51 protein-coding genes and 2 pseudogenes (2 of these 53 cut by a window edge) are annotated in these 55,490 nt (G+C 71.9%); 20 read left to right on the top strand and 33 right to left on the bottom strand.

The genetic code is table 11. From position 1 onward, the window contains the following. Together KXC43_RS04955 and KXC43_RS04950 are read left to right on the top strand one after the other, a co-directional pair. Positions 1-804, top strand: the 3' portion of a protein-coding gene (locus KXC43_RS04955) for a LamG-like jellyroll fold domain-containing protein (protein ID WP_221374651.1). It extends 111 nt beyond the left edge of the window; the window shows 804 of its 915 coding nt (coding positions 112-915); its start codon lies beyond the left edge, outside the window; the stop codon is at positions 802-804. Between the two features lie 8 nt (positions 805-812). Then, positions 813-2,879, top strand: a complete 2,067-nt coding sequence (locus KXC43_RS04950; RefSeq protein ID WP_221374650.1) for a PQQ-dependent sugar dehydrogenase — start codon at positions 813-815, stop codon at positions 2,877-2,879. 71 nt (positions 2,880-2,950) lie between these two features. Here KXC43_RS04950 and KXC43_RS04945 read toward each other — a convergent pair whose 3' ends face one another. Then, on the bottom strand, positions 2,951-3,823 hold the full coding sequence (locus tag KXC43_RS04945; protein ID WP_221374649.1) for a hypothetical protein: 873 nt from the start codon (positions 3,821-3,823) through the stop codon (positions 2,951-2,953). A gap of 360 nt (positions 3,824-4,183) precedes the next feature. Here KXC43_RS04945 and KXC43_RS04940 point away from each other — a divergent pair, with 360 nt between their 5' ends. Next, complete coding sequence (locus KXC43_RS04940) at positions 4,184-5,500, top strand: AI-2E family transporter (protein ID WP_221374648.1); 1,317 nt, start codon at positions 4,184-4,186, stop codon at positions 5,498-5,500. 1 nt (position 5,501) lies between these two features. Here the strand turns inward: KXC43_RS04940 and KXC43_RS04935 are convergent, their stop codons facing one another. From KXC43_RS04935 to KXC43_RS04925, 3 genes are all read right to left on the bottom strand, one after another. After that, positions 5,502-6,716: a phosphorylase family protein gene (locus KXC43_RS04935; protein ID WP_221374647.1), complete on the bottom strand. Its 1,215-nt coding sequence runs from the start codon at positions 6,714-6,716 to the stop codon at positions 5,502-5,504. 86 nt (positions 6,717-6,802) lie between these two features. After that, complete coding sequence (locus KXC43_RS04930) at positions 6,803-7,495, bottom strand: NUDIX domain-containing protein (RefSeq protein ID WP_221374646.1); 693 nt, start codon at positions 7,493-7,495, stop codon at positions 6,803-6,805. Between the two features lie 9 nt (positions 7,496-7,504). Beyond that, positions 7,505-8,251, bottom strand: a complete 747-nt coding sequence (locus tag KXC43_RS04925) for a hypothetical protein (protein WP_221374645.1) — start codon at positions 8,249-8,251, stop codon at positions 7,505-7,507. Positions 8,252-8,429: 178 nt separating this feature from the next. Between KXC43_RS04925 and KXC43_RS04920 the strand changes: the two genes are divergently transcribed. The 5 genes from KXC43_RS04920 to KXC43_RS04900 all read left to right on the top strand — a co-directional run bounded on the left by KXC43_RS04920 (position 8,430) and on the right by KXC43_RS04900 (position 15,308). Beyond that, a complete protein-coding gene (locus KXC43_RS04920; protein ID WP_221374644.1) occupies positions 8,430-11,417 on the top strand; it encodes an AfsR/SARP family transcriptional regulator in 2,988 nt (995 codons plus the stop codon). 238 nt (positions 11,418-11,655) lie between these two features. Then, positions 11,656-11,802: a hypothetical protein gene (locus KXC43_RS04915; RefSeq protein WP_221374643.1), complete on the top strand. Its 147-nt coding sequence runs from the start codon at positions 11,656-11,658 to the stop codon at positions 11,800-11,802. Between the two features lie 127 nt (positions 11,803-11,929). Beyond that, entirely contained in the window at positions 11,930-12,745 is an 816-nt protein-coding gene (locus KXC43_RS04910) for a 5'-methylthioadenosine/S-adenosylhomocysteine nucleosidase family protein (RefSeq protein WP_221374642.1), read from the top strand. Between the two features lie 180 nt (positions 12,746-12,925). Next, positions 12,926-14,335, top strand: coding sequence for a M28 family peptidase (locus KXC43_RS04905; RefSeq protein ID WP_255643362.1), 1,410 nt, complete (start codon positions 12,926-12,928; stop codon positions 14,333-14,335). A gap of 175 nt (positions 14,336-14,510) precedes the next feature. Next, a complete protein-coding gene (locus KXC43_RS04900) occupies positions 14,511-15,308 on the top strand; it encodes a DUF998 domain-containing protein (protein WP_221374641.1) in 798 nt (265 codons plus the stop codon). Here the strand turns inward: KXC43_RS04900 and KXC43_RS04895 are convergent. The 6 genes from KXC43_RS04895 to KXC43_RS04870 all read right to left on the bottom strand — a co-directional run bounded on the left by KXC43_RS04895 (position 15,202) and on the right by KXC43_RS04870 (position 22,155). Beyond that, positions 15,202-16,026: a glycosyltransferase family A protein gene (locus tag KXC43_RS04895; protein WP_221374640.1), complete on the bottom strand. Its 825-nt coding sequence runs from the start codon at positions 16,024-16,026 to the stop codon at positions 15,202-15,204. The genes KXC43_RS04900 and KXC43_RS04895 overlap by 107 nt on opposite strands. Then, positions 16,023-16,799, bottom strand: coding sequence for an arylamine N-acetyltransferase family protein (locus KXC43_RS04890; protein WP_221374639.1), 777 nt, complete (start codon positions 16,797-16,799; stop codon positions 16,023-16,025). The genes KXC43_RS04895 and KXC43_RS04890 overlap by 4 nt, the downstream gene beginning before the upstream one ends. Positions 16,800-18,166: 1,367 nt before the next feature. Continuing rightward, positions 18,167-18,937, bottom strand: a complete 771-nt coding sequence (locus tag KXC43_RS04885) for an SAM-dependent methyltransferase (protein WP_221374638.1) — start codon at positions 18,935-18,937, stop codon at positions 18,167-18,169. A gap of 235 nt (positions 18,938-19,172) precedes the next feature. Next, entirely contained in the window at positions 19,173-20,447 is a 1,275-nt protein-coding gene (locus KXC43_RS04880) for an ABC transporter permease (RefSeq protein WP_221374637.1), read from the bottom strand. Next, positions 20,444-21,136: an ABC transporter ATP-binding protein gene (locus KXC43_RS04875; protein ID WP_221374636.1), complete on the bottom strand. Its 693-nt coding sequence runs from the start codon at positions 21,134-21,136 to the stop codon at positions 20,444-20,446. Before KXC43_RS04875 ends, KXC43_RS04880 begins: the two co-directional genes overlap by 4 nt. Continuing rightward, positions 21,133-22,155 carry an efflux RND transporter periplasmic adaptor subunit gene (locus KXC43_RS04870; RefSeq protein ID WP_308128957.1) on the bottom strand — a complete coding sequence of 341 codons (1,023 nt, stop codon included), beginning with the start codon at positions 22,153-22,155 and terminating at the stop codon, positions 21,133-21,135. Before KXC43_RS04870 ends, KXC43_RS04875 begins: the two co-directional genes overlap by 4 nt. A gap of 121 nt (positions 22,156-22,276) precedes the next feature. Between KXC43_RS04870 and KXC43_RS04865 the strand changes: the two genes are divergently transcribed. Next, positions 22,277-23,875, top strand: a complete 1,599-nt coding sequence (locus KXC43_RS04865; RefSeq protein WP_221374635.1) for a methyl-accepting chemotaxis protein — start codon at positions 22,277-22,279, stop codon at positions 23,873-23,875. Between the two features lie 50 nt (positions 23,876-23,925). On the opposite strand, the pseudogene KXC43_RS04860 reads toward KXC43_RS04865, so the two are convergent. Then, positions 23,926-24,626, bottom strand: a pseudogene (locus KXC43_RS04860) (pectate lyase family protein). Between the two features lie 209 nt (positions 24,627-24,835). Between KXC43_RS04860 and KXC43_RS04855 the strand changes: the two are divergent. Next, positions 24,836-25,222 carry an HPF/RaiA family ribosome-associated protein gene (locus KXC43_RS04855; RefSeq protein WP_221374634.1) on the top strand — a complete coding sequence of 129 codons (387 nt, stop codon included), beginning with the start codon at positions 24,836-24,838 and terminating at the stop codon, positions 25,220-25,222. Between the two features lie 49 nt (positions 25,223-25,271). Here KXC43_RS04855 and KXC43_RS04850 read toward each other — a convergent pair whose 3' ends face one another. Beyond that, on the bottom strand, positions 25,272-25,895 hold the full coding sequence (locus tag KXC43_RS04850) for a response regulator (protein ID WP_255643541.1): 624 nt from the start codon (positions 25,893-25,895) through the stop codon (positions 25,272-25,274). A gap of 20 nt (positions 25,896-25,915) precedes the next feature. Then, positions 25,916-27,874: a sensor histidine kinase gene (locus tag KXC43_RS50530; protein ID WP_255643361.1), complete on the bottom strand. Its 1,959-nt coding sequence runs from the start codon at positions 27,872-27,874 to the stop codon at positions 25,916-25,918. A gap of 91 nt (positions 27,875-27,965) precedes the next feature. Between KXC43_RS50530 and KXC43_RS04845 the strand changes: the two genes are divergently transcribed. Beyond that, positions 27,966-29,108, top strand: a complete 1,143-nt coding sequence (locus tag KXC43_RS04845; RefSeq protein WP_221374632.1) for a CPBP family intramembrane glutamic endopeptidase — start codon at positions 27,966-27,968, stop codon at positions 29,106-29,108. A 110-nt stretch (positions 29,109-29,218) separates the two neighbouring features. On the opposite strand, the gene KXC43_RS04840 is transcribed toward KXC43_RS04845, so the two are convergent. The 6 genes from KXC43_RS04840 to KXC43_RS04815 all read right to left on the bottom strand — a co-directional run bounded on the left by KXC43_RS04840 (position 29,219) and on the right by KXC43_RS04815 (position 34,931). Then, positions 29,219-29,494, bottom strand: a complete 276-nt coding sequence (locus KXC43_RS04840; protein ID WP_221374631.1) for a hypothetical protein — start codon at positions 29,492-29,494, stop codon at positions 29,219-29,221. Between the two features lie 12 nt (positions 29,495-29,506). Then, on the bottom strand, positions 29,507-31,363 hold the full coding sequence (locus KXC43_RS04835; RefSeq protein WP_221374630.1) for a sugar phosphate isomerase/epimerase and 4-hydroxyphenylpyruvate domain-containing protein: 1,857 nt from the start codon (positions 31,361-31,363) through the stop codon (positions 29,507-29,509). Positions 31,364-31,457: 94 nt separating this feature from the next. Beyond that, positions 31,458-32,864, bottom strand: coding sequence for an endo-1,4-beta-xylanase (locus KXC43_RS04830; protein ID WP_255643358.1), 1,407 nt, complete (start codon positions 32,862-32,864; stop codon positions 31,458-31,460). Next, positions 32,861-33,523 carry a hypothetical protein gene (locus KXC43_RS04825; RefSeq protein ID WP_221374629.1) on the bottom strand — a complete coding sequence of 221 codons (663 nt, stop codon included), beginning with the start codon at positions 33,521-33,523 and terminating at the stop codon, positions 32,861-32,863. Before KXC43_RS04825 ends, KXC43_RS04830 begins: the two co-directional genes overlap by 4 nt. Beyond that, positions 33,520-34,251, bottom strand: coding sequence for a hypothetical protein (locus KXC43_RS04820; protein WP_221374628.1), 732 nt, complete (start codon positions 34,249-34,251; stop codon positions 33,520-33,522). The genes KXC43_RS04825 and KXC43_RS04820 overlap by 4 nt, the downstream gene beginning before the upstream one ends. Then, the gene (locus KXC43_RS04815; RefSeq protein ID WP_221374627.1) at positions 34,248-34,931 is read right to left on the bottom strand and encodes an ABC transporter ATP-binding protein; all 684 of its coding nucleotides are present in this window, start codon (positions 34,929-34,931) and stop codon (positions 34,248-34,250) included. The genes KXC43_RS04820 and KXC43_RS04815 overlap by 4 nt, the downstream gene beginning before the upstream one ends. Before the next feature lie 98 nt (positions 34,932-35,029). Here KXC43_RS04815 and KXC43_RS04810 point away from each other — a divergent pair, with 98 nt between their 5' ends. From KXC43_RS04810 to KXC43_RS04800, 3 genes are read left to right on the top strand one after another with little or no spacing between them, the layout of a single operon-like run. Continuing rightward, positions 35,030-36,019: a sensor histidine kinase gene (locus tag KXC43_RS04810; protein ID WP_255643357.1), complete on the top strand. Its 990-nt coding sequence runs from the start codon at positions 35,030-35,032 to the stop codon at positions 36,017-36,019. Further along, positions 36,016-36,720, top strand: a complete 705-nt coding sequence (locus tag KXC43_RS04805; RefSeq protein WP_221374626.1) for a response regulator transcription factor — start codon at positions 36,016-36,018, stop codon at positions 36,718-36,720. Before KXC43_RS04810 ends, KXC43_RS04805 begins: the two co-directional genes overlap by 4 nt. Continuing rightward, complete coding sequence (locus KXC43_RS04800; RefSeq protein ID WP_221374763.1) at positions 36,689-37,498, top strand: SAM-dependent methyltransferase; 810 nt, start codon at positions 36,689-36,691, stop codon at positions 37,496-37,498. The genes KXC43_RS04805 and KXC43_RS04800 overlap by 32 nt, the downstream gene beginning before the upstream one ends. 317 nt (positions 37,499-37,815) lie before the next feature. Here KXC43_RS04800 and KXC43_RS50525 read toward each other — a convergent pair. Beyond that, positions 37,816-38,058 (bottom strand): annotated as a pseudogene (locus KXC43_RS50525) (helix-turn-helix domain-containing protein); the annotation flags it as partial. A 287-nt stretch (positions 38,059-38,345) separates the two neighbouring features. After that, positions 38,346-38,897 (bottom strand): CGNR zinc finger domain-containing protein, encoded by a 552-nt coding sequence (locus tag KXC43_RS04790; RefSeq protein ID WP_221374624.1) that lies wholly within the window; start codon positions 38,895-38,897, stop codon positions 38,346-38,348. Between the two features lie 82 nt (positions 38,898-38,979). On the opposite strand from KXC43_RS04790, the gene KXC43_RS52590 reads away from it, so the two are divergent. Further along, a complete protein-coding gene (locus KXC43_RS52590; RefSeq protein ID WP_308128955.1) occupies positions 38,980-39,930 on the top strand; it encodes an EamA family transporter in 951 nt (316 codons plus the stop codon). 6 nt (positions 39,931-39,936) lie between these two features. Here the strand turns inward: KXC43_RS52590 and KXC43_RS04780 are convergent, their stop codons facing one another. Genes KXC43_RS04780 through KXC43_RS52585 form a run of 3 tightly spaced genes read right to left on the bottom strand, consistent with a single transcriptional unit; the run spans position 39,937 to position 43,350 of the window. Then, the gene (locus tag KXC43_RS04780) at positions 39,937-41,133 is read right to left on the bottom strand and encodes a winged helix DNA-binding domain-containing protein (RefSeq protein WP_255643356.1); all 1,197 of its coding nucleotides are present in this window, start codon (positions 41,131-41,133) and stop codon (positions 39,937-39,939) included. A gap of 10 nt (positions 41,134-41,143) precedes the next feature. After that, positions 41,144-41,809: a response regulator transcription factor gene (locus KXC43_RS04775; protein WP_221374623.1), complete on the bottom strand. Its 666-nt coding sequence runs from the start codon at positions 41,807-41,809 to the stop codon at positions 41,144-41,146. Continuing rightward, positions 41,800-43,350: a sensor histidine kinase gene (locus KXC43_RS52585; RefSeq protein ID WP_221374622.1), complete on the bottom strand. Its 1,551-nt coding sequence runs from the start codon at positions 43,348-43,350 to the stop codon at positions 41,800-41,802. Before KXC43_RS52585 ends, KXC43_RS04775 begins: the two co-directional genes overlap by 10 nt. A 236-nt stretch (positions 43,351-43,586) precedes the next feature. Between KXC43_RS52585 and KXC43_RS04765 the strand changes: the two genes are divergently transcribed. The 3 genes from KXC43_RS04765 to KXC43_RS04755 all read left to right on the top strand — a co-directional run bounded on the left by KXC43_RS04765 (position 43,587) and on the right by KXC43_RS04755 (position 45,445). After that, positions 43,587-44,387 (top strand): CPBP family intramembrane glutamic endopeptidase, encoded by an 801-nt coding sequence (locus tag KXC43_RS04765; RefSeq protein ID WP_221374621.1) that lies wholly within the window; start codon positions 43,587-43,589, stop codon positions 44,385-44,387. Between the two features lie 68 nt (positions 44,388-44,455). Then, complete coding sequence (locus KXC43_RS04760) at positions 44,456-45,091, top strand: DedA family protein (protein ID WP_221374620.1); 636 nt, start codon at positions 44,456-44,458, stop codon at positions 45,089-45,091. 45 nt (positions 45,092-45,136) lie between these two features. After that, positions 45,137-45,445, top strand: coding sequence for an antibiotic biosynthesis monooxygenase family protein (locus KXC43_RS04755; protein WP_221374619.1), 309 nt, complete (start codon positions 45,137-45,139; stop codon positions 45,443-45,445). Here the strand turns inward: KXC43_RS04755 and KXC43_RS04750 are convergent. The 3 genes from KXC43_RS04750 to KXC43_RS04740 form a co-directional block, all read right to left on the bottom strand. Then, complete coding sequence (locus KXC43_RS04750; protein ID WP_221374618.1) at positions 45,438-45,677, bottom strand: hypothetical protein; 240 nt, start codon at positions 45,675-45,677, stop codon at positions 45,438-45,440. The genes KXC43_RS04755 and KXC43_RS04750 overlap by 8 nt on opposite strands. A gap of 139 nt (positions 45,678-45,816) precedes the next feature. Continuing rightward, positions 45,817-47,616, bottom strand: coding sequence for a potassium channel family protein (locus tag KXC43_RS04745; RefSeq protein ID WP_221374617.1), 1,800 nt, complete (start codon positions 47,614-47,616; stop codon positions 45,817-45,819). Continuing rightward, complete coding sequence (locus KXC43_RS04740; protein WP_221374616.1) at positions 47,613-47,999, bottom strand: DUF6394 family protein; 387 nt, start codon at positions 47,997-47,999, stop codon at positions 47,613-47,615. Before KXC43_RS04740 ends, KXC43_RS04745 begins: the two co-directional genes overlap by 4 nt. Before the next feature lie 135 nt (positions 48,000-48,134). On the opposite strand from KXC43_RS04740, the gene KXC43_RS04735 reads away from it, so the two are divergent. After that, positions 48,135-49,775 (top strand): PAS domain S-box protein, encoded by a 1,641-nt coding sequence (locus KXC43_RS04735; RefSeq protein ID WP_308128954.1) that lies wholly within the window; start codon positions 48,135-48,137, stop codon positions 49,773-49,775. Between the two features lie 268 nt (positions 49,776-50,043). Here KXC43_RS04735 and KXC43_RS04730 read toward each other — a convergent pair whose 3' ends face one another. From KXC43_RS04730 to KXC43_RS04720, 3 genes are all read right to left on the bottom strand, one after another. Continuing rightward, entirely contained in the window at positions 50,044-51,231 is a 1,188-nt protein-coding gene (locus KXC43_RS04730; RefSeq protein WP_221374615.1) for a zinc-dependent alcohol dehydrogenase, read from the bottom strand. A 166-nt stretch (positions 51,232-51,397) separates the two neighbouring features. Next, a complete protein-coding gene (locus KXC43_RS04725; RefSeq protein WP_221374614.1) occupies positions 51,398-51,565 on the bottom strand; it encodes a hypothetical protein in 168 nt (55 codons plus the stop codon). 80 nt (positions 51,566-51,645) lie between these two features. After that, on the bottom strand, positions 51,646-52,416 hold the full coding sequence (locus KXC43_RS04720; protein WP_221374613.1) for an aminoglycoside phosphotransferase family protein: 771 nt from the start codon (positions 52,414-52,416) through the stop codon (positions 51,646-51,648). A gap of 29 nt (positions 52,417-52,445) precedes the next feature. Between KXC43_RS04720 and KXC43_RS04715 the strand changes: the two genes are divergently transcribed. Continuing rightward, entirely contained in the window at positions 52,446-52,805 is a 360-nt protein-coding gene (locus KXC43_RS04715) for a VOC family protein (protein WP_221374612.1), read from the top strand. A gap of 63 nt (positions 52,806-52,868) precedes the next feature. Here KXC43_RS04715 and KXC43_RS04710 read toward each other — a convergent pair whose 3' ends face one another. The 3 genes from KXC43_RS04710 to KXC43_RS04700 form a co-directional block, all read right to left on the bottom strand. After that, positions 52,869-54,971 (bottom strand): MMPL family transporter, encoded by a 2,103-nt coding sequence (locus KXC43_RS04710; RefSeq protein WP_221374611.1) that lies wholly within the window; start codon positions 54,969-54,971, stop codon positions 52,869-52,871. Positions 54,972-55,063: 92 nt separating this feature from the next. Then, on the bottom strand, positions 55,064-55,231 hold the full coding sequence (locus KXC43_RS04705) for a hypothetical protein (protein ID WP_221374610.1): 168 nt from the start codon (positions 55,229-55,231) through the stop codon (positions 55,064-55,066). Then, on the bottom strand, positions 55,228-55,490 hold the end of the coding sequence (locus KXC43_RS04700; protein ID WP_221374609.1) for an acetyl-CoA acetyltransferase. The gene runs 1,252 nt beyond the window's last position; 263 of the gene's 1,515 nt are visible here — the last part of the coding sequence; its start codon lies beyond the right edge, outside the window — the gene reads right to left on this strand; its stop codon occupies positions 55,228-55,230. The genes KXC43_RS04705 and KXC43_RS04700 overlap by 4 nt, the downstream gene beginning before the upstream one ends.

The following is a 55,490-nucleotide window of genomic DNA, read 5'->3' as shown; positions in this document are numbered from 1 at the left end:
TCCCTGCGGCCGAACCTGGTCGCCTACTACGACTTCGACCACCCGCTGCGCGGCGACCCCGCGCTCGAACAGGACCAGGGCCGATCCAGCACCGAGATCGAACTGGTCAACGGCGGGACCGCCATGCGGGTCGCCGACCGCGCCTATCCCGGGGGTGGGCGCGTTCTCCAGACCCGGCAGGTCAACCCGGGCGTGACCGGCAACGACGACTGGAAGGCCGGCATCTACTCGGCCAGCGGGGTGCGGACGTTGCGCCCGTTCAGCAACGCCGAGGGCGCCGCCGTGATGGGCTGGTTCAAGCGCTCGATGGACGGTCCGGCCGCCGGCTTCAACGCGATCGGCCTGGCCGGGGTGCTGACCGGCGACTCCGACGGTCACGCCGTACGGGCTCTGCTCGAGCTCATCGACGTCAACGGCGAGCTCAAGCTGGTCGCGCTCGGCCGGCGCATCGACGGCGGGAACTCGCAGACGTTCGCCGCGAACGAGGACTGGCGCACGCTGCTGCCCAAGGACAAGTGGGTGCACCTGACCGCCACGTTCGACTTCACCCAGGGCACGATGGCGTTGTACCGCAACGGCCGGGCGGTGCCGGGCTTCTACACCCGCACCGACGACCCCTGGCTGATCAACGGCCCCGGCCCGCACGTCACCAGCGCGGCCGACGCCCGCGGCATCAAGATCGGCGGGAGCTTCCCGCAGAACACGCTCGAACGCAATCCGTGCGACTGCCGGATGGACGCACTGATGTTCCTCGACCGCTCGCTCTCCCCCCGCGAGGTCGCGAACCAGTTCCGCCTCTTCTAGGAGTCTCGATGCGCAGACTGGCCATAGCCGCCGCGGGTGCGGTGTTACTGTCCACATTGGTTGGCGTCCCGGCGTACGCCGCCGATCCGGCCCCCATCTACGACCCGGTTCCCACCGAGCCGGTCACCTCGAAGCTCGGCCTCGTCCTGACCGAGTACGCGCAGTTCCCCAAGAGCGAGACCAACCCGCCGCTGATCGACCCGCGGCTCAACCGGGTCGCCCGGATCAACACCATCATGGAGCTGCCGGACGGCTCCGGCCGTCGGGCGGTGCCCGACCTCAACGGCAACCTCTACATCGTGAAGAACGGCGTCCCCAGCGTCTATCTGGACGTGGCCGCCACCTTCGCGCCCCAGTTCTTCTCGGGTCGCGGGCTGGGGCAGGGCTTCGGCTATGTTGCGTTCCACCCCGACTTCAAGCGCAACGGCCAGTTCTACACGATCCACACCGAGCAGGCCGCGCTGACCACGGCCGTGCCCGACTACGCGCAGACCACCGTGCTCTTCCACGGCGTCATCAACGAGTGGAAGGCCACGAACCCGGCCGCCGACACGTTCGCGGGCACTCGCCGCGAGCTGTTGCGCATCGGCTTCGGCGGTCAGATCCACGGCATCCAGGAAATCAACTTCAACCCGACCGCGCGCAAGGGGACCGCCGAGTACGGCAAGCTCTATGTCGCCGTGGGCGACGGCGGTCAAGGCGTGAACAACACCGACCCGCAGAACCTGGCCGTCCCGCACGGCAAACTGCTGCGCATCGACCCGGCCGGCACCAATTCGCCCAACGGGAAGTACGGCATCCCGCGCGACAACCCGTTCGCCGGGCAGACCGGCAAGGCGGGCGAGATCTACTCGTACGGATATCGGGACCCGCACCGCTTCAGCTGGGACCGGGCCACCGGCAAGCTCTACCTCGGCCACATCGGCGAGCACGCCATCGAGGCCATCTACGAGGTGCGGGCCGGCGACAACATGGGCTGGAGCGAGCGCGAAGGGGCCTTCGTGTTCGACAAAACCCCGGCGACGCCCTGCGACCGGCTGTTCCCGCTGCCGGCCGATGACACCGGCTACGTGTATCCCGTCGCGGCGTACGACCACAACCCGGCGCCCGGCTGGAACTGCACCTCCGACGTGGGCGTCGCGGTGGCGGGCGGCTTCGTCTACCGCGGCCGGGACGTGCCGGCGTTGCGCGGCAAGTACGTCTTCGGCGACCTGGTCGACGGGCGCGTGCTCTACACCGAGGCCTCGGAGATGCGGCGCGGCCGCTCACCGGCGACCATCCACCGGCTGAACCTGTTCACGCCGGGCGGCATCCCGGTGCGGATGCAGGACCTCTCCGGCCCCGGCGCGCCCGGCGACCCCAACCGGGTCGACCTGCGCTTCGGCACGGACGCCCGGGGTGAGCTCTACATCCTGGCCAAGGCGAACGGCAAGATCTGGAAGGTGACCGGAACCAGGACCTTCGCCGCCGCCTCCGCCGGTCCGGTCCGCATCGCGCCGGCTCCCACGCCGTCGAACTGGGCGCCCGTCACTCCGGCCAAGTGGCAGTTCACCAACGGCCAGGTGATCCTGGCCGAGGCGGGCAGTCAGCGGCCCGGCCCGCGCCGCCCGTTCGAGTACGCGGTGCTGACCGCCGGCCCGGTCTTCTCGTCGGTGGACATCCGCGCCCAGGTCCGCCTGGACGAGCCGGTGTCCCTGACCAACCGCGACGTGATCATCGTGTTCGGTTACCGGTCGGACACGGAGTTCTACTACGCGCATCTCTCCACCGACAACACGATCCTGCCCCACAACGGCATCTTCAAGGTCAACAACGCCGACCGCGAGCGCATCGACTACCAGTGGAACGGGCGCTCCCGCGGAGCGAACCCGGCCATCGTCGACGAGCGCTGGCACGACGTACGGGTGAAGCACCTGCCGGCGACGGGCGAGATCGCGGTCTATGTCGACGGTTCGCGCGACCCCCTGATGACGGCCCGCGACACGACGTTCGCGTCGGGCCGGGTCGGCTTCGGCTCCTTCGACAACCGCGGCCGCCTGCGCAACCTGACAGTGAACGGAACGCCCGCGGCGTAACCCGATCGACGACGGGCCGGCGCTCCATGAGGGAGCGTCGGCCCAATGTCGTTTCGGGGCAGGGTTCCGCGTCAGCCGGCGGGCGGGGCGGCTGCCGTCGCGGGCTCACCCGCGGTGCCGTTCAGCGTGGTGTCGGTGCCGGTGAGGTCGACGCCGGTGACGTTCGGGCTCTCGTCGGCCGCCGCCGGCGCAGTCGAGTCGGCCGTAGCGGTTGCGGTCGTGTCGGGCGTAGCGGTTCCGATCGTGTCAGCCGTGGCGGGAGCTGTCGTGTCGGCCGGCGTGGTGGTCTCCGTCGGAGTTACCGGTGCAAGGGGAGCAGTGGGCTCGGTCGGCGCAGCCGGCTCGGCCGGGGCGGCGGGCTCAGTCGGGGTGGTCGTGCCGTCCGGGGTAGTGGGCTCAGTCGGGCTGGTCGTGTCCCCCGGGTTGATCGTGTCCCCCGGGTTGATCGTGTCCGCCGGGGTGGTCGTGTCCGCCGGGGCCGGCGTTGTGGTGGGGCTGGTGGCCGGCTCGCCGGAGCCGGGCTCGGCTGCGCCCGCCTCGCTGCCGCCGGGCTGCGTGTCACCCGGCTGCGGAGCGCCCGGCTGCGGAGCGCCCGGCGCCGCCTGGCCCGCGGGAGCGCCGGGTGCCGGTTGGTCGACAGGTGCCGCGGGCTGCGGGGCGCCGGGGCCCTGGCTGTCGGGCGGCCAGCCGGTCTGAGCGCCGCCGGGTGTGGGCGGGCTCATCGGCCAGCCCATCATCGGGGGCAGTCCCTCCAGGCTGCCGAGAATGATCACGACGACGTTGGGGGCGTCGTGAGTCATCGACGGACCGCCCGTCCAGGCGCCCTGGGCGCGGGCGCCGGGGTCCGGCTCGGTGGCGAGTGCCGCGGCGGCGGGGCCCAGGGCCAGAACGGCTCCGGCCAGCAGGCCCGCGCCGGCGGTGAGCCGGCTGTTCTTCTTGCGCATCTCCTTGGTCCTTCCCAGTTTCGGCTTGCTCGGGTCCGCAACAGCTCAGCACGTGAATGCGGGTGGGAAGGCCCGTTCGGCGCTATTCGAGGGCGATTTCCGCGAACTCCGGAAACCCCGCATGGGCTGCGGTTTCTCGGGTACTCGGAACGGCTTCGCGGCTCCCGATTCGTACATCTGTGGCTCGACCTCGCGCCCGGCCGGAAAGGGGAATCACCGCCGTTTTCGCCGTCGGAGTGTGACGTCTGTAATGGACGGCGCGACGGGCGGTGTTTCCCATTTCGGCGCCGGGGTACCCCGCATCCGGATCGGATGTGGCCGACCGGCCGCGGCCGGCCGGTGTGGCGGGAAGAGGACCGGATGGCCTGGATCGACGAGGTACGCGAGCGGGCTCGGGCCCGGCTGGAGCAGGCACGTCTGGGGGCGGAGCCGCCGCCGTTCGTCGGCGATGCGGTCACTGCGGCCACTCCCGTCGTCATGGTCGACGCGTCACCGCGCGACGAGGACGGCCTGCCGCGCGCTGTCCGGGTGGCCGGCGCGTGGTCGTGGCGGATCGTGCTGTTCTTCGCCGTCGGCTGGCTGATGTTGCAGGTGATCGCCCGGCTCGACCTGGTGATCATCCCGGTCGTCGTGGCCGTTCTGCTGGCGGCGATGTTCCAGCCCGTCGCGGCCTGGCTGAGCCGTCGCGGCATGGGGCGGTCGCTGTCGGCCGCGCTGGTGCTGATCACCGCGCTGATCGTGGTCTTCGGCGGTCTCGGCCTGATCATCAACACCTTCGTCTCGCAGCTCGACACGCTGAGCTCGCAGGTCGGCGACGGTGTGCGTCAGGTGCAGGACTGGCTGGCCCGGGGTCCGCTGCACCTGTCGCAGGACCAGATCAACAACGCGATCGCCGAGGCCCAGACCGCCATCACCTCGAACCGCGGGGCGCTGACCTCGGGCGCGGTGACCACCGCGACGACGATCGGCGAGGTCGGCACGGGCTTCTTCCTGACCCTGTTCACGCTGTTCTTCTTCCTGCGCGACGGCGACCAGATCTGGCGTTTCCTGTGCCGCCTGTTGCCGCGCGGCGCGCGCCTGCCGACCGCCCGGGCCGGCCACTACTCGTGGCACACGCTGGTGTCGTACGTGCATGCGACCGTCCTGGTCGCGTTCGTCGACGCGATCGGCATCGGGATCGGCCTGTTCGCGCTTCAGGTGCCGCTCGCCCTGCCGCTGGCCGCGCTGGTCTTCCTGGGCGCGTTCATCCCGGTGGTCGGCGCCACGATCAGCGGCGCCGTCGCCTGCCTGGTCGCGCTGGTCACGGTCGGCCCGGTCAAGGCCCTGATCCTGCTGGGCGTGGTCATCGCCGTGCAACAGCTGGAGGGCCACGTGCTCCAGCCGCTCATCATGGGCCGTGCCGTGGCTCTGCACCCGTTGGCCGTCATCCTGGCCATCGCGGCCGGCGTGGTGCTGGCCGGCATCGTGGGCGGCCTGATCGCCGTACCGCTGCTGGCCGTCCTCAACACCGCCGTGCGTTACCTGTTCGCCCACCCCGGCGGCGAGCCCACCCCCGACCGCGAACCACCGGGCACCGCGGATCCCGACGAGGCCGACGACAAGCCCTCGACAGCCGAGCTCGACCGCGACCCGGCCACCCCGCCCTCGGCCGGCACCAGCCTGCAGAAGCCGGCGTAGCTCAGCGCAGGCGGTCGGCGAGGTCGGTGCGGCCGATCTCGTCGAGCGCCCCCGGCAGCTCGCCGAGGCGTTCGCGCACCTCGAGCCAGGTCCACAGGGAGCGCGGTTCGTCGCCGCGGGTGAACCGGTAGACGTCGAACGGCGGCACGCCGAGCAGATCGGCCAGGTCGTGCCAGTCGTAGATCAGCGCCCGCAGCACCTCGACCTTGACCCCGCCCGGAAAGGCGGGCGCGGGCGGGGAAGCGACCGCGGCCCGGGCCGGAAGCAGCGCGCCCAACAGCGCGAAGAGAACGTCGGCGGAGGCGCGGGCGGCGAATTCCTTGAACCGGTCGTCCTTGTTGAGGTCGGCGTGGTCCATCACGCCCTTGGCGACCAGCCAGTGCGGCACGTGGCGCTGGTGGGCCACCGTGGCGATGGTCGCCGCTTCCATCTCGAGACCCAGCAGCTTGCGTACGCCCATCGAGCGCAGGTGATTCCAGACCCCCTCGTCCCGCTGCACCGCGCTGCCGCTGGCCATCGGCCCGGTGAGCACAGCGAACGGCAGCCGGTCGGGACCGTCGATGTCGCGGGCCAGCAGGTGCCGCACGGTCGTGCCGCCGGCCGGGGTCAGCGCCAGCACGCCGTCGGCGAAGGTGACCAGCCCGGCCGCGGCCCACTTCTCGAGCCGGTGGGCCCAGGTGCCGCGCGGGAAGTACCGCTCGCGGGCCGGGTGGACGCGCGGATCCTGGCCCTGCAGCAGGCGTTCGAGCAGCCACACCCGGGCCGATTCCTCGGTGGCCGGACCGTAGCTGGGCAGGTCGACCGGATCGAACTCCTGAGCGGCGCGGATCCAGCGGGTGTCCTGCGGGTACTGCTGATGGTCGCCCTGGAAGCCGTCGGCCGTCCGCAGGCCCTCGTCGTACTCGTAGGCGGCGGTCGCCACGATCACGTCGCCCGGCGCGCAGTCGGCCGGGTTGCCCGCGCAGACCCCGCTCATGGCCAGGCAACGTGGCTTCAGCACGTCGGTGAGGGTGGTCGCGAGCGGGCCGGTGACGCGCGAGCCCATCCGGACCGGCCGGGCCAGCGCGACCGTGAGCCCGCCGAACTCGCCGGCCAGATAGGGCACGGAGCCGGCGGACTGAGCCCGCCACCCGGTGCCGCCGAGGCGATTGCCGGCCGCCTCGGCGGCTTCGAGCTCGCGGGGGAGCGCGGTGATGATCAGGGCGTCGATCGTCATCGAGTCTCCGCTTCCTCTCACGGGCCCGGCCACGGGGCCGCCACCCCGTGGCCGGCACCAGCATCCCGGCGCGACCTACCGTTTTCCTACCCGTGCCGGTCGGTGCGCAGAATCGGCGGGTTCAGGCGGGTCGCCCCGCCCGCCCGGTAGAGGGCAGCCGGGCGGCCCACCTCGGGCATCCGCTTGCCGCCGGTCGGTTCCACGAAGCCCTCGGTGCCGAGCACCTTGCGGTTGAAGTTGCGCGGGTCGAGCCGCTGTCCCCACACCACCTCGTAGACGTTGCGCAGGTCGCCGATGGTGAAGTCGGCGCCGCAGAAGGCCGTGGCCAGGGTCGTGAACTCGAGCCGGGTGCGGGCCCGCTCGACGGCGTCGGCCAGGATGTGGTCGTGGTCGAAGGCGAGGCCGGCCGCTTGAGCGACCGGGGTCCAGCCGGCGGTGCTGGCGTCCGAGCCGGCGGTCGGCAGCGGCAGGTTCGGCATCATCGCGAGGTAGGCCACGCTGACGATCCGCCCGCGCGGGTCACGGTCCGGGTCCCCGTACGCCTCGACCTGCTCCAGATGCAGCCCGCGCCCGTCGAGCCCGGTCTCCTCGTGCAGCTCCCGCACGGCCGCGCCGACCAGATCCTCCCCCTCGCGCAGGAAGCCGCCGGGCAGGGCCGCCTGCCCCCGGAAGGGCTTGTTGGCGCGGGTGATGGTGAGAACCTGGAGCACGTCGTCGCGCACCGTGAGAATCACCAGGTCGACCGCGAGCCGCAGATAGAGATGATCCCGTTCCGGCATGATCCGAGCCTAGTGAAATTGTCCTGCTGACACAAAGACCGGGCGACCCGCGGCCCAGATCTGGTCGAACTCGGCCTGGAAGTGCTGGTACCAGGTGTGATCGCGGCCGGGGGCCAGAGCGAGCGCCGGCTCCCGCCCGCCGGACGTGTGCGAGTAGATGTCGACGTGCAGGCGGCCGCGCGGCTGGTGGACGTCGACGGCCAGCAGGCCGATCGCCGGCACGAAGTCGAGCAGGCGCACCTCGGCCCGGCCGGGGCCGGGCAGCGCGGCCAGCGAGGCGGCCAGGTCGAGGGTGGGCTGGAGGCGGTGGGCGAAGATCTCGGCCGTGCCGGGGGCGGTGCTGCGCCGGGCGGCTTCGTGGAGCACGTCGCCGCGGGGGTCGATGACGGCGATGCGGACAGTGCCGCCGCGCCGGACGCATTCGCGCAGTTCGACGGCGTGGTTGCGGACCGTGCGGTTCAGCGTGACGCCGATCAGGCCGATCTCCCACGCCTGGGTCAGGTCGACGTCGAGTCCGGACGTGGACGTCGTCAGCAGCCGGTCGGCCGACGGCGGCTCGGTCACGCTGCGGGTGAGGTCGGCCAGGCCGTGCATCTGGAAGCGCGCGGTGACCGAGCCGGCGGCCAGCACGCCCAGCGTGGCCAGGGTCGCGCCGGCCAGCACGGACGAGCCGGCGAGGTCGAGCATGCCCAGCACGCCCACGACGAGCGCCACGGCCGCGGTGAGGACGAGGTCGAGGGAGCGCCAGAGTCGCATGGGGGTTCTCCGTCCCGTTCGGTGTCCGGTTGCTGAACCCAGCGTAGTCGCATTACCGTCAGACTGACAATAATTATGCCAACCAATCATCACTCGGCGCGGCGATGGCGTCACCGACCGCTCTGCTCCTACGGTGGCGGTTCGGGGATCGCGTGGGGTCGACTCTGGGGAACGGCACATGATCTTTCGCATTCTCGGGGACCTCGAGGTGCGCCCGCCCGGCGGCGGTCCCGTCGCGCTGCCCGGTGGACATCACCTGTCGGTGCTCGCGGCCCTGCTGATCAGGGCGAATCAGCAACTGTCCACAGCCGAGCTGTTGCGGGCCGGCTGGGGCGATCCCGAGGTCAGCCCGGCTCAGCTGCACAAGGCGATCTCGGCGTTGCGCCGCCTGGTCGACCAGGCCGGTTCGCCCGGGGCGATCAAGACCCACAACCGTTTCGGGTACGAGTTGAAGGCCGCTTCCGGCGAGCTCGACCTGCTCCAGTTCCTCCGCCACGTCGAGCGGGCCGACGCGGCGCGGCGCGACCAGAGGATCCCGGACGAGATCGAGCACCTGCGGGCGGCGATCAGGCTCTGGCGCGGCAGCACCCCGCTGGCCAACGTGCCCGACGCGCCCTTCGCGGGCGACATCGCGGCCCTGCGCAGCCGTCGCAAGCGTTCGGCCGTACGCCTTTTCACGCTGGAGCACACGCGTGGCGAGCACGCCGCGATCCTCGACGACCTCACCCAGTTCGCCGCCGAGGATCCGGCCGACGGCGAGCTGTGCCGGTTGCTGATGCTCTCGCTCTATCTCAGCGGCCATGCGGCCGAGGCCATGGCCGCGCTCGAGCGGCACGAGGAGGCGGTCGACGGCGGGGCGGCCAAGGAGCTGCGCAAGCTCGGCTATTCGATGGCCATGCACAACGACGAGGCGGTGGCCCGGGCCGACGACGCGACCTCCCGGGTCCCGCGCGAGGTTCCGTTGCCGCGGCAGCTGCCGCCCGCTCCGGCGTCGTTCGTCGGCCGGGAAGACCTGCTGGCCGAGCTCGGCCAGCTGCTGCGCGACCGCCGCCGTACGGTCGTGGTGATCTCGGGACCGGGCGGCATGGGCAAGACCGCCCTGGCCCTGCGGGCCGCCCACGAGGCGGCCGATCAGTTCACCGGCGGGCAGCTCTGGGCCGACCTGCGCGGCAGCTCCGATCAGCCGGTCGACCCGGGGGAGGTGCTGGCCGAGTTCCTGCGGGCGCTGGGCGAGACAGCCGTGCCCGAGGGCCGCCGCGAGCGGACCGGGCTGTTCCGCACCCTGGCCGCCGGCCGCAAGCTGCTGATCGTGCTGGACGACGCCGGCTCGGTGGCGCAGATCCGCGACCTGCTTCCCGGCGGAGGCGCCTCGATCGTGCTGGTCACCGCGCGGCGCCGGCTGCCCGGCATCGACGCCGCCGTCCACCACGTCCCCACCCTGGAGGCGCTCGACCACGGCACCGCCGCGGCGCTGTTCCGCAACGTCGTCGCGACCGCCCAGGTCGACGTCAGCGGCGAGCGGGAGGCGGTCGAGGGCGTCGTCCGGCTCTGTGGCGGTCTGCCCCTGGCGCTGCGGATCGCCGCCCAGATGCGGGTCGAGGACTTCCACCGCCCGACCGCCGAGCTGCTGCGGCGCCTGCGCGAGCAGGGCCCGGCCGCGTTCCGGCACGGCGACGAGAGCCTCGCCCGCACGCTCGGCGCCGGGCTGGCCCCGCTCGACGACCTCGCCCGGCGGCTCTTCCTCGGACTCGGCCTGCTCGCCCAGCCCACCTTCGGCGAATGGACGGCGGCCGCCCTGCTGGCCGAGCCCGGCCCGGCCGCGGGCTCCGCGCTGGCCCGGCTCGCGCTGGTCGGGCTGGTCGACCCGGTGCACCCCGGGGCACGGTACGGCTTCCACGACCTCACCCGCGACTACGCCCGCGACCGCGCGCGGGCCGAGCTGACACCGCCCGGCGAGCACGCCGAGGCGCCGGCGCGGGTGTGCCGGGCGCTGCTCACGCTGACCCGCCGAGCCCACGAGGCCGTCTACGGCGGGCGGTTCGACGTGGTGCACAGCGACGAGCCGGACGTCGCCGTGCCGGACTCCGAAGTGGACGCTGTGACCTCGGATCCGCGCACGTGGTTCGAGATCGAGCGGCTCAACATCCGGGCCGCGGTCGGTCAGGCGGCAGCGCTCGGGCTGACCGGGGTCTGCTGGGACCTGGCCGTGTCGGCGCACGAGTTCTACGCCCTGGGCCAGTACTTCGACGACTGGCGGGTCACCCACGAGATCGCGCTGACCGAGTGCCGGCGGGCCGGTGATCGTCGCGGCGAGGGGGTCGTGCTGGTCTCGCTCGGCCAGCCGCCGCTGGTGGCCAGCGGCAGTCCCGGTGTCTCCGGGGTGGCCGAGCTGGAGCGGGCGCAGGTGCTGCTGGCCGATGTGGGGGAGCAGCACGGCCGGGCGGTCGCCCTGCGGACGCTGGCCAACGCGCTTCGCCGCCGTGGCGAGTTGGCCCGGCCGCTGCGGCAGTTCACCGAGGCGCTCGTGCACTACCGCGAGAGCGACGACGTGGTGGGCGTGCAGCAGACCCTGCGCTTCGTCGGCCAGGCTCACCTCGACATGGGCAATTCCGCCGCGGCCGTGGCCACCCTGCGCGAGGCCGAGCGGATGGCCCGCGGGCTGGGCCAGCCGCAGGTGCTGGCGCCCACCCTCTACTGGATGGGCCACGCGTATCTCGACCTGGGCAACGGCGCGGCGGCGGAGGCGGCCTTCGGCGAGGTGCTCGCGATGTTCCCGGACGGCGGCGTGGGGCACGCGTACGCGTTGCACGGCTTGGGCGCCCTGGCCCTGGCCGGCGGCGAGTTCGACGTGGCCGCGGCCCGGCTCGCGCGGGCCGCGGAATGTGCCCGGGAAAGCGCGGATGTGTTGCTGGAGGGCCGCATCCACCTGACCGCGGCGGCGCTGGAGGGCGCCCGGGGCGTGCGCATCGAGCAGGAGGTCCTCCTGCTGCGCGCGGTCGAGTTGTTCCAGTCGCTCGGCGCGGTCCATCTCGAGATCGCGGCCCAGGCGGCGCTGGCCGACGCGTACGCCTGGGGAGACGACCAGCCGGAGGCCGAGGCCGCCGCCCGCGACCGCATCCGTGAGCTCTTGTCCGGTCTGCCGCCCGAGGACCGCCGGTACCGCTGATCCGGCATTAATGTCTTATTGACGCGAAGCCCGGTCATCCTTTAACGTCACGGTGACAGTAAGACCTGTCGGAACGGCCGGGACGTACGACCTGCCGGCTCGGCGGACTTGCCGTCATCCGCGCGCAACGGCACGCGTGGGGGAGGGAAGGCCACCCTCCGCCGTCACCGCTCGGCCGGGCGGGACGGGCCCGCGTGCCCCTCATCCGCAACTCTCGCCATCCTTGAAAGGAAAGGTCATGCGCGCTCGTCATCGTCACTTCCTGGCCGCCCTCGTGTCGGCCGTCGCCATCGCCCTGTTCGCCCCCTCGGCCGCCTCCAGCGCCCAGGCGGTGACCTGCCCCGGCAGCACCAGCTGGGACAACATCCTCCAGCGCTGCGTCTGATCCGGCCCGCGCTCCAGGGCGCGCCGGGGTCCGCACGGACCCCGGCGCTCCCGGCGCAACGGCAGAAAACCGGAAGGCTTCGCGGTTAGCGTCCGCCGCAGCCTCTGTGTGCGGGAGGGAAAGCTTGATGACCTATTCGTTCCGGAGCCCGGGCCCGCCGCGAGTCGCGTCGCGGGTGCCGGCCGCGCCCACCGCCGTCAAGGCCGAGGTGGGCGTGCTGACCGTGCTGCCCGTCGAGATGCGAGCGGTCGTCGCCGCGCTCAAGCGGATGTACGACTACGGGGACAGGCGCCTGAGTCCCGGGTCGCCGGTCCACGAGGCCTGGCTACCCGACTCGCGCGGGCGGCCGGTGCGCGTCGCCGCTGTGCAGGCCCCGCGCCCGGGTCCCGAATCGGCGGCACGGGCCTTCCGTGCTCTCATCGAGGAGTACCGGCCGGCCACGGTGGTGCTCACCGGCCTCGCCGGCGGGGTCGGGCCCCTGGTCGCGCCGGGCGACGTGGTCCTCTCCGACCGGCTGGTCACCACCCGCCTGCCCCCGGGCGCCCGCCGGGTCCAGGGCAATGCGGCCGCGGCGACCCTCGGGTACCGGCTCGACGACTTCCTCACCGCCGTGCCGCTCGTGCAGGAACGCGGCAACGGCGACTCGTTCCGGCTGCACCGCGGCCCGATCGGCTCGGGCGGCGTGCCCGTCGAGGACGCCCGGGCCGAGATCCGCCGCTGGCTGACCCAGGTCAACGACCAGGTGCTGGCGGTCGAGACCGAGGCCGTGGGCGTGGCCCGGGCGTTCTACGAGGGCGCCGGCAACGCCCGCGGGCGGCTCATCGTGCGCGGCATCGCCGACACCGCGTACCTGCGCAAGGGTGACGACCACCGCGAGCTGGCGGCCCGCCACGCGGCCGAAGCGACGGCGATGCTGGTTCCGTTCCTGCATCCCGCCCGATGACCTGCCTGACGACCCGCCACCTGCTAGGAAGGAGGGGAGCCCGGCATTCCGCGTATGCACCGCCGTATCTATTGAAGTACGGCTATCGACACCATAGGTTCATCAGTCACGGGGAGCGGCGGCCCGACCACGGCCACGCGTCCTCGCCGGATCACGAGCCGGATCGACGAGGAGGAACCTTTGGAGACGCACGAGCGCCCGTCCGCGGTCAGCCGCAGGCGCATGCTGTCCGTCGCGCTGGGGGGAGCGGCCGCGGTCGCCCTGCCCGCACCCGCCTGGGCCGCCACCGGGCAGCGCCCCGGCGCCGCTCGGCCCCCCGCGCTGACCGGCCACGACCTCGACGTGGCCCGGCGAGTGTCGGCGGAACGCGCGCTGGCCCACCTCAAGGTGCTGTCGATCGGCATCGGGCCGCGCATCGGCGGCACGAAGTCCGAGCTGCTGGCGGCCAAGTACATCGCCGGCGTGCTCGACGTGCTCGGCTACGACGTGGAGCTCCAGCCGTTCTCGGTCGCCGACAAGTTCCTGGCCCAGCTCAGCTCGCCGCGCGGGCTGCCCACCGACCTCAACTGGCAGTGCGGCGCCTCGCCCCACGCGGCGCTCGACACCAAGGTGCGGGGCGACGTGCTCGACGCGGGCCTGGGCGGCGAGGCCGACTACCCGGCCGACGTCACCGGCAAGATCCTGCTGATCGACTACGTGGCCGCCACCCGCGAACTGGTCGTGGCCACCGCGGTCGCGCGCAAGGCGGCCGCCGTCATCTTCCTGCCGGCCGACCTGGTCGAGCCCCGCCGGGCCTCGGCCTTCAGCCCGCAGCTGCCCGGCCTGGCCGCCACACCGGCGCCAATCCCGGTCGTCGGCGTGGCCCAGGCCCAGAAACACCGGCTGCGCGCGCTGCTGGCCGCCCGCCGGCTGACGCTGACCCTGTCGACGGCGGCACACCGCAACCTGACGTCGCACAACGTGCTCGCCAGCGCGCCGCGCCGCCGCGGTGCTCCCGCCGACGGTCCCGTGGTGATGGTGAGCGCCCACTACGACACCGTCATCGGGGCGCCCGGCGCGAATGACGACGGGTCGGGCACCGTACTGTGCCTGGAACTTGCCCGGGCCCTGCGGAAGCTGCCCACCAACGCCCAGCTGAAGTTCAGCCTGTGGGGCTCGGAGGAGCAGGGCCTGATCGGCTCGCGCTACTACGTGGCCCAGCTGCCGCAGGCCGAGCGGGACAGGATCCTCGCCGTCTACCAGAACGACATGGTGGCGACCAGCTGGGACCCGGCAACCCGGTACTGGCTGCTCTCGTTCGACGGCCTGGCCAACCGGGCGACCGACGGGGTGGCCGCGGCGGCCGAACGCCTCGGCTACACCCCGCGGATCTCGCCGGTCACCCTGCGCGGCTCCAGCGACCACCAGAGCTTCCAGGAGGTCGGCATCGCCTCCGCGAACTTCTCGTGGCGCGGCGAGGAGTCCCCGGCACTGCTGGAACCGCCGTACCACAGCCCCGAGGACACCATCGCCAAGAACATCAGCCTGGAGCGCCTGCAGGTCTCGCTCGAACTGATCGGCTCGGCCGCGTACGCGACCGCGACCGCTTAGTTCTCCACCGGCGCCCCGCCGCCGCTGCGCTCGGCCGACGCGCGCAGCAGCGGCGGGGCGTCGTGCTTGCCGAGAATGACCTCGACGACGGTGACGTGGACGGTGTCGCGGTGCTCGGCGCCGAGTTGCCCGGGGGTGGCAGGCTTTGGTTGTGTTGTCGACGCGTGCCGTCCGGATGCTGCCGCTGGCCTGCGTCGTCGCGGCGTTCCAGATGGTCGTCTTCACCACGGTTGCCGGGCTCATCCGGCCCGGCTATGACCCGAGCCGCAACTGGATCAGCCAGTTGTCGCTGGGCCCGGGCGGTTGGCTCGCCGACGTGAACCTCGTCCTCTGCGGGCTGTGGCTCCTGATCGGCGCAGCCGGGCTCGGGCACGGGTTGTCCCATCAGCGTCCGTCGTGGGTGGGTGTGGGACGGACGGCTGTTGGGCTCGCAATGCCGGTGGGTGACGGGCGGGCGACTGGTCCGTGGGGCGGGCTCGACCGGGCGGGGCGATGGGCGGTGGGGCTGATCGGCTGGTGTGGCGCCTGCCTGATGGTGCTGGCGGGGGTGCGTACCGACGCGGGGATCGGTTATCCGCCGGGTGCGCCGGCCGCGCACACGACGGTCGGGCTGGTTCATCAACTGGTGGCGGTCACGCTCGGGGTGGCCGGCGTCGCGGCGGCGGCGCTGCTCGGGCGGGCCGCTCGACGACCGTACGCGGGAATGGTGGTTGCCCTGGTCATGGCGGTCACATTCGTCGCCGCCAGCGTGTTGGTCGTGCTCGATGACGCCGGGGTGTGGCCGGGGAACCCCAGTGGGGTGCTCGAGCGGGTCGCGCTGTTCGTGGGGCTGGGCTGGATCGGGCTGGTCGGGCTCGAGGTGACGGTCAGAGGCGGGCCATCGGGTTCTTCCGCGAGCGCACCCGCCGCCCCGAACGAAGACGAAACAGCAGGCGCAGCAACGGAAAAAGCACCAGCAGCAGGCGCGCGGTGAGCCAGGCCCGGACGAGGGAACCGCGCGGCACGACCGGTCGATGGGCGCTGTAACCGGCCTCGCTCATCAACAGGTAGTGGCGGTAGTCGCGGTAGCGGTCGGCGATGCGCCGCGCCGAGGTGGCGGCCCGCAACCTCGGCGCATACGCGATGCGCCGGCCCGCGGCACGCAGGTGGATGCCCAGATCGAGGTCCTCGTGGGCCGAGCCGTCCGTGCACAGGGCCGGACGGACCTCCCGCCAGGCGGTCGCGCGGACGGCCATGTTCGCGCCGAACAGCCAGTCCATCCGGCCGATCACGGGCAGGCTCCACGTGCGCCGGATCGCCGCGTCCCCCAGCCCGAGCAGCCGCGCCAGCGCCACGTCGTAGTAGGACGCCGGCCCCGTGACCGCGTCGATCCCCGGATCCTCGAAGGCCAGCCGCACCCTTCGCGACCAGTCGAGCGGCAGCCGTGTGTCCGCGTCGATCCGCGCCAGCACGGCGCCCGTCGCCGCGTCCAGGCCACGGTTGCGCGCATGCTGCACCCCCTGGCAAGGCTCCCGAAGAATCAAGACCCGTCCCGCGTACGCGGCCAGCACAGCGGCCGTCCCGTCGGTCGAGTTGTTGTCGACCACGATCACCTCGTGCACCGGCTCGTGCTGCGCGAGCACCGCCTCCAGGCACGCGCCGAGGAAGTGCTCCTCGTTGAACGCCGGCACCACAACGGACAGAAACGTCACGCCGGCCGCACCACCCGCGGCACCCGGCTCAGCACGATGCCGAAGTGTTCCCGATAGGCCGCCAGCACCTGCTCGTCGCTGTCCAGAACGGTATCCGTACGCCGACCGTCCCCATCGGTCCGAATGAGCGTCCGCCCGCTCAGCGACACCCGCCCGTCCCCCTCCAAGCGCGAGCACACGATGCTGCGCCCGAAGTGGGACTCCGGAGACGTCGCATGCCACCAACAGGTCGGCCCGAAATCGCGCAGTTCCCGCGCGCGCCGCTCGATCCGATACTGCGGCACACCGTCCACCGCCACGTCGACGTCCCCGCCCGGCAGATCGATCAGCGTGAACACCCCACCCCGGTCGCGTTGCCCCTGACGGCTACGAAAGTCCAGCGGTTCCACACTGTGCCGCCCGAACCCGACATCAGCCACCCACGGCCCGTCCCCGCCCGGCGCCGTGACGACCAGAGCCAGGTGATCGAACGGCGGCCCGAGCCGTCCGCCCCCGTGCACCCGGGCCCCCACTCGCTCGACCGCGAACCCGAGCGCCTCGAGCAACTCCGCGAACAGCCCGTTGAGTTCGTAACAGAACCCGCCCCGCCGCCGGCGCACCACTTTGTCGAACAGCGCCTCCGACGTCAGCGAGATGTCCTCACCCAGATGAATGCTGAGGTTCTCGAACGGGACTGCCTCCAGATGAGCCCGATGCAGCTTCCACAGCCCGCGCGCATCCGCGGACACCGGCCCCATTACGCCGATCCGGCCCAGGTATGCATCGACGTCCATAACGTCACCCTAGGCGTGAGCCCCAACCACACCCTCAGCCCAGGACGTGAGACCGGCCCGGCTCACAAAGCCGGCGCTGCCGGAAAGGTCCTCTCGGCCGCTGCGCCACCCGGCAGGAAACGGCTGGTTGCCGCCTACGCAGCAGCTCGACGCCCTGAAGTTCGTGAGCGACCCCCGCGTCTCTGAGGGTGCAGTCGGCTCGCAGGGCACCGCATCGCGGCGGTGCGAGGTGCCGCGTCAGCGCCGAGAGGCCGTTTCATATGTACAAACCCCCCGTCAATGTTGACGACTGAATCAACACGTCAAGTCAAGTCAACATGTATCGAGCCGAACCAGTGCGCGCAGCCTCGCCAAGGCCACGACCCCTGCGCAGCGGTGGCGGTGCCGACGGTGCGGCGTGGTGCGGCGTGGATGTTTTCGCGTGGTGCGGCGCGGATGGTGCGGCGCGGGCGATGCCGCGCAGGCGGTGCGGTGCGGCGTCGGCGGTGCTGGCGGCGGGGCGGGGCGGTGCGGCGCTGGCGGTGCGGGCCGTACCCCGTGGGCTTGACGCATGCTGGGGGCGGGCGGTACACGGCGGTGCGGCGTGGGAGATGCCGCGCAGGTGGTGCGGCGTGGCGCCGGCGGTGCGGCGTGGTGCGGCGCGGGAACTGCCGCGCAGGCGGTGCGGGGCGGCGTCGGCGGTGCTGGCGGTGCGGCGGTGCGGGGCGGTGCGGCGCTGGCGGTGCGGGCCGTGCCTCGTGGGCTTGAAGCGTGCTGGGGGCGGGCGGTACACGGCGGTGCGGCGTGGCGCCGGCGGTGCGGCGTGGTGCGGCGCGGGCGATGCCGCGCAGGCGGTGCGGTGCGGCGTCGGCGGTGCTGGCGGTGCGGCGGGGCGGTGCGGCGCTGGCGGTGCGGGCTGTGTCCCGTGGGCTTGAAGCGTGCTGGGGGCGGGCGGTGCACCGCGGTGCGGGGCGGTGCGGCGGCTCGGTGTGGTGCAGCGCTGGCGGTGCAGGCTGTGCCCTGTGGGCTTGAAGCGTCATGGGGCGGGCACTGCACCGCGGTGCGGCGTGGTGCCGGCGGTGCCGGCGGTGCGGTGTGGGAGGTACAGCGCGGTGCGGTGTGGGCAGTGCTGCGATGTGGACGGTGCGGTGTGGGCGGTGCGGGCTGTGCCCCGTGGGCTTGAAGCGTGCTGGGGGCGGGCGGTGGGCTGCGGTGTGGGGGCGATGGGCTGCGGTGTGGGGGCGGTGGGGCTGCGGTGTGGGCGATGCGGAGCGGTGTGGGGAGGTGCGTCGCGATGTGAGGTGCGAGGCCGCGCGGCGCGTTTCGGGAGGCGGCGCGGTGCGAGGCGGGGCCGGGGCGGTGGTGTGGGGCGGTGGTTTGTGGGTTGCTCAGGGTTTGCGGGCTACGGCGGCGTACTCGTCGGTGGGGCGGAGGTCGGCCGGTGGGGCGTCCGGCGCTGGGCGCCAGGTCGCGCACGGGACCAGGCCGGGCGGTAGCAGCTCGAGGCCGTCGAGGAAGCGGGCCAATGCGTCTGGGTGGCGGAGGTGGTAGGAGAGGGGTGCGTTCGCGTTCCAGACGCCGATGGCGGCCTCGAATGCGGGGCCGTCGATGACGTTTGTGCCGTCGGCGGTGACCAGGTAGCTGCCTGATGGCAGTGGCGCCATCAGGCCTTGAACTACGGAGACGGCTTCGTCGAGGTCGGCGATGTGACCGAGGATGTTGGTCAAGATGAGCGCGACGGGGCGGGTCAGATCGAGACCGGCCGACGCGATGACGGAGCCGGGCTCGCGCAGGTCGGCGTCCAGGTAGACGGCTTCGCCGTTGAGGACTTCGTGGGCGTGGGCCAGCACCAGCGGATCGTTGTCTACGTAGACCACCTGGGCGTGGGGGGATGCGGCCCGGGCGATCTGGTGGGTGTGCTCGGCCGAGGGGATGCCGGTGCCGACGTCGAGGAACTGCTGCACGCCGGCCTCCCCGGCCAGGTGGGTGACGGCGCGCTTGAGGAAGGCGCGGGAGCTTCGGGCCACGACCACGATGTCCGGGTAGAACTGGGCGAAGTCGTCTCCGGCCGCGCGATCCGCGGCGAAGTTGTCGGTGCCGCCGAGCCAGTAGTTCCAGACTCGGGCGGAGTGGGGGATGCCGGTGTCGAGCTGGGTCATTCCCGGAGTCTAGTTAGGACGAAGTCAGCACGGCAGCCACAAAGTTGAACGGGTGCGGCACCTCGGAGCAGCTCCAGGAGAAAGCGAGCCATGAGCAAGGGAGCCGCCAAACAGGCGGGCACCCGGCCAAGCGGACACCCGGCCAAGCGGGCTCGGAAGAGCGAGCCGCGAGCAAGCGGGTCGGCAGCAGGCGAGCCAGGAGTACGCGGGGCCCGATTCGCGGGAACGAGCGGGTTCAGGCGCGCATTACCGTGGCGATCGGGATGCGGGCGGCTCGCAGGGCGGGGATGAACCCGCCCAGGATGCCGGCGACCAGGCCGGCGATGATGCCGGCGACGCCCGCCTCCCAGGGGAACTGCACGTCCTGCAGGATCGGCTGGGAGTTGCCTACCAGCATGGAGACGACGCGCAGTCCGGCCACGCTCACGCCGATTGCGGCGGCTGCTGTGAGCAGGCCGGTGAGCAGGGTTTCGACCAGGACTATGCCGGCCAGCAGGAAGCGGGGCGTTCCGACCGCTCGGCGCAGGGCGAATTCCTCCACACGCTCGCCTACCGTGGCCAGGCCCACGTTGAGGATTCCGGCCACGCCGATCAACAGCACCAGGCCGGCCATGGCGAAGAAGACCAGCTGCATCAGCGTCAGGGTCTTCTGCTGCTCCTTGCGGGTCTCGACCGTGTAGACGTACGGCTCGTTGCCCTGGCCCTTGAGCTTGCTGACCACCACCTGCTCGACCGGCGAGCCGGCCGCCATCATCAGGCGCAACTCGCTGTTGGTGTTGGGGTCGGCCAGGCGTGAGGTGGGGAGCCAGGTGGTGAGCTCGTCCAGTCGTACGTACGCCCTCGGTTGACCGTCGCCGTCGTCGACCACGCCTGTGAACTGGGGGGTGACGTTGTTGGCGGCGCCACCCACGCGCATCTCGGCGGGCACGCGGTGGCGGTCGAAGGCCTTGGCCGCCTCGCGGTTGAGGACCAGCTTGGGCGCCATCGCCGGCACCGTCGTGAAGTTGAGCCACTGGCCCGAGACCTGGCGGAACGGGCGGAACTGGCGTACGTCGCCGGTGAGCGCGGTCAGCCGGACCTCCACAGCTTCGCCCTTGGGGCCGCCGATCGGCACGCAGCCGTTCTCGTCGCAGTTCATCGGCGGGCCCCAGTCCTCGTCGATCGGGGAGCCGCCCGGGTTGACCGGCGTCACGCCGGGTTCGCCGATGATGCCGCTGACGGCGAGCATCGCCACCGCGTCGGTGCGCCCGCGGACGGTGGTGGTGACCGTGTCGGCCGCTGCCTGCTGGGGCGCCATCTCCATGATTCGCGTGCCGTCGTACCCGGCCGTCAGTTCGAGGTCGGCCAGCAGCGCCCTCTCGGCGATGCTGGCGCCGGCCTGCACCACCACGACCGCGAGCACGCCGAGGAAGAGGCTGATCATCGACAGCAGTGTCCGCAGCTTGCGGGCCCGGATGCCCTGGAGGCCGATGATCAGGGAGGACCGGAACCGGCCCGAGAAGCGTCTCATCGCACGGCCACCCGCTCGTTCAGCACACCGTCGACCAGGTCGTGGGTGCGCCCCATCCGCGCCGCGTGGTCGCGGTCGTGGGTGACCAGGATCAGTCCGCAGCCGCGCCGGGTCGCCGCCAGCAAGGCGTCGATGACGAGGGCGCCCGTCTCGGTGTCGAGCGCCCCGGTCGGCTCGTCGGCCAGCAGGATCTTCGGGTCGCGGACGAGGGCCCGGGCGATGGCCACCCGCTGTTGCTCGCCACCGGACATCTTCGTCGGCCGGTTCTTGGCCAGGTGCGCGATGCCCACCTCTTCGAGCGCTTCCATGACCCTCGTCCGCCGCTGGCGGCGCGGCAGCCAGCCCTGGCCGTTGACCAGCGCCATCGCCACGTTCTGGGCGGCCGTGAGGTGTTTGAGCAGGAAGAACCTCTGGAACACGAACCCGAAGTGGGAGCTGCGGAGCCGGGCCGCACGTCTTTCCGGCACGCGCCCGATCTCCTGCCCCTCGAGCCGGTAGCTGCCCGAGTCGGCCCGGTCGAACAGCCCGATGACACTGAGCAGGGTGCTCTTGCCCGAGCCGGACCGCCCGACGATGGCCACGCTCTGCCCGGCCTCGACGGTGAGGTGGACGCCGTCGAGGATCGTCCGCGGCTGTTCCTGGCCCTTGAGGACCTTGGTGATGCCGGCCAGTTCGATCAGCGTGCTCATCCGTTGGGGCCCTTGCCGTTCGGGTCGCCGCCGTCGGCGCCGGGCGCCGCGGCCGGCAGGTCGGGCCCGGGCACGGCGATGGTCTCGTCGCCCTTGAGGCCGGACCTGATCTGCACGACTTTGCCGTCGGTCAGCCCGAGCACGACGTCGACGGTTCGGCGCTGCTGATTGGCCCCGACGATGTCGACCTTGCCCTTGCCCTGCGTGCCCGCGACGGCTTCGACCGGCAGCACCAGCACCTTGGACGCCTTGGCCGTGACCACCTGAAGGGTCACCGAGGCGCCGTTGATGAGCTTCACGCCGGCCGGTGGGATGCAGACCAGCCGCATGCCGGTCGCCTCGGAACCGTCGCTGCCGCCCTCGTCCGCCTGTTCCCCCTCGGGCGCGGCCACCTCCGGCGGAGCGCCCGACGCGCCCGGAGCGGGAGTGGTGGTGACCGGCGGGGGCTCGGGGATGGTTCCGGCCGGCAGCGCCGCGATGGTGCCGAGCGCGGTGCAGCCGAATGGGCCGGGGCCGTTCTTGATCTGGGCGCGGACGTCGGTGACGGCGCCCGACACCCGGTAGGCCTGCGCGCTGTCGATCTCGGCCACGATGCCGTACCCGGAGTGCCGGGCCGAGACGATGGGCATGCCGGTGGTGACGTCGGTGCGGTCGTCCATGAGCCGCCCGGCCAGGATCGAGTCCTTGGGGATCATCACCTTGCGCGGGTCGCCGTTGTCGTCCCAGACCGTAGCCACCCACTTGGGCCGGACGGCGGCCGTGGTGGACGGCTTCTTGTCGAGCCAGCGCAGTTCCCCGTCGGCCGGGGCGACGATGCCGAAGACAGGGTTGATGGTGACCGAGCCGCTCAGGCTGATCTGGTTGCTCAGATTCTGCCGTTTCGGCTTGACGGTGGTGAGCACCGTGCCCCGCGCTTCGAGGCCGGGGGTCGGGACGCTCTCGTCGCCCGAGTCACACCCGCCGAGGACCACGGCGACCAGGATCGCCATTCCCGCTCCGGTCACTCTGCGTGTGTCCACCAATACCCCTTATGTCCGACCGATGGATCTCTATGGCGAGACCCGGCCGGGCAGAGGTTACAAGGGCCGTGCAAGCATCGATGTCCCAGCGCCGGGAGCGGACCCGAAATACCTTGTCGTTATGGGGAAATGGCTCCGCGTGCTCGCGGATCTCGGGGTACGCACGAAGATCCTCGGCGCGGTCTGCGTCGCCATCCTCGTCGCCGTCATGGTCGGCGCGGTCGGTCTGAGCGCGCTGGGCCGGTCGAGCGATGCGGCCGAGAAGATCTACGTCAGCAACGTGGCCGGGGTCAACGAGCTGGGCAATGTGCGGACGTCGCTGGCCACCGCCCGGATGGACGCCGGGAATTTCATGATCTCGGCGACGGCGGCGCTGAAGGAGAAGTACCGGCAGGCTTTCGCGGCCGACCTCGCGGCGTTGCAGGCTGCATTGGCCGCCTACCGCACCAGCCATCCGGTGGTCGACGACGCCGCGATCGACGAGCTGGCCGACGACTTCGTCAACTTCGAGCGGATCGTGCAGGACCAGCTGTTCCCGGCCGGAGCCCGCAACGATCTGGCGACCTGGCAGTCGGTGCAGGACGCCGAGCTGGCGCCGCTCATGGAGGAGGTCGAGGGCGACCTGCTCGGCATGCGCGCGGCCGAGAACGCCGACGCCAAGGCCAATGCGGGAGCGGCCCGGGACGGGTACGACTCGAGCCGTACGGTGTCGCTGGTGCTGCTGATCGCCGGTGCGCTCGCTGCGCTCGGTCTCGGCGCTGTGGTGGCCCGGCAGATCGTACGCTCGATGTCCATCGTCCGGACCGTGTGCGAGGGCCTGGCCCAGGGTGACCTCACCCGTACGGCCGGACTGACCTCCCGCGACGAACCGGGGCGCATGGGCCAGGCCCTCGACGCGGCGGTGACCCGGCTACGCGACACGGTGACGACCATCGACAGTTCGGCGGTCGCGCTGCGCGGCGCCTCGGAGCGCATGGCGGACGTCGCCACCGGGATCGCCGTGTCGGCCGACGCCTCCTCCGAGCGGGCGCAGACCGTGTCCGCCGCCGCCGAGCAGGTCTCGCTCAGCGTTGCCGCCGTCTCGTCCGGCAGCGACGAGATGGGCGCGGCCATCCGGGAGATCTCGCAGAACGCGGCCGAGGCGGCCCGGGTCGCGAGCGAGGCCGTCGGGCTGGCCGCGGGCACGTCGGCCACGATGACCAAGCTGGGCGAGTCGTCGGCCGAGATCGGCGACGTCATCAAGGTGATCACGGCGATCGCCGCGCAGACCAACCTGCTCGCCCTGAACGCCACCATCGAGGCCGCCCGGGCCGGCGAGGCGGGCAAGGGTTTCGCGGTGGTGGCGTCCGAGGTGAAGGATCTGGCTCAGGAGACCGGCCGCGCCACCGAGGACATCTCGAGCCGGGTCGAGGCGATCCAGGCCGACACGACGGGTGCGGTGACCGCGATCGAGGAGATCAGCCGCGTGATCGCGCGGATCAGCGACTTCCAGACCACGATCGCCTCGGCCGTCGAGGAGCAGACCGCCACGACGGCGGAGATGAACCGCAGCGTGGGGGAGGCGGCCGCGGGCACCGGGCAGATCTCGGGGAACATCGCCGGGGTGGCCGACGCGGCCCGCCGTACGAGTGAGGGCATCGCGCAGTCGCGGCAGGCGACGGCCGAGCTGGCGTCGATGTCGAGCGACCTGAACGCGCTGGTGTCGAAGTTCCGCTACTGACCGGCGCTGAGTTCCCCGCCCTCCCACGTGCGGGCGGGAAACCGTACGGCCTAGATCTTGCCTGTCCCCGCGCCGGCGGTGACGGTGGCCTTGACCGTGTTGTTGGCCTCCGGGGTGTACGAGTAGGGGATCGCCGCGACGGACCCGCCGTTGCGCACCTGCTCGGCGCCCGAGTTCACCTTGTAGTTGTTGAGCACCTTGATGTTGCCCGGGTCGGAGTCGCCGGTCTGGGTGACCGTCGGGCTCTTCACGTTCTCGAAGTAGTTGCGCTCGACGAGGACGCCCGCGTTCTCGATGGACGCCACCCCGTACGACCCGATGTTGCTGTAGTAGTTGTTGAGGACGTGCACCGGGTTGGCGAAGCGCACGCGCGGGTGACGCTGGCCGGTGCCCTCGAACCAGTTGTGCACATAGGTCACGCGCAGCTTGCCGATGTCCTCGAGCCGTTGTCGTCGCTGTGGCCGAGCAGCATCGACTTGTCGTGGTTCCGCAGCCGGTTCCGCGACACCGTGATGAAGTCGGAGCCGCGTCTGACGTCGATCAGGCCGTCGTAGCCACTCGCGAGGTCGTTGTGGTCGATCCAGACGTTGGTGGTGTTGGTCTGCACGTTGATCGAGTCGTCGCTCGCGTTGCGGAACACCATGTTGCGGATGATCACGTTGCGGACACCGGACAGGTTGAGGCCCCCGCCGGTGATGCCGGAGCCGGAGCCGACGCCGATCACCGTCTTGTTCGAGGCCACGTTGTACATGCCGGAGATGGTGATGAGGCCCGAGACCCGTACGGTCTCGTTTGTCGTAAGGTTCAACCAACATTCCTAAACGGCGTGGTCAGCGCGGGAGGGACGGAAATCCCGTTCGACGAGGGGGCGCCGACCCATCCACCCGAGCGGGTCGTTTGAGGGAGGCGCGGCGCGGGGAAGAGCATCAAGGTCAGTTTCCACCAATTCGAGGAGATGTGATGAGTGCGGTGACAGACCCGGCGACCGTGGGCGAATGCCTGCGGGTCGGCGCCGGTTTCTCGCAGGGCGACCTGAACTGGATCGCCGAGCAGTTCGCCACGCTCGACGCGCGCCTGGCCGGCTTCCACGCCGACTCGACCGAACTCGAGGTGTCGGTCAAGGACCGGGAAGCCCGCGGTCAGAAGGTCACGCTGGAATGCTGGATCGCCGGCCGTCAGAAGATCGTCACGACCTCGAGCGAGGAGGACCTGCACGCGGCGCTCAACGACGTGCGCGACGATCTGCGCCGCAAGCTGAACGACGCCAAGACCAAACAGGAGCCGCGCCACAACCGGCACCTGCGCGAGCACGCGGAGCCTGACGAGGAACCGGAGCTCGTCGAGTAGCTCGGTCAGCGCACAGCCCGGGCCGGTCACGGCCCGGGCTGTTCCGTGTTCAGCGGGGGCGGGCCAGGCCGAGGTCGTAGGCGACGATGGTCGCCTGCACCCGGTCGCGGGCGCCCAGCTTGGGGAGCAGGGCGTTCACATGGGCCTTGACCGTGCCCGCGGTGATGCCCAGCACCTCCCCGATCTCGGCGTTCGAGCGGCCCGTGGCGATCTGGGTCAGCACGTCCCGTTCGCGCGGCGTGAGCCCGGCCAGCCGCGGGTCGTCGTCGCGGGCCGCGGTGACCGCGCCGGTGGCGAAGGCGTCGATCAGGCGCCTCGTCACGGAAGGGCTCAGCATCGCCTCGCCCGACGCGACGGTGCGGATCGCCGCCACCAGCGAGGCCGGATCGGCGTCCTTGAGCAGGAACCCCGACGCGCCGGCCCGCAGGGCCTGGAAGACGTACGCGTCCTGGTGGAAGGTCGTCAGCACGATCACCCGCGGCGGCTGCTCGCCCGCGGTGAGCCGCGCGGTCGCGGTGAGCCCGTCCATGCCGGGCATGCGCACGTCCATCAGCACCACGTCGGGGCGTTCGCGGGCCACCAGGTCGAGCGCGGACAGGCCGTCGGCGGCCTCACCCACGACGGTCAGGTCGTCCTGCGAGCCGACGATCGCGCACAGGCCGGCGCGCACCATCGCCTGGTCGTCGACGACGATCACACGGATTCCGATGACGGCACCTCCGGGGTCTGGTGAGCCGGGGTCTGCTGAGCCGGGCGCAGGTTGTCGAGCAGGCCTCGCATCGCGGTGAGGGCGGCTCGGGCGGCGTCGAGCACGCCGTCCAGATCGTCCCGCTCGGCCGCCTGGGTGACGCGGCCGGCCGCGGCGAGCACCGAGGTCTGCAGGCCGGCGGCGACCCGGGCACGCTCGTCGCGAGCCCGCTGCTCGGCATCGGCCGACACGACGGCCACCGCGCCCTCCTCGTTCCGCAGACGGCGTTGCCGGCGGCGGCGGGCGTCCCATCCGGCCAGCCAGCCCGCACCGAACGGCACGGCCAGGGTGAACCAGGCGCAAACCGCGGTGAACAGAACCAGGGTGACCGTCTCGGCCGGAGTCAGGGGCGGGGGCGCGCCGCCGTACGCCTCGCCGCCGGCGCCGTCCGAGAGGGCGAGCAGGACGGCGAAGCTGAGCGCGGACGAGAACACCAGGCCGACCAGGCCGATCCAGGTGAGCTTGGGCCGGGTCGCGTACGCCGCCACCGCGTACGCCGCCGCGATGTCCGCCCCGAAGTTGAAGACGAAGAGCCAGGCCTCCTCGGGCGGCGCCAGGCCCACAGCCATCAGCAGCGGCCCGAGCCACGCGGTCAGCGCCACCGCGATCGTCGTGGTCCACGGGTGCTTCCGCCGCCACAGCAACGGCGCGGCGTGCGCGAGCACCGCCAGCAGCAGCAGTGTGGCCGCCGCGGGGGGCACGCTGCCCTCCTCGATCATGAGGGCCACCCCGGAGAGGGGCAGCAGCAACGTCAGAAGGACCAACCCCGCGTCCAGTACGACCTGACTGCGCAGCCAGACCCGGAGGCGCACGGGCGCGGCCACGGCCGGGAAGACGGCTCGGACCGACCAGCCTCCCTCCGTACGGGGACCGGCCGTGACCGTGCCACCGAACGCTGCCGCCCGCTCGCGCATGCCGGTGAGCCCGCGCCCGCTGCCCAAGCCCTCGACCGGAGCCGCCGCCCCGTCGTCCTCGACGGTCAGGGTGGCGCCCGTGCGGTCGTACGTCCGGGAGACCCGCACCGTCGCCCCGGGCGCGTATCGCAGCGTGTTCGTCAGCGCCTCACGCGCGATGCCGTGCAGGGCTTCCGCCTGCTCGGGCGGCGGATCGCCGGTGACCTCGACGTGCACGATCTGGCCGAGCTGGCGGAAGTCGTCGGCCAGGTCGGCCAGATTCGTGGGCTCCTGCGCCCGGGGCAGCACGTCGACCAGCTGATGCAGGGCGGCCAGGGTCTCGCGGCCGGTGCGCGCGGCGAAGTCGAGCGCCTCGGCCCGCAGCTCGGGCCGGCCGATGAACTGGGCGGCCGAGGCGTTCACGACGATGGACGTCAGGTGGTGGGCGCTGACGTCGTGCAGCTCGCGGGCGAGGCGTCGCTGCTCGGCTGCCGCCGCGTCCCGCCGGGCCTGCTCGGCCTGCTCCAGCCGGTGGGCGGCCGCGTCCCGGTCGTCGAGCCAGCGCCGCCGCACCCGCCCACCCGCGGCCACCAGGGCGTAGAAGGCGACCGAGATGAGCAGGTCGAGTGGATCGTCGCCGAGGACGAGCACGGCCTGCAGGACGAGGAGGCCGGCCACGACGAGCGTGGTCGTGCGGCGCGAACAGCGCAGGGCCACGTGGAACAGGGCGACGGACTCGGCGATCGCGAGCACGAGCAGCGCGTCGCCGGGGACGAAGTACTCCTGCTGCGGGGTGGCCCAGGTGCCCAGGGCCAGCCCGCCCGAGACGACGGTGACCGCCACGACCGGCCGGCGCCGCCGCAGCACGAGACCGCCGCCGACGACCGCGATGACCGCGACCGCCGCGGCCAGCCGGGTCGGGTCGGCCCGGCTGAGCACCGGGACCGGCCAGTACGCCAGCTGCGCCACCACGACCAGCGCGGGCAGCACCCAACTCCTCCAGCGACCCATGATGCGGACACCCTATCTATGCCCTGGGGCAGGGGTCGGATTCCGGCCCAGGCCGGATTCGCCCGGGCGCGCGGATCGACAGACTTCTCCCATGCCTTCCGTGCAGTACCACCGCCTCGCCCGCACCCCCGCCCACCGCTGGTGGCGGCCCGTGCTGGGCACCCTGTTCATCCTGGCCGGCGGCGCGATCGTCGCCGTGTTCTCGTACCTGGCGGTCACCGCAGCCGCCCTGCTGGCCGGACGGCCGAACAATGTGGACGGGATGCCCAGCTTCGGCGACCGCGTCGACCTGGCCCTCGGCTTCCTGTCCATCGCGGTGCTGTTGCCGCTGACCCTGCTGGCGGCCCGGTGGATCCAGCGGCGCCCGGCGGGCACGCTGTCGTCGGTCACCGGACGGCTGCGGTGGCGGTTCCTGCTGACGTTGCTGCCGGTCGCGCTGGTCGCCGTCGCGCTGCTGCTGGCCGGCGGTCTGGGTTTGTCGACGGTGACCGGCGTCGAGGACACCGGCCTGGCCGGCGACCTGGCCGGATGGGGTCCGTTCGCCCTCTCGATGGTGCTGTTGCTGCTGGTGGTGCCGCCGCAGGCCGCGGCCGAGGAGTATCTGACCCGGGGCTGGCTGCTGCAGGCGGCCGGGGTGTGGTGCCGCCGGCCGTGGGTGCCGATCGTGTTCCAGGCGCTGGTCTTCGCGGCCGCGCACGGGTGGGGGACGCCGTGGGGGTTCGCCGACCTGTTCGTCTTCGGCGCGGTGACCGGCTGGCTCACCGTGCGCACCGGCGGACTGGAGGCGGCGATCGCCCTGCACGTCGTGAACAACCTGCTGGCGGCCGGGGTGGCGGCGGCGTACAACCAGCTGACCGTGACCGAGACGGCGGCTGACATGCCGTGGCAGATGTTCGCGGTCGACCTGGTGGTGCTGCCCGCCTACGCCGTGGTGGTGCTGGCGCTGGCCAAGCGGCAGCGCCTGGTCACCTCAGGCGACGCGGCGGGCGGGGCGCAGCTCGCCTCAGGCGACGTGGCGGGCGGGGCGCAGCATGGTCAGGGCGCGCAGAGCCTCGGCGCGGGAGATGGGCTGGTCGTCCTCGGCCTGGACGGCCAGGGCCATTTCGATCGCCTGCCGGATCCAGGTGGTCTTGGGGACCTCGGCCGCCTTGGCGGCGGCCGCCACAGCCTGCTCGAGCTCGACCGGCAGGCGGAGCGAGCGGACGACCATGACGGTCGACCCGGCGGGCGGTAGCGAGTCGAGCAGGGCCTGCTCGTCCTGCGGGGCGGGCGGGGGCTCGAACGAGAGCCCGTTCATGAACGAGGTGAGCTGTTCCGGGGTCTGCGGTGTCGCGTCGTCGTGACTCATCGGGTCTCCTCCCACCGGCTGAACTCTTTCAGCTCGTCGTCCGCCATCTCCCGCGCGCCGATGACCTTCCAGGTGAAGCCGGTGGTCTGGTAGACCGCGACGATCAGCGGTCGACCGGCCACCGTGCGGCTCCACACGGTGAGGACCGGGACGCCGGTGGCGCTCACGGCCCGCCGGGGCCAGCGCCGGCGGGCATCGAGCGCCTGCCACACCTCGTAGGGCTCGATGCCGAGCAGGGCGGCCAGCGCCCAGTCCTCCCATTCGTACGGCACCATCCCAGCGTACTACGCGCGTGATACGAGGCGCTGGGCTCGATGGGCGGCCATCCGCACGGGGTCGTTGGCGAAGCCGTAGCCGCGGTAGCCGCCGATGCGCTGGACGATCTCGATGAACACGCGGTGGCCGAGGACCGGCGTGAAGAGCTGGAGGTACTGGCCGTGCTCGTCGGAGTCGTAGAGGGCGCCGAGCTTGCGCACGGTGTCGCGCAGTTCGGGCGGCAGGTCCGTCCGGGCGTCGAGGTCGTCGTAGTAGTTGCCCGGAACGGGGACGGTCTCGAGGGCGGCGGCGGTGCGGGCCAGGTCGTCGGTGAGCAGGGTGAGGCTCTGCGGGTGGGGGACGGCCGGGGCCCAGTCGCCACGGCGCAGCAGGGGCACGCTGAGCGCGAGGCGGACGCGGCGGTTGGCGTCGCGGACGGCGAGCGTGCGAACAAGGCCGAACGGGGCCGCGAACTCGCCCGCCTCGTCGTCGGTCAGGCCGAGCACGCTGCGGTAGAAGAGGGCCGCTTCGTCGTAGCGGTCGAACGGCTGGGCCAGCGAGAGGTGGTCGATGGCGGTGATCCCGGTTTCCCTCGTACGGGTCTCGCCCGTCGGCAGGAAGTCGTCCAGCCAGTAGTCGCCCCGGCAGAAGAAGATCTCGGTGCCGTCCGGCGCGGACACGGCAGTGAGATCGGCCTCGCTCTGCCGCCGGCGGCGGGGGAGGGGCTGGGCGAGCAGCTCGGCGGCTCGCCCGGCCGAGGCGGCCGGGTCTGTGCTCTCGAGCGCGAACGCGCGGATCGCGGCTTCGCCTTCGGCCGGGCGGGGCGCTCCCGAGTTGAGCAGGATCCGGGCGGAGCCCTGCTCCCACAGCTGGACGGCCTTGGACCGGTGCTGCCCGGTGTGCGCGAAGCCGAGCGCCCGCAGCAGGTTGTCGAGCTGGGGTCCGGTCTCCGCGTCGACGCCGAGCTCCACGAACGCGATGCCGTCGAGGGCGGGCGCCGGGGTGAGCGTTCCGCGCGGTCCGGCTGGACGAGTTTCGTGGGGTCCGGTGGGACGAGTTTCGCTTTGTCCGGCCGGACCCGTGAGGGTGCCGGCCAAGGCGATCAACGAGCGGCGGGCGTCGACGGCCGTGCGATGGGGGTCGGCCTGGCGGAAGACGTCGTTGAAGACCTCCAGCGACAGCGGGCCGCGGTACCCGGCGTCGAGCACGGCCTGGGTGAAGCCGGTGAGATCGAGCCGGCCCTGTAGCGGGAAGAGGCGGTGGTGGCGACTCCACTGCAGCACGTCCATGTCGAGGCGGGGCGCGTCGGCCAGCTGCAGGAAGAAGATGCGGTCGCCGGGCAGGCCGGCGATCTTCCCGTACGCGTCGGTGCGCGAGAGAACGTGAAAGCTGTCCAGGCAGAGGCCGAGCGCCGGGTGCTCCGCGCGCCGCACGATCTCCCACGAGTGCTCCCACGTCGCGACGAACCGCCCCCAGGCCAGCGCCTCGTAGGCGATGCGCATGCCGCGCTCGTTCGCCATCTCGGCCAGCCGTCGCAGCTGGGCCGCCGCGAGCGCGTCGTCGTCGATGGTGTCGGGCGCGACGGACGAGCAGATCAGAACGGTGTCGGCGCCGAGCCGCGCCATCAGGCCGAGCTTGGCCCGGAACCGCCGCTCGACGGTGGCGAACCGCTCCGGGGGAGCGCCTTCGGCATCGCGGAACGGCTGGTAGAGGCCGATCGTGAGCCCCAGATCGGCCACCCGCAGCCGGATCGCCTCGGGTGAGCTGACCGAGGCGACGAGGTCGTTCTCGAAGATCTCGACACCGTCGAACCCGGCGGCGGCCGCGGCGTCCAGGCGATCCTCGAGCGTCCCGGAGAGGCAGACGGTGGCAATGCTCGTCCGCATGGGACCTCCTTTGTACGAACCGGTACGTTCACACTAGGAAGGGTGGAGCCGACCAGCAAGACCGGAAGCCGGCGAGCCAGGATCCTAGGACGCTTTACGCGTGGTAGTGCGTGGCACGATTGGGGCTCGCGGCGACGGCGACGGTGATCTGCTGCTCGAGGCCGAGCGGGACGAACTCGTCGAGCATGGCCTTCGTGTCGGCGATGGTCGGCCAGTTCACGTTGACGTGCATCTGGTGACCGACGCCGTCGATCGGAACGCCCTCGCCCCGGAGCTGCGCCACCAGCGCGTACAGCTTGTCGCGCTTGGCCGGCACGTTCGTGTTGTAGTCGTTGATGAACAGTTTCGGGTGCGGCGCGGCCTCGCGGGCGACCCGGAACGCCGTACGGATGTAATCGAGGCCGGCGACGGTGAACCAGGTGCTGCGGCGCAGGCCGTCCGACTGGTTCTCGTCGATCACCTCGTTCACCACGTCCCATACACCGATGTCCGTGCCGTAGCGCCCGGCCACGTTCCGGATGTGGTTCTCGAGCCGTTCGAGCAGCAGCGCCTTGTCGTCGGCGGTGGCGGTCATCGGCTGGCCGTCGGCGCCGGTGAAGACCCACGACGGCGTCTGGTTGTGCCAGACGAGCGTGTGCCCGCGGATCGCCATCCCGTGCGCCTTCGCGAAACTCACGAGCGGATCGGCCTGGGCGTACGTGAAATCGCCCTCGGACGGTTCGGTGGCGTCCCACTTGAGCGCGTTGCCCGGGGTCACGCGGTCGAAGTGCTTGTCGAGCAGTTGCCCGTGTTCGGTGACGATCTCGGCCCCGGTGATCGCCGCCCCCACCGGGAACTCCGTCACGACGTCCTGCACCGAGGGGATGGTCGTCTGGATCGGCAGCGCCGGAACGTAGCCGGCCATCACATCGTCGACGAAGAGCGCCTCGGTCGAGGTCGCCGTCTCCACATAGATCCGCAGGAGGTCGACATCGGTGGCGAGCGTGTAACGCCCGACGAGGTTGACCCACCGCTCACTGTCCACCGCCGTGTTGCCCACGACCTGGTCGTAGGCGGCCACCCCGTCCGTCCGGCGTTCGACGCTGAGCCGCGCGTTGTCCGATCCGGCGGCCAGGCGAACCCAGGCTGAGATCGTGTACGCCGTGCCCTTCTCGAACGTCCCCAGCACATCGAGCGAGGGGCCCTGCCAGGTCGCCGTGCGGCCGGTGACCGACAGGCTGCCCGATCCGCTGTGCGCCGTCGTCGTGCTGACGGCGATTGTCTCGGACGCACGGCCCGTCCAGCCCTGGACTGTGCCGTCTTCGAAGTCGCTCGTCAGCACGGTGACGGGCGCCGGCTCGTCGGCGGTGCTGGTCGCGACCACCGCGGCCGCGACGGGCAGGGCTGCCGCGAGCGAGAGGAGGGCAAGACGCAGAAAGGCACGCATGAGACGCCCCGTCACCGACGATGAACGATTGACGCACATCGTTATATGGGAGCGCTCCCAGGGCAACGTCCTCATGCGTTCCGCCGTCGGAGACTCACAGCGGCGACGACCAGCAGAGCCACCGGCCACAGAACGGCGGCAGCCGCCCCGCGCCCCGGTTCGAGCAGCGCGGTGTCGGGCAGCCACGCCGCGCTCGAGGGGAAACGACTCAGTATCACCGGGCAGATGACGAGATAGAGGGTCAGCCCGGCCGCGACGGCGGCCACCGTGTTGCGCAGAATCCCACCCAGCCCGGCGCCGGCGAGAGCCACGCTGACCAGGTACGGCGTGCCGGCCGGGGCAGCGAGGACGGCGACGACGGCCACGAGCGCGATGGCCTTGGCGGCGGCGAGACCGAGACGCCGGGGGACAGCCAGCAACGTCGCCCTGATCTGACCACCCGACTCGTACTCGTGCGTCGCGGCCAGGACGCCGAAGACGAGGAACCCGGCCTGCGTCCACCGCAGCGCCGTCCGGATCGGATCCGTCCCCGGCGCCGCCCGATGAGCCGCCAGCGCCAGCAGCGCTGTGGCGGCCAAGGTGAGCAACGCGGCCCACCGCAGCGACGGCAGGGTCCCGAGCTTGCGCAGCTCGGCGTGGACGGCGTTCCCCAGCTCGGTCAGGGTCGCGGAGCGGGCGGGCGGACGGGCTCGGGCGGGGCCGGCGGAGGAGCTGGGTGGTGGGGCGCTGGTCATGCGGACCGCCGGGTGAAGAAAAAGCCGGCGGCGGCCAGGAAAGCAGCCACCCAGGTTGTCATCACCAGGCCGGCGGTCAGCGGCGGGATGTGGGTCTCACCGGGCATGCTGCGGAGGAACATGTGAGCGCCGACGATGTCGGGCAGATAGGCCGCCCAGGGAGTCAGCTTGGTCAGCAGATAGGAGACCGAGACGACCGAACTGTTCACGATGAAGACGGTCAGCGTGATGATGCCGTTCCGGAAGATCAGGGTTGTCGCGAAGGCCAGGAGGCCCAGCAGGGTCCAGTAGAGGACGGCCGCTGCTATGCGGGCCGGGGCGAACGGCGGCGCGTAGTCGGGCAGCATGACCTGAGTCAGCAGCATCGTGGCGGAGGCGGTCAGCGTGCCCTGGACCGCCACGACGAGGGACAAGGCCACGCCCTTGGCGACCAGCAGGTGGGAGCGCCGGGGCATGGCCAGAAGCGTCGCTGTCATCTGGTGGGCGCCCGGCGAGTCGTCCCCGGTGGACGTGTATTCGCTGCTCACTGCCACCACGCCGAGGATCAGCGCGCCGAGCAGGCCGATGCCGAGATTCTCGTAGCCCAGGTCGGCGATCCGCCCGGACTCGAGCGCCCGGCGCAGACCGGGGGTGTTGACGAAGACCAGCGCGGGCGCGGCGATCAGCCCCAGCACCAGGCCGGCCCAGGCGGTCGGCAGGCCGAGCAGCTTCGACAACTCGGCCCTCACCACGTGGCTGCGCCCGTCAAGGAGAGGAAGGCGTCTTCCAGCGAGTCGTGATCGCCCTGGACCTCGGCCGGCGTGCCGCGGGCGACCACCCGGCCGTGATCGATCACGACCACGTCGTCGACCGGGAAGTCGAGCAGATGACTGGAGAGCAGCACCGTGCGACCCTCGGTGGCGCATCGGCTCAGGAACGCGCGCATCCACTGGATTCCCGCCGGGTCGAGGCCGTTGAACGGCTCGTCGAGCACCAGCACCGGCGGGTCGCCGAGCAGGGCCGCGGCCAGGCCGAGACGGCGGCTCATGCCGAGGGAGAACCGGCCGGCCCGTTTGCCGGCCGAGGCGGTGAGGCCCACCGCTTCGAGCACCTCGTCGACCCTTGCTCGCGGCAGCGCGTTGCTGGCGGCCAGCCAGCGCAGATGAGCCCGCGCCGTGCGGGCCCGATGAGCGCCGCTGCCGTCGAGCAGCGCGCCGACGACCGTCAAGGGGCGCGGCAAGGACGCGTACGGCTGGGAATTGATCGTCGCCGTGCCCGTCGCGGGCCGGTCGAGCCCGAGCAGGATGCGCACGGTGGACGTCTTGCCGGCGCCGTTGGGGCCGAGGAAGCCGGTGACGCGGCCGGGACGGGCCTCGAAGGACACCTCGTGCAGGATGCCGGGGCGGCTCACCCGGTCGATGGAAATCATGCGGGAAAGTCAACGGGAGGGTGCCGGCGATGTCGTCGGACCACGGTCAGAACTTTGGCGGCCTCTCGGACCAGGGTCTGAGAACTACAGTCGGCGGCATGAGCGCGAACCGTCGTCCCGAAAGGCGATCCCGGGCCGTCCCGGTGCTGGTGACGGTCGGCGTGGTCACGGCTGTGGCGATGGTGACCGGCGGCGCCGAGGGCCGAGCGGCGACCGTCATCCCGGCGCTGTTCGTGGCCGGGGCGGTGACCGCCGCGGTCTGGGCCGTGCTGCGGTGGCGGGCCGACCGCCGGGCCTACGAGCAGCGGCTCACCGAGTGGGCCGCCGCCGAGGCCGTCCAGTCGGAACGCCTCAAGATCGCCCGCGACCTGCACGACATCGTGTCGCACGGGCTCGGGCTGATCACCGTGCGCGCGGCCTCGACCCGCCACCTCGACAAGCCGCCCGAGGTCGCCGACGCCCTCACCGACATCGAACAGGTAAGCCGGGGCGCCACCGCCGAACTGCGGCGCATGCTCACGGTCCTGCGCGAGTCCAGCCCACCTCGGCCCGGCCACGAGATGCCCCCGCCCGGCCACGAGATGCCGCCGTCCGACCGGAAGATGCCACAGAACGGCCAGGCGGTGCCGCAGTCCGAGCGCGAGGCGCGGCGGCCCGGCTGGGAGGTGCGGCAGTTCGCGGTGGCTCCGCGGGCCCCGGTCGACGACCTCAGCGTGTTGCCGGCGATCGTCCAAGCGGCTCGGAACGCCGGTGTCCGCCCCGAACTGACGGTGACCGATCTCGGCGAGGTGTCACCCGGTGTGCAGCTGGCCATCTGCCAGACCGTGCGTGAGGCTCTGAGCAACACGGCCCGGCATGCCGGGCCCACCGATGTCCGCGTCGTCGTCCGTCGCGATCTTGAGGTGCTGGTGGTCTCGGTGGCCGACAACGGGCCCGCCCCGGGCTGGTCGCACGCGCCGGGCGCCGGGCACGGGCTGCTGGGCCTGCACGAGCGGATCACCGCGCTGGGCGGCACGCTGGCCGCCCGGGAGAAAGGCGGCGGTTTCCAGCTCACCGCCCGAATCCCGGACGAGGCGGTCACCCCGTGACCGCCGTCCGTGTGCTGCTCGTCGACGATCAGCCGCTGCTCCGCCGCAGCCTCGCGATGATCATCGACAAGGAACCGGATCTCGAGGTCGTCGGGCAGGCCGGTGACGGCGTCGAGGCGCAGCGGGAGGCGCGGGCCACCCGGCCCGATGTGATCCTCATGGACGTGCGCATGCCCCGGGTCGACGGCCTCGAAGCGACCCGCCGCATCTGCGCCGACCCCGCGCTCGGCCGGGCCCGCGTGCTCGTGCTCAGCATGTTCGAGCTCGACGAGTACGTGCACGAGGCCCTGCGCGCCGGCGCGTCCGGCTTTCTGCTCAAGGACGCCCGGCCGGAAGACCTGCTCGAGGCCGTCCGCCGCACCCACCGCGGCGAGTCGCTGTTCGCGCCGTCCATCCTCACCCGGCTGGTCCACCACTTCACGTCCGCGCCGAACCCGTCTCCGCGCCGCACGTCGCTGGGCGGCCTCACCGGCCGCGAGGTCGACGTGCTCACGCTGGTCGGGCGGGGGCAGTCGAACGACGAGATAGCGACCACGTTGATGATCTCCGTGAAGACCGTCAAGACCCATCTGACCCACCTGCTGGCCAAGTTGCGGGCGCGCGACCGGGCCCAGCTGGTGATCACCGCGTACGACTCGGGTCTCGTCGTTCCGCGGGTTGCGGAGCGGACTGTCCGTTCGGGACACTGCAGCCGTGACTGACGATCTGTCGACGAAGCTGAACGTCGAGGTGCCGCACTCCGCCCGCGTCTGGAACTACTGGCTGGGCGGCAAGGACAATTTCGGGCCCGACCGCGCGGTCGGTGAGGAGGTCAAGGCCGTGTTCCCCGAGATCGTCGACGCGGCCCGGCAGACCCGGGCTTTCCTGGGACGCGCGGTCACGTTTCTCGCGGCGGATCGCGGCATCCGCCAGTTTCTCGACGTCGGCACCGGTTTGCCGACGGTCGACAACACCCATGAGGTGGCTCAGCGTGTCGCGCCGGACGCCAAGATCGTCTATGTGGACAACGACCCGCTGGTCCTCAGCCACGCCCGGGCGCTGCTGACCAGCACGGCCGAGGGCGTCACGACGTACATCGACAAGGATTTGAAGGACGCGGCGGGCGTCATCGAGGAAGCGAAGCGGACGCTCGACTTCTCGCAGCCGGTCGCGCTCATGCTGCTGGGCGTGATGGGCCACGTCCACGACCCGGCCGAGGCGCGGGCCATCGTGCAGGGGTTGGTCGCTGAGCTGCCGTCCGGCAGCTACCTCACGATGTCGGACGGCACGGCCACCAGCGAGCGGGTCATCGAGTCGCACCGGCAGTACAACGAGAGCGGCGCCGTGCCCTACCACCTGCGGGAGGTCGCCGACTTCACCTCGTTCTTCGACGGTCTCGAGCTGGTCGAGCCCGGCATCGTCCCGATCCCCGAGTGGCGCCCGGCCACCGGCGACAAGGTGATCGTCGACGGCTACGCCGGGGTCGCGCGCAAGCCGTAGCGGGGCCATTGCTGCGCCAGGGTCACGCGCAGCCCCGTAATGGGGTTGGCGACTGCGTCCAGGCCGTAGTGGGAGCGACGGCTGCGCTGAAGTCGCGCGCAAGCCGTAGCGGGGCCGGTGCTGCGCCGAGGTCGCGCGCGGGGTCAGGTGAGGGCGTTGCCGCGCTTGCCTGCGTCAGGCGGCGCGGGAGCGTCCGGCGTGGCGTGGCGCGTCAGGCGGCGCGGGGCGTCAGGCGGCGCGGGGCGTCAGGCGGCGAGTTCGAAGTCGATGCGCCGGGCACGCACGCGGCCGGCGGCGGGGTGCTGCTGCGCGGCAACCTCGAAGCGGTGCATGCGCGGTTGGAGGTCGTGGAGGACGGCGGCCAGCAGGTCGGTCATCGAGATGCCGAGCGCCCGGCAGATGGCCGCCAGCATCTCGGACGACGGCTCCTTGCGGCCGCGCTCGACCTCGGAAAGATGGCCGATCGACATGCCGACGGCGTCGGCCACCTCGCGCAACGTGCGGCGCTGCGCCAATCGCGTGCGCCGCAACACCCGGCCGATGAGCTCCCGCAGCATCATGAACCGACCCTAGCGCCTGCCGCCCGCCGACGCCGACCCGAATCGCGCGTGCCGCGCCGCTGACCCGAAACGCGTATGCCGCGCCGCCGACCCGAAACGCGTATGACGCGACGCCGACCGAAACGCGCATGGCGCGACGCCGACCGAAACGCGCATGACGCGACGCCGACCTGCAACCGTGTGCCGCGGCGCCGGCCTGCAACCGCGTGCCGCAGTGCCGGCCTGTAACCGTGTGCCGTGATGCCGGCTCGGAGCGCGGGCGTGTCGTGGCGGTAGGCGCGGACGGGTCAGGCGCCGGCTTTGCGTTCGCGGAAGGCGATCATGTTCATCCGGTTGCCGCAGCGGACGGTGCAGAAGCGTTTCGAGCCGTTGCGGGACAGGTCGAGCACCAGGCCGTCGCAGTCGTCGGCTCCGCACATGCGCAGGCGGCTCATCTCGTTCATGCGGATCACGTCGGTGAACGCCAGCGCGACCTCGGCCCGGATCCGCTCGGCCAGCGGCGCGTCGGGGGAGGTGGCGTGCATGTGCCAGTCGAGCTCGTCGTGCCGGGTCAGGAACGGCAGGGCCTTGGCGTCGCGCAGCATGCGGTTGACGACCTCGACCGCGTCGTCGCGGTCCAGTCCCCAGACCGAGCGGAGCAACGTACGGGTCTCGCGCACCTCGTCCAGCTCGGCCTGGTCATGGTCGATGCGGCCCGTGTACGTGAACCGGGTCAGCAGCGTGGCCAGTTGCTCGACGGTGGTCAGCTCGTCCTCGCCGCTGCGGGAGCTGCCCGGTGTCGTGTTGGCCAGCGCCACCACGAAGTTGAGCGACTCCTCCGTGTCAGGGGCAAAAAGCAATTTGACTCCTCACTGAGTCGAGCCTAGCGTCAGGAGTATAAGCAATTTAGCTCATGACAGTAACGCGTGATCGGAGGCGGAAGTGAAGCCCCAGCACCTCGGCGTGGCCGCGATGGTTCTGTCCGCAGTGTCGTTCGGCACGTCCGGCGCGTTCATCAAGCCGCTTCTCGAGGCCGGCTGGTCCCCGGCCGCCGCCGTCACCGTACGCGCCCTCGCCGGCAGCGTAGTCCTGCTGCCCATCGTGCTGTTCGCGCTGCGCGGCCGCTGGTCGGCGCTGTGGCGTGCCCGCTGGCGGGTCCTCGGCATGGGCCTGATCGCCGTCGCCTTCACCCAGCTCGCCTACTTCGCCGCGATCTCCCGCATCCCCGTCTCGACCGCTCTGCTCATCGAATACCTGGCCCCGCTGCTGCTGGTGCTGTGGGCCTGGGCGACAACGCGGCGGATGCCCCGGCCGGCGGTGCTGCTCGGTTCGGTGCTCGCCATCGGCGGTCTGGTGCTGGTCATCGGTCCCGGCGCCCTGCAAGCGGTTGACCCGCTGGGCCTGGCCCTCGCCTTCGCCGCCGCGGTCGGCTGTGCCGTCTACTTCGTGGTCGCCGCCCGCCCCGCCGACGGCCTGCCACCGGTAGCCCTGGCCGGGGCCGGTCTGTTGCTCGGCGGCCTGGCGCTGGGCCTGATCGGCCTGACCGGCGCGCTGCCGCTGGAGACGGTCGGCGGCGACGTGGCGCTGCTCGGCGGCTCCGCACCATGGTGGGTTCCGCTGGCGGTGGTGGCCATCGCGGGCACGGCTATCGCGTACGCCACGGGGATCGCCGGATCGGCTCGCCTGGGCTCCCGCCTGGCGTCGTTCCTGGGCCTGCTCGAGGTCGTCTTCGCCTCGATCTTCGCCTGGCTGGTGCTGGGCGAGTCCCTGACCCTGCTGCAAATGCTGGGCGGCGCCCTCATCCTGGCCGGCATCGCCTCGATCCCGTCCGAGTCCACCGAGACGGCTGCCGCCCCCGAGCCGCAACCCGAAGTGATCCCGGTCGCCGGCTGACGGACCTCAGGCGTGCGGTCCCACCTTCACCTCGCCGACGGTGAGGGTGGGCGTCGCGCCGAGGATGTGCCCGAGCCGCTCGACCTCGGTCTCCAGCGCGCTCAACCGTGGCCGCGGCAGTGGATCCAGCGGCTCGACGGTGACGTGCACGCGACGGCCCGAGAGCCGATGGTGCCAGACACCGGCGGCCCGCCCGTCGATCAGCAGCACGGGGTAGTTGCCGGCCTGGCCGCGGGCGAGCGCCCGCTCGAAGGCCCGGCCCGGAAAGGTCACCGCCCGGGGGTGCGCTCCCACGCCGTACGCGTCGAAGTAGGGCAGCAGCCGGACGCCCGCCGGCGCGGATGCTCCGAAGGCGTCGTCGCCGGCCAGCAGCATGGTCTCGTCGCCGTCGATCGTCACCGGTTGCAGCTCGAGCGACGAGAACACGTCCGCGATGAAGCGTGGGGGAGCGGCCAGCCACCGCGCGACCTGCGCCGGCGTCGCCGGGCCGTACGACCGCAGGTAGCGCCGGACCACCTCACGCAGCGCGGCCATCGGCTCCCACCGCTCGAAGTCGGGCGCCCACAACGCGGGACTGGTGTAAGTGACGTTGCGCCCCCGCTGCGGCCCGAAACACAACACTCCCTGGGTCAGCGGCGAGCCGACGATCGTGCGCCACCGCGGCCACATGGTCTGGAACGCGGGCATGACGAGGTCGCCCGCCCACGGGCCGGCCCGGGCCACCACCTCGGCCGACAGCTCGTCCACGGTCAGACCGTCCTCGGCCGTGCGCAGCGCCTCGTCGAGAGCCGACACCACCCGGTCGTTCTGCTCCGGCGTCATCCGCACGTCCGCCGCGAACGGCGAGGAGTGCGGCAGCGCCGCGAGCGCCCCCGCCCACAACCCCAGGTCGCGGGTGGGCAGCAGATGCACCGTGCCGCGCGGGCCGAACGTCTTGACCAGCGACCGGTCGGTCCACAGCGCCCTGCGTACGTCGTCCCGCGTGGCCCCCGGCAGCCGCATCGCCACCGAGATCTCGGCCGCCGACAGGATCTGCGCGTGCGCCCCGCACATCGCCGCCACGACGCCGGCGGGGTCGCTTCCGGGTGACGGCAACTGGTTGCGCTCGACGCGGCGGGCGACGCCGCCGGCCGGGTCGCTTGCGGGTGACGCCAGGTGGTTGCGCTCGACGCGGCGGGCAATGACGGCGGGCCAGGTGAGCATGGATCCGACGTTAGCCGCGATTGCGGTCACTTTCCGGCCGCAGGAACAGCAGCACGGCCAGCACCCGCCGCGACTCGCCGCCGGTGGCGGGCAGGCCCAGCTTGCCGAAGACGCTCGACACGTACTTCTCGACGGCCCGCAGCGTCAGGTAGAGCTTGTCGGCGATGCCCTGGTTGGAGTGCCCGCTCGCCATGAGCTCGAGCACCTCCCGCTCGCGTGGGGTGAGCACGGCCAGCGGGTCGTCCGGCCGCCGCCGCGCGACCAGCGACGACACGATGACCGGGTCGACCGCGGTGCCGCCCGCGGCGACCCGGCGTACGGCCGAGAGGAACTCCGCGACGTCGCTGATCCGGTCTTTCAGCAGGTAGCCGGCGCCGGCCGCGGAACCGGCGAACAGGGTCATGGCCAGCGCGGGCTCGACGTGCTGGGAGAGCAGCAGGACGGCCGTGCCGGGGTGGTCGGCGCGGATCTTCACGGCGGCCCGCAGCCCCTCGTCGGTGTGGGTCGGCGGCATCCGGATGTCGACCACCGCGACCTCGGGCGCGAGGGAGGCCACCGCGCCGAGCAGCGCGGACGCGTCGCCGCAGCGGGCCACCACCTCGAAGCCCGCGTCGGCCAGCAGCCGGGCCAGCCCCTCACGCAGCAGCACGCTGTCTTCCGCGATCGCTACCCGCACGGCACCTCCGCCCGCACCCGGGTGCCGCCGCCGTCGGGGCTCCACACCCGCAGCGTGCCGCCGAGCGCCTCGACCCGGTCGGCCAGCCCGCGCAGCCCGCTGCCGCGCGTGGTGTCGGCCCCGCCCACCCCGTCGTCGGCGATCTCGACCACCAGCACCTTGCCGGCCGGGCCGACCTCGACCGACGCGCCGGACGCGGCCGCGTGCCGGCCCACGTTGGTGAGGCTCTCGCACACCACGTAGTAGGCGGCCACCTCGACCGGTTCCGGCAATCGACCGTCCACAGTGATGCTGAGCCGCACGGGCACGGCGGCCAGCGCGGCCACCGACTCGAGGGCGACCGCCAGCCCGTGCCCGCTCAGGACGGCCGGGTAGAGCCCGTGCGCGAGGTCGCGCAGCTCGGACAGCGAGGTCACGACCTCGGCCCGGGCCTCGGACAGCGCCTGCCGGACCGCCGGATCGCCGTCGAGGTGCGCCTCGAGCAGGCCGAGCCGCAGCGACAGCCCGACCAGTCGCTGCTGGGCGCCGTCGTGCAGGTCGCGTTCGAGCCGGCGGCGTTCCGTGCGGCCCGCCTCGAGCACCCGGGCGCGGGACGCGCGGACCTCGGCCAGCCGCGCCCGCAGCTCGGCCCGCAACCGGCCATTGTCGATGACCATTTCGACCGCCGCCACCACCGCCTGCAGAAGGCCGGGCTCGACCGCCGGGTGGTGGGCGAGCGCGGCCACCGGCTCGCCGTCGCGCAGGATCATCGTCACCGACGGCGGCAGCGTGGCGGGGGAGCCGTCGTGATCGACCCAGTTGCGGTACTGCGGGAGCCAGTAGAACAGCGCGGCGGTCGGGTCGCGCATGGCCCGGGCCAGCGCGGGCGTCAGATCGTCGGGCTCGGCGCGCAGTTCGACCACCAGATCGCCCACCGAGGCCTGGGCGAGCCGCGCGTCGAGCAGCCCGACCAGGAACGCCACCGGCGCCAGCCCGAGCACGCCCAGCGTCAGCCGCTGCACCAGCGCGAACCCGGTGACGGCGAACGCGCCCATGGCCAGCAGCACGGCGAGAGCGACCAGACCCAGCGCGAACGAGCCGACCAGCCACCGCACGGCCCGCCGCTCGCGTCTCAGCCGTACGCCCAGAAGCCCCACGCCGGCCAGCAGCAGCCCGCTCAGGGTGATCAGTTCGATCCCGTGCAGCACGTCGACGAGCCCCGGCGCGTCGGTCACCGCGAGCAGGTTCCCCTCGCCGAAGGCGCCCAGCAGCATGACCGTCAACTGCAGACCGATCGAGACCGCGTACGCCATACCGACCAGCACACCGGCCGGTTTCCCGAGCCGGCCGCTCGGGAAGGCCAGGAACACGTGCAGGAACAGCGCCACGACGAGCAGGTCGACGGCCTGCCCGACCGTGAACAGCAGCGGATCGGAGGATCGGGCCAGATTGGACAGCGCGGCCCCGAAACCGACCACGACCATGAGCCGCCCGAACCCGCTCTCGGGCCGTCGGCTCCAGGCGAGCAGACCGCAGAAGACGTACGCCAGAAGGATCCACACGAACAGGGCGGCCGGCCCGAGCTCGCCGCTGGGGCGGGCGAGGGCCAGCGAGACGACCGCCGCGGCGACGCCGGCTGCCGCCAGGCTCCACCGCAGCGTACGGCTGGGAACCGCGCGCTCGTCGATGCCAGCAGGATAGGCCGGTCAGCCCCGGAAGGAACATGCCAGAAAACCGGCCTGTGGACAGCGGGTCGGCACGGTGCCGCCGGCGCCCGGACCGGACGACCGTGAACGGCATGACATCACTTGCCGCGGCGATCCGCCGCCACCCCCTGATCACCTTCTTCGTCCTGGTGTTCGTGATCGGCTGGTCGCCCTGGCCGTTCGGCATCGAGGGCACCGCCATGCTGCCGTGCGCGCCGCTGGTCGCCGCCCTGATCGTCGGGGCGGTGACCGGCACCCTGCGCGACCTGGGCAGCCGCCTGATCCGCTGGCGTGTTCCGTGGTACTGCTACGTGGCCGCTATCGGTCTGCCCCTGGCCGTCATCTTCGGCACGGCCGCTCTGCACGGCGGCGCGTCCTGGCAGCTCGCCTGGGCCGATGTGGCCATCCTGTTCGCGCTGCGCTGGATCAACCCGCTCGACGGGCCGCTCGGCGAGGAGCCGGGCTGGCGCGGTTTTGCCCTGCCCCGGCTGGACGCCCGCTTCGCGCCGTTGATGTCGGCGGCCGTGCTCGGCCTGGTCGCTGCGGTCTGGCACCTGCCACTGGTCTTCGTGACGCAGGGCAACAAGGTCGGCTGGGTCGGCCTGCTCACCACTTTCGTGATCACCTTCGTCTACTGCTGGCTGTTCCGCCGGGCCAACGGCAGCGTGCTGCTGGTCATGCTCTTCCACGTGATCCAGGGCACGATCGTCTCGACGACCCTCGGGTACGAGGGCCGCGATGTCGACGAGATGCTGACGCTCGGCCTTTACGCCTGGACCGTGGTCGCGGTTGCCCTGGTGGTGTTCGACCGTGCGGCCTGGCGTCCGGCTCCGCGTGAGGTCGGCGTCCGTCCCGCGACCGGGGTCCTGACAACCCCGGTGGTGCAGCCCTGAGCATTCTCAGGGTGATCTCGGGGTATGGCCCGATGGTCCGGCGAGCATGGGATTGGAAGGCTGATCCCATGCTCGCCGACGTGATGAACACCGCCGCCGCCTTCGTCGACTGGTTGTCCACGCTCGACCGGTGGATGATCCTCGGCTTCACGTTCCTGTCCGCCGCCATCGAGATGACGTTCCTGGCCGGCCTGCTGGTGCCGGGCGAGTCGGTGGTCATGCTGGCCGGGTCGTTGCCCGACGGGCCGCTCGGCTTCCTCGCCGTTCTGGCGGTGGGCACGTCGGGTGCTCTGGCCGGGCAGATGGCCGGGTACGCGGTGGGCCGGGCCTTCGGGCCCCGGCTGCGCACGACCCGGCTGGGCCGCCGCATCGGCGCTGCCCGCTTCGACCGTGCCGAGAACTACCTGCGCGACCGGGGCGCATCGGCCCTGGTGGCAGTGCGCTTCGTCGCGGTCGTGCACGCGGTCGTCCCGATCGTGGCGGGCGTGGTGCGCATGCCGTTCGGGCGCTTCGTCCTGTGGTCGGGCCTCGGCACCGCGCTGTGGGTCGGCGCGTTCGCCGGCGTCGGCCTGCTGACCGCGGGCGCCGATGCCACCGGCGGCCTGGGCCTGCTGCTCACCGCGATCGGCGCCACCTGCCTCGGCGTCGTCCCGATCCTGGCCCGCCGCCTGCGCCGCCCGTCCGTGGTGGCCTGCGCCTCGTAACTCCGGCATGCTGAGGTCTCGGACGGACCGACGAGGGGCGACGGCATGATCGCGCGGACCTGGCGGGGTTGGACCAAGGCGTCGGAGGCCGACGACTATCAGCGGCACTACGCGACGGTGGTGGCGACCGAGTTACGGGGCATCGAGGGTTTCCGGGGCGCCCGGCTGCTGCGGCATCAGGACGGCGACGACGTGCGCTTCACGTCGATCACGTTCTTCGCCGACGTCGACGCCATCCGGTCGTTCGCGGGCGACGACTACGGATTCGCCGTGGTGGCGGAGGAAGCGCGCAAGGTGCTGACCCGCTGGGACGAACGGGCCAGCCACGACGAGGTGGCCGTCTTCGTCACTTAGGCCGCACGCTGGGCAGGCGAGAGGCGCGCACCGTGGCCCGGCGGGGACCGACGATGCGGCCCTGGTCGCTCACTTCGACGCCCTCGACCTCGTACCAGAGATCACCGTCCTGGTGGACGGGGGCGCCGGCCAGGATCCGGTCGATGCGGAGCCGCAAGGGGCCGATGCCGAATCGGTAGTCCTCCTCGGCGAAGGTCCAGACGGTGCCCGCGGGTCTGTCGTCGATGGTCATCTCACCTCGCGGGGCCGAGCGGCGCACGGCCGCGTCAGAATGTGGAACGCTGGCGTCCATCCTGCGCGGTGCTTTGCAGCTGCACAAGGGCATCTGCACGTGCATGTGCGCTTGCATGAGGGATTCATGACCGATTGTCTTATGGATCGTCCGACGAACGCCCCGACGAATCGCTGCTTTCGACCTCTGTCGGTATCTTTCCCGTTACGCGTTGCCACACCCAGCCGGCCGGGACCTCACGACCCGAGATCACGTACTCGGCCACGACCCGGTTGGTGACGGTGTCGACCAGCGCCCGCCGCGAGTAGGGCCGGCCGACGAACAGGATCTCGTCGCCCGTCCGCACCTGCACGTCGTCACCCGGGCCGAGCACCGTCCCGCCGTCGCGCGCGAGCATCAACGGGACGGCGTCCAGCCGCTTGTCGCGGTCGCGCGGGCTGCGCAACAGGTCGCCGACCGCCACGCCAGAGCGAAGCCAGGGTTGCAGGGCCGGCGCATCCCGTTCGGAGAGCGTCATCTTCCACAGCGCGCCCAGCCGCGCGCCGCAATAGGCGCGCATGCGGTCGAGCGTGTCGGCCGCCCAGTCGTCGCCCAGCTCCGGCATCTTCCGCAGGAAGCGCCACAGCATGGGCGTGCTCAACCGGGCGTAGATCTCGCGGGCAGCCATCTCGCTGGGAACCAGCAGCCAGTCGATCTCCATGGCGGCGAACAGTGGGGCGTTGGCCGGACGGTTCTGCCGCGCCCCGATGAACAGGGACGGGTTCGCCGTGCGGGCGGCGGCCACCAGCGACAGGTTCGTGGCGTCGTTGTCGGTGCCGGCCACGAAGCCGGACGCGGTCGACAGGTCGGCCTCGGCCAGCACCGATGGCTCGGACGCGTCACCCTCGATGATCCTCAGGCCGGGCTGGGCGCCGGGGTGCGGGTCGATCACCGTCACCTCGAGGCCGTCGGCGCGCAGGTCCTCGGTGAGCTTGTGCCCGAACCGCCCGAAACCGCAGACCACCCAGCGTCCACTGCCCGGCGGGCGCCCGAGCTGGGGCATCTCGGCGCCTTCCTCGCGGATGAGCCACGACAGCAACAGGTACGACGAGGGGGCGTGCAACGCCAGGCGCAGATGATCCCCGTACCGGTCGAAGGGGTTGACCACCGTCGGCGAGCCGAACGCGCGCATGCGGTGCTCGATCGCCGGCGAGACGGTGCGGGCGATCACCGGCAGGCCCGGGCGCACGAGGGCGACCGTCATGGCCACGATCAAGTTGGTCTCGTCGTCGTCGGTCAGCGCCACTACTCCCTCGCAGCCCGGGTGCTCCAGGCCGGCGACGCCCAGCGTGTGCGGGTTGCGGGCGTCGGCCACCAGGCCCGGGATGTCGGAGAAGTAGGGGTCGATGTCGAGCGTGTCGATGTGCTCGGGTGAGCTGTCGACGACGACCAGGCGGCGGCCCATCGAGTCGAGCGCGTGACCGAGCAGCTGACCGGTCTGCCCGTACCCGACGACCAGCAGGAACGGCTCGCGCAGGCGCTTGACGGTGCCGGTGAAGCGGCGCAGGGCGAGGGCCTCGCGGAACGCCCGGTCGCGCAGGGTGGCCAGCAGCGAACCGATGGCGTAGGCCCACCCGATCACCGTGAGGTAGATGGTCGCGGTCACCCAGAGTCGCTGAGCGCCGGTGAACGGGTGCGGGATCTCGCCGTACCCGATGGTGGTGGCGGTGTAGCTCATGAAGTAGAAGGCGTCGAAGAACCCCATGCGCACGGGGTTGCCGTCAGCGTCCTGCCCGGGGATCAGGGTGAGGCCGAAGACGCTGATCGCGAAGATGAGGATCAGCACGATCAGGGGCGCCCGCATGCGGCGCAGCACCAGGAAGACGGTGGGGGAGCCCTCGGCGGGGCGCGCGATGGCCGTGTGCCGGTGGAAACGTCCGCGGGGGACGGGCCGCCTCATCGCCGCTGGAAGGTCGTCGTCTCGATCACCAGCAGGGCGACGGACACGAGATTGGCCAGCAGCGCCCCGCCCGAGAGCGAGACCACACTGGCCGTGGCCTCGGGCGTCATGCCCGCGGTGGAGATCTGCGTGGCGTACACCCAGGTGAGCGTGGCCGCGATGAGCTGGAGGTCGGCCACCAGGCTGGTCGCCAGGTGCACGGCGCCGATCTGGGTGCGGTCGCCGAACTTGAGAACGGTGGCGATCAGGTTGACCACGACTGCGGCGAACAGCTCGTACTCGTTGTGCAGGGCCGCGTTCGAGATGTCGCCGATGAAGAACCCGAAGTTGAGGGTGGCCGCCAGCAGCACGAAGAAGCCGAAGATGACCTTCTCTAGACTCATGAGCCGTCCTTCACCACGGCACACACGCTAGTACCTCCGGCGTTTCCGTGCATGACTCTCGACCATGTCGTCGGCCGGGACGAGTCGCTCTGTCGGCCCATGGCGCGAGTGCGACGCCGCTGGTAGTAGTTAGGCGTGTTGAGGGCCATCGAATGGGCCGTGCTCGGAATCGGTAGCGCGGCCGCCATCGTTTACGGGGTCCGTCGCCACCGGCCGGCCCGGATCGGACCCTGGCTGCTGCTCGCCGGGGCCATCGTGGCGAGCACCGCCGGTGACGTGCTGACGGCGTTGAACCGGCCCGCCGTGGCCGATGTCTGCTTCTACGTCATGTTCGTGCTGGTCGCCTGCGCCCTGCTGCGTCTGACCCGCGTCGGTGCGATTCTCGTCGACCGGGCCCGGCTCATCGACCTGCTCGCGTTCGCGTGCTCGGCGCTGCTGGTGGTCTGGGTGTTCGTCATCGGGGACGCGGGCCGGATCGGGAACATCTCCGGGGCGTACGTCATCGGAGCCCTGCTGCTGCTCGCGGTGGTCGTCCGTGTGCTGGTCGCCGTGGGCCCCAACGTCTCGGCCGCGCTGCTGGTCGTCGGTGCGGTGGGTGTCCTGGTCAGCGACATCCTGCAACCGCTGTGGCCGGGCCGGCTGAGCGAGTCAGGATTCGTGGTGCTCTATCTGTCGTGGGGCGCCGCCGCGTTGCATCCGTCGATGGTGCGGCTCACCGAGCCCGCAGTGCCACGGGCGAGCTCGTGGCGCATGCGGTGGGCGGTGCTGTTGGGCATCTCCGTCGCGACCCCGCCGGTCGTTCTGCTGATCGAGGCGATCAACGGCCGGGTCGGCGACGGCGTGGTGATCGCCGTGGCCGGCGCGATCACCCTTCTCCTGACCATCACGCGGCTGACCGACTCGGTGACCCTGAACGGTCAGGCCCTGACACGTGAGCGCGGCTTGCGGCATGCGAGCGCCGCGCTGGTCGCCGCCTCCGACACAGCCGCTGTGGACGAGGCCGTCCGAGCCGCTGTCGCCGAGCTCATGCCACCGGACGCTGTCCGGAGCACCGTCTTCGCCGTCGACGACCGCCGGCTCACGCTCGAAGCGGTGCCCGGCCTCGGCGCCGGCCCACCGACCCGCAGCTGGTGGGTCGAGGACGAGGACGAGGACGACGGCTACGCCACACTGGTCTGCCCGCTCTGGCTGGAACCGCTCGCCGTCGCCCGTCCCGGCGGCGGCGCCCTGATCCTGGCCGGTCGCCGGGACACCCTCACCGCCACCCGCGACACCCTCGAGGTGCTGGCCGGTCAGGCGGCGCTCGCGCTGGATCGCATCTCCCTGGTGGAGGCGGTCGGCCGCCGCGACAGTGACCTCTATCTGCGCGCGGTGATCCGGAGCAGCGCGGACATCATGGTGGTGATCGACGAGGACCAGCGCATCCGGTACGCCACTCCGTCGCTGCGCGAGCTGCTCGGCGCCGACGACCTTCCGCCGCTGGCCACACTCGACGACCTGGTGCATCCGGACGATCGCGACCAGCTGCGTCAGGCCTTCCGCAGCTCGGGCGACGGCGTGGTGTTCTGCTCGCTGGTGCGGGCCGACAGGAGTCAGGTGCTGGTCGAGGTCACGTACCGCGACCTGCGCGCGGACCGTTTGGTCCAGGGCTTCGTCGTGACGATGCGGGATTTCACCCAGAGCCATGAGCCGAACGAGCTGCGCCATGGCGACAACCTGGACGAGTTACCGGCGCGGATGAACCGGCGCAGCTCTCGGCACAAGTTCCGCTACTAGGGTCTGTTTCGCAGCGGGGCCGGGATGTCCATGCCACAGGCGACCGCACAGCGGTTCGGGATCTCCCCCGTGGGCCATCGTGACGTCGGGGCCGGTCTCCGTGGGGCCGCGGTACTCCACGAAGAGTCCTGCCGACAGCCGGGAAATGTCCACGACGTCGGACTCGGCCATCACCAGAGGCTAGGCGACACCTCGGGTCTTGATCAACAACTGCCCTGTCCCGCACGACGCACAACAGGTTGCCGTTGAGCGCGCGCTCGGGAACCGGTCAGGTGATCAAGGGGAGGTCGGGGTTGGGGCGCAGGGCGACCTTGATCGCGGACGCGCTCGGGCCGGCGGCGGCGGTGGTCAGGGCGGCGCGCCACTCGGGCAGGCCGTAGACGTGGGTGACCAGGTCGTCGACCGGGTAGGACGGGTCGGCCAGCCACTCGACGGCCTGGGCCATGGTGTGGCGGCCGCCGAGGGCCGGTTCGGGGCCGAAGTTGACGGTGCCCTGCACGGTCAGCTGGCGATTCCAGACCAGGGACCAGTCGACGGACTGCTTGCCGGCCGCGCCGATCAGCACGAGCATGCCGCTGGGGCGCAGCAGGTGCAGGCCGAGGTCGATGGTCGAAGCCAGCCCGACGCAGTCGAACACGACGTCGACGCCCTGTTCCAGCAGCGGCTTGCTCAGGCGGGGGCGGATGACGCGACCGCCGTGCAGGCCGGCCAGGGTCTCGACGACCCCCGGGCCGGGTGGCAGCGTGCGGTCGGCGCCGGCCTTCGCCGCGTACGCCGGGCTGAACGTTCCGGGGCCGACGGCGGTGATGTCGAGGCTGGGGTGCAGGCGGCGCAGCGCGGCGATGACCAGCAGGCCGATCGGGCCGGGGCCGATCACCACGGCCCGGTCGCCGCGGCGCTTCCAGTGCAGGGCGGCGTGCAGGGCGATCGAGGCCGGCTCGGCCAGCACCGCGCGCCGCGACGGCAGTGAGCCGACCGGGTGCAGCTGGGACTCGTGCGCGACCAGGGACTCGCCCCAGCCGCCGCCCAGCGCTGCGTCGAAGCCGAGCGACGGGGCGCGGCAGCCGGAGACACCGGGTTCGTCGAAGCGTTCGCAGACGTACGGGAAACCGTCCGTACACGAGCGACAGAGCGGGAAGCCGCGGTGCGCGCAGGAGACGATCGGATCGATCACGACGCGCTCGCCCGTCGCGGTGACGGCGACGATCTCGTGGCCGAGGATCTGGTGGCGGGCGGTGTAGAAGGCGCTCAGCACCAGCGACGACTTGGCGCGCGCGACGCCGATGTCGCTACCGCAGATGCCGGCCAGCTCGGGGCGTACGCGTACCCAGCCGGGCGCGGCGGGCAGAGCCGGCTCGGGCAGGTCGTCGCGCAGGGACAGCAGCAGGCCCATGCGGTGGGTGGCCGCCGTGAGCAGGTAGCGCGGCACGGACAGGTCGGTGCGGACGGCTCGCATCCCTCGACCTTCGGATCCGTGCCCCTCGATGCGCAAGTGTGTTCTGTGCTGGTGCGCGTGCACCTCGTCCTAGCGGCGTCCGTCGCCACCCCGCAGTTCGGTCGTCGTTCCGCCTCTGCGCCGATTCAGGGGGTCGCCCTTTCCGGGCGGCCCCCTGTGTCACTGCCTATTCGGGAAGCTTGACGTCGCTGTTGCCCTTCCAGTCCTGCGGCTCGCCTTCGCCGCCGGCCTGGGGGTCGCGGTGGCCGAGCGCCGTCTCGCCCGGCAGCTCCTCGACGCGCTTCTCGGCGATCTCCTCGAGCTGGGCCTCGGTGTTCTTGCTCAGATCCGACATCTGGCACCTCCGTTGTCTCGTTCGCTACGCCCACGCCACTACCCGGGCCGCGTGCTGTTCAGCGGGCGCAGAGACCAGGCTCACTCGAACAGCCACCGGTTCTCGCGGCTCCAGCGGATGCGCTCGCCGGTCGTGTCGAGAAAGCCGGTCGCCTGCCACCCGGCCTGCGGCTGGCACCCCTGCTCGGCCAGCCGCCGGGCCCGTTCCCACACGACCTCCTGCTGGGCGATCACCGCGTCGACCAGACCCTCGGAGCTTCCGAGCCCGTACGCCTCGGCAAAGACCTCCAGCCGGCGCCGGCGATCAGGCGGAGCGGGGAAGGACAGCCAGCGCACGCACGTCTCGTCGTCCCGGAACGGCGCCACATACTCCAGCGCGTACGCGACATCGTGGATCGGCCGCGCCGGCCAGGCATAGTCCCAGTCGAGGACGGCCACCGGCCGCAGGCCGTGCCACACGAGGTTCCACGGCCCGAAGTCGCCGTGGCAGATCACCTCGTCCGCCTGCTGCGGCGCCGTGCGACCCGCCCATCCGTCGGCGGCCGCGGGCCGGAACCCCCGGACGGCGTCGTGGTATTCGCGCAGCCGCCGGGCCATGGCGACGAGCCCCTCGTCCGCGACCACCTTGGCCCAGCCGTCCCCACCCGACTCGCCCTCGATATAGGACACGATCTCGCGCCCCTCCTCGTCGACGCCGAGAAACCGAGGCGAGTGCGGGTAGTCGATGCTCTCGAGGTACTGCAGGAGCTCATGGACGCTGCCGGACCAGGGTTGCCGCGGCCGCCGCACGGTGTCCCCGACGCGCACCACCGTCCGGTGCGGCTTGTCCTGCAACATCTCATGATCCACCATGCTCGCGACGCTACCGCTACGGTCAGCACATGCTGCGCAAGATTGACTGCGTGATGGTCCGGGTCGACGACCTGGCCGCGGCGGAGGCCTTCTACACGAGCGTGTTCGACCTGCGCCCGCTGTGGCACGACGAGTCGGCCGTCGGTCTGACCATGCCGGAGACCGACGCCGAGATCGTCCTGCACACCATGGACCTCCCACCCGACCTGACGGTCTACTACCTGGTCGACGACGTCGTGTCCGCGGTCGCCACCTACGAGCGGGCCGGCTGCGCCGTTCGCACCCCACCGTTCGAGGTGCCGGTCGGCCGGTGCGCCGTCCTGGAAGACCCGTTCGGCAACGCCGTCTGCGTCATCGACTTGAGCAACGGCCCACGCCCACCGACCTGATTCGCGCGCCCGGCGACCAGGCGGGGCGGCCCGTACGGTGCCGCCCCGCCTGCCTGGTGGAGGTCAGCCGACCAGCTCCGGGTGTCGGACCGGTTCCGGTGCATCAGGCTCGGCCTCGACGTGGGGCAGGATGCGGTCGAGGAGGGGTGGGAGCCACCAGTTGGCCCGGCCCAGCAGGGTCATCGTGGCCGGGACCAGCACCAGCCGGACGATCGTGGCGTCGATGAGCACCGCTGTGGCCATGCCCAGGCCGATCATCTTGACGGTCACGTCGGGGTCGAGGGCGAAGCCGGTGAACACCGCGACCATGATGGCGGCCGCGCTGCTGATCACCCGGCCGCTGGCGGAGAGGCCGCGGATCACGCTCCCCTGGGCGTCGCGGGTGCGCAGCCAGTCCTCGCGAACCCGCGACAGCAGGAACACCTCGTAGTCCATCGACAGGCCGAACAGCACCGTGAAGAGCAGCACCGGCACCCAGCTCGACACCGAAACGGCATGGGGCAGGCCGACCAGCCGCGCGGTGGCGTCGTTCTGGAAGATCAAGGTCAGCACCCCGTACGCGGCCCCGACCGACAGCAGGTTCATGACCGCAGCCTTGACGGCCACCACGGGGGCGCGGAACAACACAGTCAGCAGCACGAGTGACAACGCGACCACGAACGCGACCACGATCCACAGCCGGTCGGCCAGCCGGTCCGAGATGTCGGCGAACACCGCGACCAAGCCGGTCACAAGCACGCCGCTGGGCAGCACGTCCGCACGTAGCCGGCGCAGCAGGCCGGTGGTCGCCTCGTCCTGCGGGCCGGTGGCCGGCTCGACCACGATGACCGCCGCGCCGCCCTCGACCGTCGGCGGCGCCACCGAGGCCACGCCGGGCTGGGCGCGCAGGGCCGCCGAGAGCGCCCCCAGATCGGGGGCCTTCGCCAGGTCGGCCACGACGATCAGCGGGCCGTTGGCGCCCGCTCCGAACTCGGCCGCCACCAGGTCGTACGCCTTGCGGGTGGTGTGCGATTCCGGCATGCTGCCCGCGTCCTGGGGCCAGGTGCGCATGCCCAGCATCGGCGCGGCCAGCACGGCCAGGACGATCAGGGAGGCCACCGCCGCGAGCCCCGGCCGCCGGCACACCGCAGCCGCCCACCGAGCCGTGAAGGTGGGCCCGGCCGGCGGGCGGGAACCGCCGCGCGAAGCACGGGGCAGGACGCGGTGGCCGGCCAGACCGCAGAGCGCCGGAACCAGGGTGAGCGCCGCCGCCATGACCGCCGTGACCGCGAAGAACGTCGCATAGCCGAACGACGAGTACGTGGGCAGCGTGGACAGCTTCAGGCCGAACAACGAGACCAGCACGGTCAGCCCGGCCACGACCACGGACACGCCCGCCGTCGCGTTGGCCGCGGCGGCCGCCGCCCGAGGCGTCAGACCCGCCCGCAGGCCTTCGACGTGCCGGGCGACCAGCAGCAACGCGTAGTCGATGCCCACACCGAGGCCGACCATCGTCGCGATCGTCGGCGCGATGGAACTGACGTCGGTGACCCGCTCCGCCAGGGCGATGAGCGCCGCGCTGCCCGCCAGCCCGGCGACGGCGACGGCGATCGGCAGCCCGGCCGCCACGACCGACCCCAACGCGAACGCCAGAATCACGAGCGCGGCGACGATGCCCACCAACTCGGCCGTACCGCTGGGGGCCTGGACGTTCTCGGCGACCTGCCCGCCGAACTCCACCTGCAGGCCGTTCTCGACCAGCGGCGCGGCCGCCGAGCGGAGCGCGTCGATGCCCTCGGCGCCCCGGAAGTCGGTGACCGGGATGTCGTACTGGACGCCGATGAGCGCGGTGTCGCCGTCGGCCGAGATCCGGGCCGGCGCGACGATCGCCGCCCCGTCGACCTCGGCCAGGCGACCTCGCAGCGCCTCGAGCGACGCGGGATCGATCGGCCGATCCGAGTGCACGACGACGCGCGCGTCGGTCCCCGACATCTGCGGAAGATGCTGCCGCAGGAACTCGGTGCCGGCCTGCGACTGCGTGCCGGGAATGTTGTAGTCGTCGCGCGGCGTGCCGCCGACGGTCAGCGACAGGCCGGTGAGGGCTACCAGGGCCACCACCCAGGCGCCGATCGTGCGCCAGGGGTGCGCGGCCGCTGCCCCTCCGAGCCGACCAAGCAAGCGAGACATGTCTTCTCTCCTCCATACGTTTCGGAGGAGAGGTTCACCCGGTCCGCTTGCGATCCGCTTGCGCCCGGCCTAAAGCCCGTTGCAAGCGACGCTCAGTCCTGAGCTCCGGCCGGCGGGGTACGGCGTCGGGTCAGCGCCAGGCGGGTGGCGGGCCGCAGCAGCAGGACGATGGCGCCGGCCGCGCCGACGAAGGCGATGAACGAGCTCAGCTCGCCCAGGGCGAACGACGACGAGAGCTCGGAGGTGGCGGTGGCGGTCACCGGGGCACGATAACGTTTCCGTCGGCCGTGGAGCGTGCCGTCACCCGCTCGCCGATCGGTTCGCCCTCGGTGAGCAGCTCGAGAACCGCGTCGGCGCGGGCCACGAAACGGCGGCCGTCGTCCTCCAGGCGGCCGAGCACGATTCCCTCGCGGCGGCCGTCGCGCAGGTGTTTCACCGTGTATGTCTCGATGACGGCCGGGCCGTCGGCCGACAAAGCCTCGGCGGGCGCGGGCACAGCGTCCAGTTCCGCTTGGATCT

This window comes from Paractinoplanes polyasparticus (assembly GCF_019710575.1).
In the GTDB taxonomy this organism is placed as follows: Bacteria; Actinomycetota; Actinomycetes; order Mycobacteriales; family Micromonosporaceae; genus Actinoplanes; species Actinoplanes polyasparticus.
This window is presented reverse-complemented; position numbering and strand designations above follow the sequence as displayed.

Excerpts from the sequence above, each read along its gene's own strand:
- KXC43_RS04950 (WP_221374650.1), top strand. The coding sequence starts at position 813 with ATGCGCAGACTGGCCATAGCCGCCGCGGGTGCGGTGTTACTGTCCACA.
- KXC43_RS04945 (WP_221374649.1), bottom strand. The coding sequence starts at position 3,823 with ATGCGCAAGAAGAACAGCCGGCTCACCGCCGGCGCGGGCCTGCTGGCC.
- KXC43_RS04940 (WP_221374648.1), top strand. The coding sequence starts at position 4,184 with ATGGCCTGGATCGACGAGGTACGCGAGCGGGCTCGGGCCCGGCTGGAG.
- KXC43_RS04935 (WP_221374647.1), bottom strand. The coding sequence starts at position 6,716 with ATGACGATCGACGCCCTGATCATCACCGCGCTCCCCCGCGAGCTCGAA.
- KXC43_RS04930 (WP_221374646.1), bottom strand. The coding sequence starts at position 7,495 with ATGCCGGAACGGGATCATCTCTATCTGCGGCTCGCGGTCGACCTGGTG.
- KXC43_RS04925 (WP_221374645.1), bottom strand. The coding sequence starts at position 8,251 with ATGCGACTCTGGCGCTCCCTCGACCTCGTCCTCACCGCGGCCGTGGCG.
- KXC43_RS04920 (WP_221374644.1), top strand. The coding sequence starts at position 8,430 with ATGATCTTTCGCATTCTCGGGGACCTCGAGGTGCGCCCGCCCGGCGGC.
- KXC43_RS04915 (WP_221374643.1), top strand. The coding sequence starts at position 11,656 with ATGCGCGCTCGTCATCGTCACTTCCTGGCCGCCCTCGTGTCGGCCGTC.
- KXC43_RS04910 (WP_221374642.1), top strand. The coding sequence starts at position 11,930 with ATGACCTATTCGTTCCGGAGCCCGGGCCCGCCGCGAGTCGCGTCGCGG.
- KXC43_RS04900 (WP_221374641.1), top strand. The coding sequence starts at position 14,511 with ATGCTGCCGCTGGCCTGCGTCGTCGCGGCGTTCCAGATGGTCGTCTTC.
- KXC43_RS04890 (WP_221374639.1), bottom strand. The coding sequence starts at position 16,799 with ATGGACGTCGATGCATACCTGGGCCGGATCGGCGTAATGGGGCCGGTG.
- KXC43_RS04885 (WP_221374638.1), bottom strand. The coding sequence starts at position 18,937 with ATGACCCAGCTCGACACCGGCATCCCCCACTCCGCCCGAGTCTGGAAC.
- KXC43_RS04880 (WP_221374637.1), bottom strand. The coding sequence starts at position 20,447 with ATGAGACGCTTCTCGGGCCGGTTCCGGTCCTCCCTGATCATCGGCCTC.
- KXC43_RS04875 (WP_221374636.1), bottom strand. The coding sequence starts at position 21,136 with ATGAGCACGCTGATCGAACTGGCCGGCATCACCAAGGTCCTCAAGGGC.
- KXC43_RS04865 (WP_221374635.1), top strand. The coding sequence starts at position 22,277 with ATGGGGAAATGGCTCCGCGTGCTCGCGGATCTCGGGGTACGCACGAAG.
- KXC43_RS04855 (WP_221374634.1), top strand. The coding sequence starts at position 24,836 with ATGAGTGCGGTGACAGACCCGGCGACCGTGGGCGAATGCCTGCGGGTC.
- KXC43_RS04850 (WP_255643541.1), bottom strand. The coding sequence starts at position 25,895 with ATGGTGCGCGCCGGCCTGTGCGCGATCGTCGGCTCGCAGGACGACCTG.
- KXC43_RS50530 (WP_255643361.1), bottom strand. The coding sequence starts at position 27,874 with ATGGGTCGCTGGAGGAGTTGGGTGCTGCCCGCGCTGGTCGTGGTGGCG.
- KXC43_RS04845 (WP_221374632.1), top strand. The coding sequence starts at position 27,966 with ATGCCTTCCGTGCAGTACCACCGCCTCGCCCGCACCCCCGCCCACCGC.
- KXC43_RS04835 (WP_221374630.1), bottom strand. The coding sequence starts at position 31,363 with ATGCGGACGAGCATTGCCACCGTCTGCCTCTCCGGGACGCTCGAGGAT.
- KXC43_RS04830 (WP_255643358.1), bottom strand. The coding sequence starts at position 32,864 with ATGAGGACGTTGCCCTGGGAGCGCTCCCATATAACGATGTGCGTCAAT.
- KXC43_RS04825 (WP_221374629.1), bottom strand. The coding sequence starts at position 33,523 with ATGACCAGCGCCCCACCACCCAGCTCCTCCGCCGGCCCCGCCCGAGCC.
- KXC43_RS04815 (WP_221374627.1), bottom strand. The coding sequence starts at position 34,931 with ATGATTTCCATCGACCGGGTGAGCCGCCCCGGCATCCTGCACGAGGTG.
- KXC43_RS04810 (WP_255643357.1), top strand. The coding sequence starts at position 35,030 with ATGAGCGCGAACCGTCGTCCCGAAAGGCGATCCCGGGCCGTCCCGGTG.
- KXC43_RS04780 (WP_255643356.1), bottom strand. The coding sequence starts at position 41,133 with ATGCTCACCTGGCCCGCCGTCATTGCCCGCCGCGTCGAGCGCAACCAC.
- KXC43_RS04765 (WP_221374621.1), top strand. The coding sequence starts at position 43,587 with ATGACATCACTTGCCGCGGCGATCCGCCGCCACCCCCTGATCACCTTC.
- KXC43_RS04760 (WP_221374620.1), top strand. The coding sequence starts at position 44,456 with ATGCTCGCCGACGTGATGAACACCGCCGCCGCCTTCGTCGACTGGTTG.
- KXC43_RS04755 (WP_221374619.1), top strand. The coding sequence starts at position 45,137 with ATGATCGCGCGGACCTGGCGGGGTTGGACCAAGGCGTCGGAGGCCGAC.
- KXC43_RS04750 (WP_221374618.1), bottom strand. The coding sequence starts at position 45,677 with ATGACCATCGACGACAGACCCGCGGGCACCGTCTGGACCTTCGCCGAG.
- KXC43_RS04745 (WP_221374617.1), bottom strand. The coding sequence starts at position 47,616 with ATGAGGCGGCCCGTCCCCCGCGGACGTTTCCACCGGCACACGGCCATC.
- KXC43_RS04740 (WP_221374616.1), bottom strand. The coding sequence starts at position 47,999 with ATGAGTCTAGAGAAGGTCATCTTCGGCTTCTTCGTGCTGCTGGCGGCC.
- KXC43_RS04730 (WP_221374615.1), bottom strand. The coding sequence starts at position 51,231 with ATGCGAGCCGTCCGCACCGACCTGTCCGTGCCGCGCTACCTGCTCACG.
- KXC43_RS04725 (WP_221374614.1), bottom strand. The coding sequence starts at position 51,565 with ATGTCGGATCTGAGCAAGAACACCGAGGCCCAGCTCGAGGAGATCGCC.
- KXC43_RS04720 (WP_221374613.1), bottom strand. The coding sequence starts at position 52,416 with ATGGTGGATCATGAGATGTTGCAGGACAAGCCGCACCGGACGGTGGTG.
- KXC43_RS04715 (WP_221374612.1), top strand. The coding sequence starts at position 52,446 with ATGCTGCGCAAGATTGACTGCGTGATGGTCCGGGTCGACGACCTGGCC.
- KXC43_RS04710 (WP_221374611.1), bottom strand. The coding sequence starts at position 54,971 with ATGTCTCGCTTGCTTGGTCGGCTCGGAGGGGCAGCGGCCGCGCACCCC.